The organism is Variovorax boronicumulans, assembly GCF_029892485.1.
In the GTDB taxonomy this organism is placed as follows: Bacteria; Pseudomonadota; Gammaproteobacteria; order Burkholderiales; family Burkholderiaceae_C; genus Variovorax; species Variovorax boronicumulans_B.
The window spans coordinates 389,772-446,532 of record NZ_JARXVG010000006.1; the positions used below are offsets into that span (position 1 = coordinate 389,772).

General features: G+C 67.8%; 53 protein-coding genes (2 of these 53 only partly in view). 36 read left to right on the plus strand and 17 right to left on the minus strand.

The genetic code is table 11. The features are described from left to right. The 12 genes from M2282_RS17125 to M2282_RS17180 all read left to right on the plus strand — a co-directional run. Positions 1-190, plus strand: partial view of a carbohydrate ABC transporter permease gene (locus M2282_RS17125; protein ID WP_280809976.1) — the 3' portion only. The gene continues 623 nt to the left of window position 1, outside the view; the window shows 190 of its 813 coding nt (coding positions 624-813); the start codon falls outside the window, past its left edge; its stop codon occupies positions 188-190. A gap of 12 nt (positions 191-202) precedes the next feature. Next, positions 203-511 carry a DUF2160 domain-containing protein gene (locus M2282_RS17130; protein ID WP_198785922.1) on the plus strand — a complete coding sequence of 103 codons (309 nt, stop codon included), beginning with the start codon at positions 203-205 and terminating at the stop codon, positions 509-511. Positions 512-601: 90 nt separating this feature from the next. Then, a complete protein-coding gene (locus M2282_RS17135; RefSeq protein ID WP_280809977.1) occupies positions 602-2,335 on the plus strand; it encodes an ABC transporter substrate-binding protein in 1,734 nt (577 codons plus the stop codon). Between the two features lie 135 nt (positions 2,336-2,470). Continuing rightward, positions 2,471-3,502, plus strand: a complete 1,032-nt coding sequence (locus M2282_RS17140) for a dialkylrecorsinol condensing enzyme (RefSeq protein WP_280809978.1) — start codon at positions 2,471-2,473, stop codon at positions 3,500-3,502. Continuing rightward, the gene (locus M2282_RS17145; protein WP_280809979.1) at positions 3,492-4,628 is read left to right on the plus strand and encodes a beta-ketoacyl-ACP synthase III; all 1,137 of its coding nucleotides are present in this window, start codon (positions 3,492-3,494) and stop codon (positions 4,626-4,628) included. Before M2282_RS17140 ends, M2282_RS17145 begins: the two co-directional genes overlap by 11 nt. A gap of 2 nt (positions 4,629-4,630) precedes the next feature. Next, a complete protein-coding gene (locus M2282_RS17150) occupies positions 4,631-5,026 on the plus strand; it encodes a hypothetical protein (RefSeq protein ID WP_280809980.1) in 396 nt (131 codons plus the stop codon). Beyond that, the gene (locus M2282_RS17155) at positions 5,023-6,003 is read left to right on the plus strand and encodes a BtrH N-terminal domain-containing protein (protein WP_280809981.1); all 981 of its coding nucleotides are present in this window, start codon (positions 5,023-5,025) and stop codon (positions 6,001-6,003) included. Before M2282_RS17150 ends, M2282_RS17155 begins: the two co-directional genes overlap by 4 nt. A 4-nt stretch (positions 6,004-6,007) precedes the next feature. Continuing rightward, complete coding sequence (locus tag M2282_RS17160; RefSeq protein WP_280809982.1) at positions 6,008-6,916, plus strand: ABC transporter ATP-binding protein; 909 nt, start codon at positions 6,008-6,010, stop codon at positions 6,914-6,916. A gap of 28 nt (positions 6,917-6,944) precedes the next feature. Beyond that, positions 6,945-8,102, plus strand: a complete 1,158-nt coding sequence (locus tag M2282_RS17165) for an ABC transporter permease (RefSeq protein ID WP_280809983.1) — start codon at positions 6,945-6,947, stop codon at positions 8,100-8,102. A 38-nt stretch (positions 8,103-8,140) separates the two neighbouring features. Continuing rightward, complete coding sequence (locus M2282_RS17170; RefSeq protein WP_348541740.1) at positions 8,141-8,371, plus strand: acyl carrier protein; 231 nt, start codon at positions 8,141-8,143, stop codon at positions 8,369-8,371. Further along, a complete protein-coding gene (locus M2282_RS17175; RefSeq protein ID WP_280809985.1) occupies positions 8,368-9,441 on the plus strand; it encodes a beta-ketoacyl synthase N-terminal-like domain-containing protein in 1,074 nt (357 codons plus the stop codon). The genes M2282_RS17170 and M2282_RS17175 overlap by 4 nt, the downstream gene beginning before the upstream one ends. Further along, positions 9,438-9,968 (plus strand): hypothetical protein, encoded by a 531-nt coding sequence (locus M2282_RS17180; protein WP_280809986.1) that lies wholly within the window; start codon positions 9,438-9,440, stop codon positions 9,966-9,968. Before M2282_RS17175 ends, M2282_RS17180 begins: the two co-directional genes overlap by 4 nt. A gap of 16 nt (positions 9,969-9,984) precedes the next feature. Here M2282_RS17180 and M2282_RS17185 read toward each other — a convergent pair whose 3' ends face one another. From M2282_RS17185 to M2282_RS17205, 5 genes are all read right to left on the minus strand, one after another. Continuing rightward, positions 9,985-10,608: an HD domain-containing protein gene (locus M2282_RS17185; RefSeq protein ID WP_280809987.1), complete on the minus strand. Its 624-nt coding sequence runs from the start codon at positions 10,606-10,608 to the stop codon at positions 9,985-9,987. A gap of 4 nt (positions 10,609-10,612) precedes the next feature. Then, positions 10,613-11,716, minus strand: coding sequence for a lytic murein transglycosylase B (gene mltB, locus M2282_RS17190; RefSeq protein WP_280809988.1), 1,104 nt, complete (start codon positions 11,714-11,716; stop codon positions 10,613-10,615). 53 nt (positions 11,717-11,769) lie between these two features. After that, the gene (locus M2282_RS17195; protein WP_280809989.1) at positions 11,770-13,791 is read right to left on the minus strand and encodes a DUF3488 and transglutaminase-like domain-containing protein; all 2,022 of its coding nucleotides are present in this window, start codon (positions 13,789-13,791) and stop codon (positions 11,770-11,772) included. A gap of 655 nt (positions 13,792-14,446) precedes the next feature. After that, on the minus strand, positions 14,447-15,424 hold the full coding sequence (locus M2282_RS17200) for a DUF58 domain-containing protein (RefSeq protein WP_280809990.1): 978 nt from the start codon (positions 15,422-15,424) through the stop codon (positions 14,447-14,449). Next, entirely contained in the window at positions 15,421-16,341 is a 921-nt protein-coding gene (locus M2282_RS17205; protein ID WP_280809991.1) for an AAA family ATPase, read from the minus strand. Before M2282_RS17205 ends, M2282_RS17200 begins: the two co-directional genes overlap by 4 nt. 80 nt (positions 16,342-16,421) lie before the next feature. Between M2282_RS17205 and M2282_RS17210 the strand changes: the two genes are divergently transcribed. The 7 genes from M2282_RS17210 (at position 16,422) to M2282_RS17240 (ending at position 24,638) form a co-directional block, all read left to right on the plus strand. Next, positions 16,422-17,375, plus strand: coding sequence for a histone deacetylase family protein (locus M2282_RS17210; RefSeq protein ID WP_280809992.1), 954 nt, complete (start codon positions 16,422-16,424; stop codon positions 17,373-17,375). A 95-nt stretch (positions 17,376-17,470) separates the two neighbouring features. Further along, positions 17,471-18,751, plus strand: coding sequence for a mechanosensitive ion channel family protein (locus M2282_RS17215; RefSeq protein ID WP_280809993.1), 1,281 nt, complete (start codon positions 17,471-17,473; stop codon positions 18,749-18,751). A gap of 133 nt (positions 18,752-18,884) precedes the next feature. Next, the gene (locus tag M2282_RS17220) at positions 18,885-19,634 is read left to right on the plus strand and encodes an electron transfer flavoprotein subunit beta/FixA family protein (RefSeq protein WP_280809994.1); all 750 of its coding nucleotides are present in this window, start codon (positions 18,885-18,887) and stop codon (positions 19,632-19,634) included. Between the two features lie 2 nt (positions 19,635-19,636). Next, positions 19,637-20,569, plus strand: coding sequence for an electron transfer flavoprotein subunit alpha/FixB family protein (locus M2282_RS17225; protein ID WP_280809995.1), 933 nt, complete (start codon positions 19,637-19,639; stop codon positions 20,567-20,569). Positions 20,570-20,643: 74 nt separating this feature from the next. Next, positions 20,644-22,434, plus strand: a complete 1,791-nt coding sequence (locus tag M2282_RS17230; RefSeq protein WP_280809996.1) for an acyl-CoA dehydrogenase — start codon at positions 20,644-20,646, stop codon at positions 22,432-22,434. 79 nt (positions 22,435-22,513) lie between these two features. After that, positions 22,514-23,476, plus strand: coding sequence for an NAD(P)H-dependent flavin oxidoreductase (locus tag M2282_RS17235; RefSeq protein WP_280809997.1), 963 nt, complete (start codon positions 22,514-22,516; stop codon positions 23,474-23,476). 49 nt (positions 23,477-23,525) lie between these two features. Beyond that, complete coding sequence (locus M2282_RS17240) at positions 23,526-24,638, plus strand: acyltransferase family protein (RefSeq protein WP_432422911.1); 1,113 nt, start codon at positions 23,526-23,528, stop codon at positions 24,636-24,638. On the opposite strand, the gene M2282_RS17245 is transcribed toward M2282_RS17240, so the two are convergent. Further along, positions 24,635-25,699: an AraC family transcriptional regulator gene (locus M2282_RS17245; protein ID WP_280809999.1), complete on the minus strand. Its 1,065-nt coding sequence runs from the start codon at positions 25,697-25,699 to the stop codon at positions 24,635-24,637. The genes M2282_RS17240 and M2282_RS17245 overlap by 4 nt on opposite strands. Positions 25,700-25,837: 138 nt before the next feature. Here M2282_RS17245 and M2282_RS17250 point away from each other — a divergent pair, with 138 nt between their 5' ends. Genes M2282_RS17250 through M2282_RS17275 form a run of 6 tightly spaced genes read left to right on the plus strand, consistent with a single transcriptional unit; the run spans position 25,838 to position 31,148 of the window. Then, positions 25,838-27,397 (plus strand): long-chain-fatty-acid--CoA ligase, encoded by a 1,560-nt coding sequence (locus tag M2282_RS17250; RefSeq protein ID WP_280810000.1) that lies wholly within the window; start codon positions 25,838-25,840, stop codon positions 27,395-27,397. A gap of 35 nt (positions 27,398-27,432) precedes the next feature. Continuing rightward, positions 27,433-28,617, plus strand: a complete 1,185-nt coding sequence (locus M2282_RS17255) for a lipid-transfer protein (RefSeq protein WP_280810001.1) — start codon at positions 27,433-27,435, stop codon at positions 28,615-28,617. 10 nt (positions 28,618-28,627) lie between these two features. Beyond that, positions 28,628-29,068 carry a MaoC family dehydratase N-terminal domain-containing protein gene (locus tag M2282_RS17260; protein ID WP_280810002.1) on the plus strand — a complete coding sequence of 147 codons (441 nt, stop codon included), beginning with the start codon at positions 28,628-28,630 and terminating at the stop codon, positions 29,066-29,068. A gap of 14 nt (positions 29,069-29,082) precedes the next feature. Next, on the plus strand, positions 29,083-29,502 hold the full coding sequence (locus M2282_RS17265) for a MaoC family dehydratase (protein ID WP_280810003.1): 420 nt from the start codon (positions 29,083-29,085) through the stop codon (positions 29,500-29,502). Positions 29,503-29,527: 25 nt separating this feature from the next. Next, the gene (locus M2282_RS17270; protein ID WP_280810046.1) at positions 29,528-30,358 is read left to right on the plus strand and encodes an SDR family NAD(P)-dependent oxidoreductase; all 831 of its coding nucleotides are present in this window, start codon (positions 29,528-29,530) and stop codon (positions 30,356-30,358) included. 1 nt (position 30,359) lies between these two features. After that, the gene (locus M2282_RS17275) at positions 30,360-31,148 is read left to right on the plus strand and encodes an enoyl-CoA hydratase-related protein (protein WP_280810004.1); all 789 of its coding nucleotides are present in this window, start codon (positions 30,360-30,362) and stop codon (positions 31,146-31,148) included. 2 nt (positions 31,149-31,150) lie between these two features. Here M2282_RS17275 and M2282_RS17280 read toward each other — a convergent pair whose 3' ends face one another. The 3 genes from M2282_RS17280 to M2282_RS17290 all read right to left on the minus strand — a co-directional run bounded on the left by M2282_RS17280 (position 31,151) and on the right by M2282_RS17290 (position 33,364). Beyond that, positions 31,151-31,882, minus strand: coding sequence for a site-2 protease family protein (locus tag M2282_RS17280; RefSeq protein WP_280810005.1), 732 nt, complete (start codon positions 31,880-31,882; stop codon positions 31,151-31,153). A 22-nt stretch (positions 31,883-31,904) separates the two neighbouring features. Continuing rightward, a complete protein-coding gene (locus tag M2282_RS17285) occupies positions 31,905-32,849 on the minus strand; it encodes a DUF2167 domain-containing protein (protein WP_280810006.1) in 945 nt (314 codons plus the stop codon). 92 nt (positions 32,850-32,941) lie between these two features. Then, the gene (locus M2282_RS17290) at positions 32,942-33,364 is read right to left on the minus strand and encodes a cupin domain-containing protein (RefSeq protein WP_280810007.1); all 423 of its coding nucleotides are present in this window, start codon (positions 33,362-33,364) and stop codon (positions 32,942-32,944) included. 207 nt (positions 33,365-33,571) lie between these two features. Between M2282_RS17290 and M2282_RS17295 the strand changes: the two genes are divergently transcribed. The 7 genes from M2282_RS17295 to M2282_RS17325 all read left to right on the plus strand — a co-directional run bounded on the left by M2282_RS17295 (position 33,572) and on the right by M2282_RS17325 (position 40,266). Next, entirely contained in the window at positions 33,572-33,757 is a 186-nt protein-coding gene (locus M2282_RS17295) for a hypothetical protein (protein WP_280810008.1), read from the plus strand. Between the two features lie 32 nt (positions 33,758-33,789). Further along, positions 33,790-34,902 carry a chorismate synthase gene (aroC, locus tag M2282_RS17300; RefSeq protein ID WP_280810009.1) on the plus strand — a complete coding sequence of 371 codons (1,113 nt, stop codon included), beginning with the start codon at positions 33,790-33,792 and terminating at the stop codon, positions 34,900-34,902. Beyond that, positions 34,902-36,104: an MFS transporter gene (locus M2282_RS17305; RefSeq protein ID WP_280810010.1), complete on the plus strand. Its 1,203-nt coding sequence runs from the start codon at positions 34,902-34,904 to the stop codon at positions 36,102-36,104. Before aroC ends, M2282_RS17305 begins: the two co-directional genes overlap by 1 nt. A 139-nt stretch (positions 36,105-36,243) precedes the next feature. After that, positions 36,244-37,266 (plus strand): sugar ABC transporter substrate-binding protein, encoded by a 1,023-nt coding sequence (locus M2282_RS17310; RefSeq protein WP_280810011.1) that lies wholly within the window; start codon positions 36,244-36,246, stop codon positions 37,264-37,266. Between the two features lie 27 nt (positions 37,267-37,293). Continuing rightward, entirely contained in the window at positions 37,294-38,253 is a 960-nt protein-coding gene (locus M2282_RS17315; protein ID WP_280810012.1) for an ABC transporter permease, read from the plus strand. Further along, positions 38,253-39,050, plus strand: coding sequence for an ATP-binding cassette domain-containing protein (locus M2282_RS17320; protein ID WP_280810013.1), 798 nt, complete (start codon positions 38,253-38,255; stop codon positions 39,048-39,050). Before M2282_RS17315 ends, M2282_RS17320 begins: the two co-directional genes overlap by 1 nt. Next, positions 39,043-40,266, plus strand: coding sequence for an ROK family transcriptional regulator (locus M2282_RS17325; protein WP_280810014.1), 1,224 nt, complete (start codon positions 39,043-39,045; stop codon positions 40,264-40,266). Before M2282_RS17320 ends, M2282_RS17325 begins: the two co-directional genes overlap by 8 nt. A 41-nt stretch (positions 40,267-40,307) precedes the next feature. Here the strand turns inward: M2282_RS17325 and M2282_RS17330 are convergent, their stop codons facing one another. The 3 genes from M2282_RS17330 to M2282_RS17340 form a co-directional block, all read right to left on the minus strand. Further along, the gene (locus M2282_RS17330; protein WP_280810015.1) at positions 40,308-40,772 is read right to left on the minus strand and encodes a DUF2846 domain-containing protein; all 465 of its coding nucleotides are present in this window, start codon (positions 40,770-40,772) and stop codon (positions 40,308-40,310) included. A 181-nt stretch (positions 40,773-40,953) separates the two neighbouring features. Then, positions 40,954-41,409 carry a hypothetical protein gene (locus tag M2282_RS17335; RefSeq protein WP_280810016.1) on the minus strand — a complete coding sequence of 152 codons (456 nt, stop codon included), beginning with the start codon at positions 41,407-41,409 and terminating at the stop codon, positions 40,954-40,956. Continuing rightward, positions 41,394-41,651 (minus strand): hypothetical protein, encoded by a 258-nt coding sequence (locus M2282_RS17340; RefSeq protein WP_280810017.1) that lies wholly within the window; start codon positions 41,649-41,651, stop codon positions 41,394-41,396. The genes M2282_RS17335 and M2282_RS17340 overlap by 16 nt, the downstream gene beginning before the upstream one ends. A gap of 166 nt (positions 41,652-41,817) precedes the next feature. Between M2282_RS17340 and M2282_RS17345 the strand changes: the two genes are divergently transcribed. Beyond that, a complete protein-coding gene (locus M2282_RS17345) occupies positions 41,818-42,459 on the plus strand; it encodes a hypothetical protein (protein WP_280810018.1) in 642 nt (213 codons plus the stop codon). Positions 42,460-42,464: 5 nt separating this feature from the next. Here the strand turns inward: M2282_RS17345 and M2282_RS17350 are convergent, their stop codons facing one another. The 5 genes from M2282_RS17350 to M2282_RS17370 form a co-directional block, all read right to left on the minus strand. Then, positions 42,465-42,869, minus strand: a complete 405-nt coding sequence (locus M2282_RS17350; RefSeq protein ID WP_280810019.1) for a DUF6194 family protein — start codon at positions 42,867-42,869, stop codon at positions 42,465-42,467. Positions 42,870-42,880: 11 nt separating this feature from the next. Beyond that, positions 42,881-43,891, minus strand: coding sequence for a Bug family tripartite tricarboxylate transporter substrate binding protein (locus M2282_RS17355; RefSeq protein WP_280810020.1), 1,011 nt, complete (start codon positions 43,889-43,891; stop codon positions 42,881-42,883). Between the two features lie 14 nt (positions 43,892-43,905). Beyond that, the gene (locus M2282_RS17360) at positions 43,906-45,327 is read right to left on the minus strand and encodes a sensor histidine kinase (protein ID WP_280810021.1); all 1,422 of its coding nucleotides are present in this window, start codon (positions 45,325-45,327) and stop codon (positions 43,906-43,908) included. Positions 45,328-45,331: 4 nt separating this feature from the next. After that, complete coding sequence (locus M2282_RS17365) at positions 45,332-45,997, minus strand: response regulator (protein WP_176658290.1); 666 nt, start codon at positions 45,995-45,997, stop codon at positions 45,332-45,334. Between the two features lie 185 nt (positions 45,998-46,182). Beyond that, a complete protein-coding gene (locus M2282_RS17370) occupies positions 46,183-47,187 on the minus strand; it encodes a Bug family tripartite tricarboxylate transporter substrate binding protein (protein ID WP_280810022.1) in 1,005 nt (334 codons plus the stop codon). Positions 47,188-47,311: 124 nt separating this feature from the next. On the opposite strand from M2282_RS17370, the gene M2282_RS17375 reads away from it, so the two are divergent. From M2282_RS17375 to M2282_RS17385, 3 genes are all read left to right on the plus strand, one after another. Then, positions 47,312-49,510, plus strand: coding sequence for a sensor histidine kinase (locus M2282_RS17375; RefSeq protein ID WP_280810023.1), 2,199 nt, complete (start codon positions 47,312-47,314; stop codon positions 49,508-49,510). After that, positions 49,507-50,250, plus strand: a complete 744-nt coding sequence (locus M2282_RS17380) for a response regulator transcription factor (RefSeq protein WP_280810024.1) — start codon at positions 49,507-49,509, stop codon at positions 50,248-50,250. The genes M2282_RS17375 and M2282_RS17380 overlap by 4 nt, the downstream gene beginning before the upstream one ends. A 310-nt stretch (positions 50,251-50,560) precedes the next feature. Continuing rightward, positions 50,561-56,761: the 5' portion of an autotransporter-associated beta strand repeat-containing protein gene (locus tag M2282_RS17385; protein WP_280810025.1), read on the plus strand. 3,051 nt of this gene lie beyond the right edge of the window; 6,201 of the gene's 9,252 nt are visible here — the first part of the coding sequence; its start codon is at positions 50,561-50,563; its stop codon lies beyond the right edge, outside the window.

Sequence of the window (56,761 nt, forward strand, 5' to 3'; positions counted from 1 at the left end):
GCTGGCGCGCACGCTCACGAGCGTGAATGCGAAGCCCATCGTCGCGACGATGACGCGCACGGTGAGCGCATCGGGCATGGACTGGGCAACGCTGGCGGCAGCGGGCGTGCTCACGATCGTGCCGGGCGCGATCGTGATCTGGTTCGTGCGTCACTACATCGCGAAGGGTTTCGCGATGGGTCGCGTTTAAGGAGGTCGAAAGATGTTCGACTGGATGGTCTGGACCACCCCGGTGGCCGTATTTTTCATCTGCATCGCGCTCATGCTGGTCGGCATGACGGTGTGGGAATTCAAGTCGCCCACCACGATGCGGCGCGGCTGGCTGCCTATTGCCACCACGCGCGGCGACCGGCTCTTCATCGGGCTGCTGTCGGCGGCCTATGTGAACCTGGTCTTCATCGGCCTGGCCGGCAAGTTCCAGGAATGGATGAGCCTGGAGGCCGAGCCCTCGATCTGGATCAGCTTCGTGCTGTCGATGTTCGTTCTTGCCCTTGTCATGCGCAAAGGCTAGACCCGTAGATTTTCGAGACGCGTCCGGCTCTCCGCCTCCCCGGAGCCGCGATGGAAAAAACCGGGGAAGCACAACCGAGGAGACACATTCATGAAGATGCGCTACACGGCACTGGCACTGGCAGCGGCGATGTTCGCCGCGCACGGCGCTGCATCGGCCGGCGAGGCCGAGGCGAAGAAATGGATCGACAGCGAATTCCAGCCGTCGACCCTGTCCAAGGACAAGCAGATGGAGGAGATGAAGTGGTTCATCGACGCCGCCAAGAAGCTGCAGGCCAAGGGTGTGAAGGAGGTGTCGGTCGTTTCCGAAACGCTGACCACCCATGAGTACGAATCGAAGACGCTGGCCAAGGCCTTCGAGGAAATCACCGGCATCAAGGTCAAGCACGACCTGATCCAGGAAGGCGACGTGGTCGAGAAGCTGCAGACCTCGATGCAGTCGGGCAAGTCGATCTACGACGGCTGGATCTCCGACTCCGACCTGATCGGCACGCACTACCGCTACGGCAAGATCATGTCGCTCACCGAGTACATGAAGGGCACGGGCAAGGAGTTCACCAACCCGGGCCTCGACCTCAAGGACTTCATCGGCACCAGCTTCACCACCGCGCCCGACGGCCAGCTCTACCAGCTGCCCGACCAGCAGTTCGCCAACCTGTACTGGTTCCGCGCCGACCTGTTCGCGCGCAAGGACCTGCAGGACAAGTTCAAGGCCAAGTACGGCTACGACCTGGGCGTGCCGCTCAACTGGAGCGCCTACGAAGACATCGCCGAGTTCTTCAGCGTCGACGTGAAGACCATCGACGGCAAGCCGATCTACGGCCACATGGACTACGGCAAGAAGGACCCGTCGCTCGGCTGGCGCTTCACCGATGCATGGCTCTCGATGGCCGGTGCCGCCGACAAGGGTATCCCCAACGGCATGCCTATCGACGAATGGGGTATTCGCGTGGCTGCCGACAAGTGCACGCCCACCGGCGCTTCGGTCTCGCGCGGTGGCGCCACCAACTCGCCGGCTGCCGTCTATGCGCTCACCAAGTACATCGACTGGATGAAGAAGTACGCGCCCAAGGAAGCCATGGGCATGACCTTCGGCGAATCCGGCCCGGTGCCGGCGCAAGGCCAGATCGCCCAGCAGATCTTCTGGTACACGGCCTTCACCGCCGACATGACCAAGAAGGGCCTGCCGGTCGTGAACGAGGACGGCTCGCCCAAGTGGCGCATGGCCCCCGGCCCGAACGGTCCGTACTGGAAGCAGGGCATGCAGAACGGCTACCAGGACGTGGGCTCGTGGACCTTCTTCAAGGGCCATGACGCCAACAAGACGGCAGCCGCCTGGCTCTACGCGCAGTTCATCACCGCCAAGACGACGTCGCTCAAGAAGTCGATCACCGGCCTGACCTTCATCCGCGACAGCGACATCCGCTCGGACTACTTCACGCAGAACGCCAACAAGTACGGCGGCCTGATCGAGTTCTACCGCAGTCCCGCGCGCGTGGCATGGACCCCGACCGGCACCAACGTGCCCGACTATCCGAAGCTCGCGCAGCTCTGGTGGAAGAACGTGGCCGAAGCCGTGACGGGTGAGAAGACCCCGCAGAAGGCGATGGACAACCTGGCCGACGAAATGGACAACGTGATGGCACGCCTGGAGCGCGCCGGCATGGCCCATTGCGCACCCAAGCTCAACCCCAAGGGCGACCCGGCCAAGTACCTGAGCGACGACCACGCCCCGTGGAAGAAGCTGGCCAACGAAAAGCCCAAGGGCGAGACCATCGACTACAACAAGCTGCTGGGCGCCTGGAAGGAAGGCAAGGTGCGCTGAGCGCGCCGCAGTCCGAACTGTCAGTTGCCACAGTGAAAGGGGCCGCGCCGGAGGGTGCGGCCCCTTTTTTCGTCCGGCGCCGCATGTTCGTGGGATCGGCGCGACGTCATGACCAATGGCAGATGCGTTTCGTTAATGATTGATTTACATTCGACGGCCCTCGAAACAGCCCACCCAGTGACTACCAGCTCTCCCAGTTCCGCCGACCCGGCCGCACGCCCCAAGCGGGTGCTGGTGATTCATTACTCGCAGTCCGGGCAGCTCGACAGCGTTGCCGCTCAGATGGTCGCGCCGTTGCGGGCCGACCCGTCCATCGAGGTGCACGAGGAAACGCTGCGTGCGCAGTCACCGTTTCCGTTCCCCTGGCCCTTCATCACCTTCTTCGACGCCTTCCCGGAGTCGGCCCACATGAAGCCGCCACCACTGGCGCCGCCCTCGCTCACGGGCGACGAAGACTTCGACCTCGTCATCCTGCCGTACCAGGTGTGGTTCCTGGCGCCATCGCAGCCGATCACCGCGTTCCTCAAGCATCCGCTGGCCGCACGGCTGCTCAAGGGCAAACCCGTGGTCACCGTCATCGCGTGCCGCAACATGTGGCTGCTGGCCCATGAAAAGCTCAAGGGCATGCTCGACGACGTGGGCGCGCGCCTCATCGACAACGTGGTGCTCACCGACCCCGGCCCGACGCTCGCCACCTTCTTCACCACGCCGGCGTGGCTCATCTGGGGACGCAAGCGCGGCTTCTGGGGCATGCCCGATGCGGGGCTCAGCCCTGTGCAAATCCGAAGGTCCGGCCGTTTCGGCCGTGCGCTGCGCGATGCGCTGCACGGCGACCTGGAGCGCGGCACGCAGCCGCTGCTGGCCGGCCTGGGCGCGGTGGAGGCCAATGCGCGCCTGCTGATCAGCGAGAAAGCCGGCACCCGCAGCTTCTTCCTCTGGGGCAAGCTCATCATGGCGGCCGGCGCGCCCGGCGCCTGGCAGCGCAAGCCGCTGCTGCTGCTCTATGTGGTGTTCCTGCTCGCGCTCATCGTGACGGTGGTGCCGGTGAGCCTGACGCTGCAGGCGCTTCTGCGACCATTGTTCAAGGGGTGGCTCACTAAAATGACAGCCCAATTCGAGCGCCCGTCGGGCTCTGCCACGGACCGCTCCCACCTCTATGACGACTGATGTCTTCCTGACCCGCACCGCTGCCTTTCTGCCCTTTTCCCCGGTCGGCAATGAAGACATCGAAGAAGTCCTCGGACGCATCGGCGGCAAGGCGTCGCGCGCGCGGCGGCTGATCCTGCGCAGCAATGGCATCCAGTCGCGCCACTACGCCATCGACCGCGCCACCGGCCAACTGGCCATGACCAATGCGCAGCTCACCGCCTCGGCCATTCGCGGGCTGGGCGACGACATCGGCCCGGTCGATTGCCTCGCCACCGGCACCTCGCTGCCCGACCAGCTCATGCCCAACCACGCGGTCATGGTGCATGGCGAACTCGGCTGGCCGCGGCTCGAAGTGGTGGCTTGCGCGGGCATCTGCCTGGCGGGCACCGCGGCGCTCAAGCATGCGTGGCTCTCGGTGCGCGCGGGCGATGCGCGCCGCGCGGTGGCCACGGGCTCGGAGCTGGCATCGGCCGTGATGCGCGGCGCCAATTTCGAAGCCGAGCTCGAACACAAGCTCGAAGCGCTGGAGGAGCGGCCCGAACTCGCCTTCGAGAAAGACTTCCTGCGCTGGATGCTCTCCGATGGCGCCGGTGCCGTGCTGCTGGAGCGCGAGCCGCGCGGGCCGCTGTCGCTGCGCGTCGACTGGATCGACCTGTCTTCGGCTGCGCACGAGCTGCCGGTGTGCATGTATGCCGGCGCCGACAAGAACGCCGAAGGCGGCCTGGATGGCTGGGCCCGCACCGCGCCGGCCGACTGGCACCGCGATTCGACCTTCGCCGTGAAGCAGGACGTGCGGCTGCTCAACGACAACATCGTGCGCGCCACGCTGGCCGAGCCACTCGCGGCCGTCATCGAGAAGCGCGGGCTCAAGGCGCAAGACATCGACTGGTTCCTGCCGCACCTGTCGTCGAACTATTTCGTAGAACCGGTGAGCCGCTGCCTCGATGCCATGGGCTTTTCGATTCCGCGCGAGCGCTGGTTCAGCAACCTCGCGCGCAAGGGCAATACCGGCTCGGCATCGCCTTACATCATGCTCGACGAACTGTTCCGTTCCGGGCGCATCCAGCCCGGCCACAAGCTGCTGATGTTCGTTCCGGAAAGCGGTCGCTTCTCCAGCGGCTTCATTCATATGGAAGCGGTGTAGCCATGGACCTCGACGCAGTTCCACAGGAGGGCAATGCGACCCTCGATGGCCATTCCAAACTGATGTACGCGCGCGATGCGCAGGGCCGCGTCGTCGCCACCACTTCGCGCGGCTGGGAGGCGGAAGAGATCGTCACCAGCCACGCGGTCGATGTGCTGGTGGAGCAAGCGAGGGAAGCGAAGGAGCGGGTGAAGGCCGGCCTCGCATCGCCGCTCGAATACTGGATGTACGAGCGCCGCATGGACGTGGCGCTGCTCTCGCAGACCAGCGGTTTCTGGCAATGGCGCGTGCGGCGCCATCTGCAGCCCCGGCAATTCGCGGCGCTCTCCCGGGCGCAGCTCGCGCGCTACGCCGAGGCGCTGGGCCTTCCGATTTCCACCTTGCAGGGCCTGCCGTGAACTTCCAACATCAACAGGCGGCGCACTGCGAAAGCGGCGTCATCTCCAGCCTGATGCGCCACCACGGCGCGCCGATGACCGAGGCCATGGCACTGGGCCTGTCGTCGGCGTTGTCGTTCGCGTACCTGCCGTTCATCAAGCTGTCGGGCCTGCCGCTCATCTCGTACCGCATGCCGCCCAAGGCCATCATCAAGGGCCTGCTGGCGCCGATGGCCGCGCGCTTCAGCTTCGAAACCTTCCGCAGCCCCGAGGCGGGGCAGCGGCGGCTCGATGCGCTGCTGGCCGACGGCCGGTTGGTGGGCCTGCAGACCTCGGTGTATTGGCTGCCGTACTTTCCGCCGAACATGCGCTTCCACTTCAACGCGCACAACCTGCTGGTCTACGGCAAGGACGGCGACGACTACCTGATCAGCGACCCGGTGTTCGAGGAGCCCGTGCGCTGCGCGAGCGCCGACCTCGCGCGCGCGCGCTTCGCCAAGGGCGTGCTCGCGCCCAAGGGCCTCATGTACTACCCGCAGGCCATCGATCGCAAGGCGGTCGATCCCGCCTCGGTGACCAAGGCCATCCGCAAGACGGTGCGCAACATGCTCGCGCCCATTCCCATCGTCGGCGTGCGCGGCATGCGCACGCTGGCCAACCGGCTGCAGCGGCTGTCGGCCACCGATCCGCGCAGCGTCGATTTCATCGGCCACCTGGTGCGCATGCAGGAAGAAATCGGCACCGGCGGGGCGGGCTTCCGCTTCATCTATGCAGGCTTCCTTCAGGAGGCCGCGCATTTGCTCGACAAGCCGCAGCTCACGCAGATGTCGGAGCGGCTCATCGCCATCGGCGACGGCTGGCGCGCCTTCGCGCTCAAGGCGGCGCGCATGGTGAAGGGGCGCGAGCCCGTCGATCCGGCCGCGCTGGCGGGCAGGCTTCGGGAGCAGGCGCAGCAGGAAGAGACGTTCTTCCGCGATCTCAAGGCTGCTGTCGCCTGAACCGATGCTCGAGCTGAAGCATCTCGGACACCGTTACCCGCACGCCGACGCGCCCGCGCTGGCCGATGTATCGCTCGCCGTGCCCAGGGGTTGCGTGCTGGGACTGCTGGGCCCGAACGGCGCCGGCAAGACCACGCTGATCTCGCATCTGTCGGGCGCGCTCGCGGTGCAGTCGGGCGAGATCCGCATCGACGGGCAGCCGCTGCAGCAGGTGCGCGCGAACACGCCGACGTGCATTGCCGTCGCGCCGCAGGACCAGGCCTTCTATTCGATGCTCACGGTGTCGGAGAACCTCGCATGCTTCGCCGCCGCAGGCCGGCTGTCGGGCGTGCGCAAGAAGGAGCGCATCGATGCCTGCATGCGCTTCTCGCAGCTCGAGTCGTTCGCGGGCGTGCGGGCCGACCGGCTCTCGGGCGGCCTCAAGCGGCGCCTGAACCTCGCGATCGCCTTGCTGCCCGAGCCCGAGCTCATGCTGTTCGACGAACCGACCGTCGGGGTCGATCCGCAATCGCGCGCCTTCATCCTCGATGCCATCCGGAGCCTCGCGCGGGCGGGCGCTGCGGTGATCTATGCCTCGCACTACATGGAAGAGATCGAGGCCATCGCCGACCGCGTCGCCATCCTCGACCATGGGCGCGTGCTGCGCGAAGGCTCGCTCGACGACCTGCTCTCCAGGAGCGCGATGCTGCTCACGCTGGCCGCCGACGGCCTCGATGCGCAGATGCTCTCGCGCTTCGGCACGGTGGAGCAGGGCGCCGGGCACTGGCGCATTCACCTGAACGCCGGCAGCGGCCCCGGCCCGGTACTTGCTGCGCTCGAGGCTTCGGGCATCGACGTGCGCCACGCCGAGTTCGGCCGCCATGACCTGGAGCAGCTCTTCATGGCACTCACCCACCGTTCGCTGCGCGACTGACCAATCGACGGACCGACCGACCGAACCCATGCTCATCGCACTCATCAGGAAGGAATTGCTCGCCCTCGTGCGCGACATGCACGGGCTGGCGGTGCTGTTCCTCATGCCGATGGTGTTCATCGTGCTGATGTCGCTCACGCTGAAGGAAATCTACCGCCCGCCGCTCGCCGAGCTGAGCTACGCCGTCGATGTGCGCGACACCGCCACGCCCGCCAAATGGCTGCTGCAGATCTGGCAGCGCAGCCACGGCGCGCCGCAGCCACTGGCCGCGGACTGGCAGGAGCGCCTGCGGAGCGGCGCGCTCAAGTACGTGATCGTGCTGGAGCCGGGCCTGTCGGAAGAACTGGAATCGGCTGCGCTTTCGACGAAGGCGCACATCCGGCTGCTGGCCGAACCCGGCATCGACGCCAACCTCTTCAACGCACTGCGCGCGGAACTCGTCGGCGCATCGGGCGAACTGAAGGCGCGCCTCGCGCTGGCGGTGCCCGGCACCGCGAGCCCGGCGCCCGATGCCTCCATCCAGGCGATGGTGCAGGCCGAGCGCTTCGCCACCGCGGGCCCGCGGCCCACCTCGGTGCAGCAGAACGTGCCGGCATGGCTGGTCTTCGGCATGTTCTTCGTGGTGGCCTCGCTCTCCAGCCTGTTCGTGCAGGAGCGCGGCTCGGGCGCGCTCGGCCGGCTGCAGAGCCTGGGTGTCTCGCGCACGATGCTGCTGGCTTCCAAGGCCCTGCCGTACCTGGGCGTGAATGCGTTGCAGGCGCTGCTGATGCTCGCGGCCGGCATCTGGTTCATGCCGCTGATCGGCGGCGATGCGCTCTCGCTCGCCGGCATCCACTGGGGCGCCTTGCTGCTCTCGCTCGCAGCCGTGAGCATGGCCGCGGTGAGCCTGTCGCTCGCGCTGGCATGCCTCGTGCGAACCCATGCGCAGGCCGCCACGCTCGGGCCGATGGTCAATGTGCTGATGGCGGCCGCTGGCGGCATCATGGTGCCCAAGTTCGTCATGCCGGGCTTCATGCAGCGGCTGGTCGAGGTCTCGCCGATGAACTGGGGGCTCGAAGCGCTCCTGACCGTGCTGCTGCGCGGCGGCGGCGTGGCCGATGCGTTGCCGCAGATCGGCCGGCTGGTCGTGTTCGCGGCGGCCATGTTCCTTCTTGCCGTCTTTCTGTTTCGCAGGCGCACACCGTGAGTACAGTGACCCCCGAATTCATTGCCAGCCTCAAGACGATGGTGCTCGAAGCCGTCGAGAAACAGGCGCCCCCCGGCGGCCTGGGCGACGACGAGCCGCTGTTCGGCCCCGAGGCGCGGCTGGACCTCGATTCGCTCGATGCCCTGCAGGTGTCGATGACGATCCAGCAGCGCTTCGGCGTGCGCATGCCGGACAGCAAGGAAACCCGCCGCGCGCTGACTTCCATCGCCCATCTGGCGGAACACCTCGCGCAGGCGGGAAAGGCATGAGCGGGAGCGTGTACCTGGCCGGCACCGGGCTGGCCTCCGTGCTCGGCAACGACATGCCCGGTGCGCTCGATGCCCTGCGGCGCGGCGGCATGCCGCCGACGCCCGTGTCCATTGCCCGCGGCGTCGGCTGGATGGTCTACAAGCTGCCTCCGCAAGAGGGCAGCTGGCGCGACCGCGTGCGGCGCACCGTGCGCCAGGTGGTCGCGCAGACCGGCGACTGGGGCGCGCGCACCGCACCGCTCTTCGTCGCCTCTTCCTCGCTCGACGTCGGCGAGATGGAGCACGAGAAGCCGGACCTGCGCCTGGGTGGCGACCTGCAGGACTTCGCCGGCATCGTCGCGGCGGCGCTCGACTGGCAAGGCCCGGTCTTCACCATTTCCACGGCCTGTACCTCGGCGCTCAACGCGCTGCTGGCCGCGGCCGACCTCATCCGCAGCGGCGGGGCCGACGAAGCGCTGGTGCTCGGCGCCGAACTGGACAACCGCTTCACCGCCGCCGGCTTTCGTGCGATGCAGCTGCTCGCGCCGGGCAGCGCCCAGCCCTTCGGCGCGGAGCGCAGGGGGCTGGTGCTCGGCGAGGCCGTGGCCGCGCTGCGCCTGGGCTCGCGGCCGGCGCGCTGGCGCATCACGGGTGGCGCGAACGTGGTCGACGGGCGCAATCCCTCGGGTACCGAGGCCAGCGCGGTGCGTGCCATGTGCCAGGCGGCGCTCGCGCAGAGCGGCCTGCGGCCCGATGACATCGACCTGATCAAGGTGCAGGCCGCGGGCAGTCCGGTCAACGACGCGATCGAGGTGGAGGCGCTCAAACAGGTGTTCGACCGGCTGCCGCCGCTGGTGTCGCTCAAGTCGTCGCTCGGCCACACGCTCGGTGCCGCGGGCGCCGCCGAGCTGGCCCTGCTGGTCGGCTGCATCGAGGGCGGCGTGTGGCCGTCGACCGACTATCCGCTGGACGACACGCTGGGCATCGCGCTGACGACCGAAGCGCCTGCGAAGCTGCGCAACATCTTGCTCAACGTGGTCGGCTTCGGCGGCGGGCATGCCTCGCTGATGCTCAGGGATTGCCACGCATGAGCGCCGCACCCCAGGAGATGGCCATGGTTGCCGGCATCCAGACCGTCTGGCGCACCGCCGCGCATTTCGTCGTTCATCCGCCGCCCGCGGACTGGCGCGACGAACTGGCCAGGCGCCTGGGCCGCCGGCCGCGCCGTGTCGGCCTGTGGACCGAACTCGCGATGTATGGCGCGCGCCGCTGCCTCGATGCGGCGGACGAGGCCGCATTGCCCCCGGGTGCGCGCCTGCGCGTGACCAGCAAGCGCGGCGCATGGGGCGCCACGTATGCGGGGCTGGAACAGCTCGATGCCGGGCTGCCGATGCCTTTCACCTTCATGCAGAGCCAGCCCGCGCTGATGCTGGCCGAGGTCGGCCGCTGCCTCGAATGGCAGGGCGACGCGAGCTTCATGCTGTGCCGCGATCCCGAGCGTCTGCTGCAGCTGTCGAAGCTGGGTGCTTCCCGCGACGGACTGCTGTTCGGCATCGTCGAGGAGGAGCGCAACGAGGAATTGCCGCGCACCGAGTGGTGGCGGCTGGTGCCGGCCTGAGGTGGCCGCCGCGGCCTCAGGCTGCAGCGATGGACCGCTGCAGGTTGGCTCGCGCGCGGGCCTCGAGCAGCGCGTGCATCCGGGGCGTGGCGTAGATCGCTTCGCGATCGAGAAAGCGCTGCAGGATCGCGCGCCTGCGCGGCAGCCGCACCTCGTCGGGCACGAAGGCGTATTCGGCGTGCACCTGGCGTTCGTATTCGTCGAAGCGCGCCTGCCCGGCGCCGAGGATGGAGAGGTCGATGTCGATCAGCAACTCTGCATCGCGGCCTTCGGGCACGGCGTCGTGGCGCGTGGCCATCACCAGGGCATGCACGCGCGCGGCGGCTTCATCGTTCGCGCCCGCGTTGCGCATGGCATCGCGCGCCCAGTCGGCGCTGCGCGCTTCGTTGTCGTGCGCATGCACGTCGTAGATGGCATCGTGGAACCACAGCGCGAGCGCCACTTCGCCGGGGCGTTCGGCCAGCGCCTTCTCGCGTTCGAACCATGCGAGGCACTCGCCCAGGTGCTGCATCGTGTGGTAGTGGCGCTGCGGCTCGCCGTAGCGGCGCTGCAGTTCGGCGCACAGCGCCTCGTCGGGCGCTGCGATGCCCACGGCGCGCCAGACATCGACCCAGTTGGCAAGCAGCGCCTCGGGCGTCATGGGGCTATTGCTCCATCGCGGCTTTGACCTCCTGGCCCAGGTCGAGCACCGACATCGCGTAGTAGCTGCTCCAGTTGTAGCGCGTGATCACGTAGAAGTTGCGCGTGCCGGCCACGTAGGTCGGCGGTGCGTCGGCGCCGTTCTGCAGCTCGATGAGCGCGAGCAGGCCCTTGTGGCGCAGGCCCTCGCCTTCGGGCACCGCGCCGGCGGCCACGAAGCTGTCGGCGCTGAAGGTCGGGAGGATGTCGGGCGCGAGCAGCAGGGCCTTCTTGAGCCGCGCTTCCTCGAAGTGCACCGGGTAGGTGGCGGGCATGCCGGGTGTCCAGCCGAAGCCCTTGAAGTAGCTCGCGACCGAACCGATCACGTCGGCGGGATTGTTGACCAGGTCGATGCGGCTGTCGCCATCGAAATCGACCGCGTACTTGGCGATGCTGCTGGGCATGAACTGCGGCATGCCCATGGCGCCGGCGTAGCTGCCCAGGGGCACCAGCGGATCTTCGGCGGTGCGGCTCTCGGTGCTCAGGAAGCTCTCGAGCTCGCCGCGGAAGAAGGCCTCGCGCTCGGCCGCGCGCGGATGGCCCTGCGGAAAGTCGAACGACAGCGTGGCCAGCGCATCGATCACCCGGAAGCTGCCCATGTTGCGGCCGTAGATGGTCTCCACGCCGATGATGCCGACGATGATCTCGGGAGGCACGCCGTACACCTGCTCGGCGCGCGCCAGCGTGTCGGCGTTGGCGCGCCAGAAGCGCACGCCGGCCGCGATGCGCACCGGATCGATGAAGCGGCTGCGGTAGGTCTGCCAGTTCTTCACCGTGCCCACCGGCCCCGGCAGCATCAGCCGCGGCACGTTGGGCAGGAAGCGTGCGCTGCCGATGGTGGCGCGAACCCATTCGCGGTCGAGGCCGCGGCGTGCGGCCACGTCGTCCGCGAATTGCATCGCGTCGTCGCGCGTGGCGTAGGGGATGCTGCCGCGAACGGGGCTCGTGGCGGCGTTGCGGCCGTTGGTGGTGGATTTCTGTGCCATGGCCCCCGTGGACACTGCGCAGCAAGCGGCGAGAAGAACGATGGCGGCGGCGGTGCGGGAGGGCTTGGGGAGAAAGAATCGCATCGGCCGATTGTGCCGCCCGCCCGCGCGGGGCTGCCGGCGGGACACATGTGGTTTCAGCCGCGTGGGTTTGCGGTGGGCCAGGCCAGGCGGCGGAACTCCGCGCGCAGGGCGGCGAGCGTCTCGGGCGCGACCTCGGCGTAGCGCTGGGCTTCGAGCTTCAGCAGCCAGTCGCGCACCGGTTGCGCGGCGGCGCCGAAGCGCGCGTCGGCCTGCGCCGCCATCTGGCGCGGCGGGGCGGTCTCGGGCACGGCCAAGCCGGCTTTCGCCAGGCGCGCGCGGGCCTGGCCGAGCAGGCGCAGCCACGGGTCGTGCCGGCTGCGCTCCCACAGCGTCCAGCCCGCGCCGGCGAGGCTCGCGGCGATCACCAGGTAGAGCAGCACGTAGGCGAGGTCTTCGAGGCTCGGCGCATCGAAGCCGAGGTTCTTCAGCAGGTTGAGCTGGCGGCTCTGGGTGTAGCTGAGCACCCACTGGTTCCAGCCGTTGTTCACCGCCTCCCAGGCGGCGCGCAGGTTCTGCACCAGCGTCGGACTCATCGCGCCGATGGCGCCGGCAAAAAGGCCCGGCTGCGGCACGAGCCGCTGCAACTGGCCGATGCGGCCGGGCGCGACCGAAGCCGTCGGGTCCACGCGCACCCAGCCCGATCCCTCTTGCCAGACTTCGGCCCAGGCGTGCGCATCGCGCTGGCGCACGGTCCAGTAGTTGTCGATGGTGTTGAGTTCGCCGCCCTGGTAGCCGGTCACGATGCGCGAGGGGATGCCCAGGTTGCGCATCAGCACCACGAAGGCCGAGGCGATGTGCTCGCAGAAGCCTTCCTTGCGGTCGAACCAGAATTCGTCGGCCGTGTCGTTGCCGTAGACGCCGGGCTCCAGTGTGTAGGTGTAGCCGCCGGTGCGCAGTCGCCGCAGCGCGGCCTGGACCAGGGCGGGCGTGGCGGCGCCTGCCAGGGCGGGGTCGTTGCGCATTTCCGCTGCGAGCGCGGCGGTGCGCGGGTTCGTGCCGGGGGGCAGCGCCAGGTAGGCCTGCAGCTGCCCGCCCGCGCGGCGCACCGGACCGCTCTGGAATCGCGGATGGCTTTCGGCGCGGTAGCGCAGCAGGTCGGTGACCGGCCGGTTCGAGAGCCACTGCAGATCGGACGTGCCGAAGACTTCGAGCCCGGGCGCTTCGGGGGGCTTCTGCGCCGCATCGAGAGTCAGCAGCCAGGGGCGATTGTTGGGCTCGAGCGTGACTTCGTAGCGCACGGGCTCGCCGGTCACGCGCAGGTTGGCGGGCCCTTGGCCGTCGCGCCGCCACGACGGCAGCGCTGTCCACTCGCGTCCGTCGAACTGGCCGAGCACCGGGCCGCGGAAGTAGAGCTGGCTTTGCGGCGGCACGCGGTTGTCCTCGAACTTGATGCGGGCGGCGATGCCGTCGTCGAGCGCCAGTTCGGCGATGGTGCCGACGCGCATCGTGTTCGACAGGCCCGTGCGCCCGGCCATTGCGTCGCTCGGCGTGCCCCACAGGGGCGCGAAGCGCGGGAACAGCAGGAACAGCGCCAGCATGATCGGCGCCCCGGCCAGCGCCATCCAGCCGGCGGTGCGCGCGGCCTGCATCAGCGGCGGCTTGCCGACGGGCATGTGCGCGTTGACCAGCGCGGTGAGCAGGCCCAGCAGCGCGAGCAGCATCGTGAAGGCCGTCAGCAGCGACTGCGAGTAGAAGAAGTTCGTGAGCATTGCGAAGAAGCCCAGGAAGAAGACGACGAAGGCGTCTCTTCGGGCGCGCAGCTCGAGGGTCTTGAGGGCCAGCAGGATGACGATGAGCGTGACGCCGGCGTCGCGGCCGAGGAGGGTGCGGTGGGTGGCGTAGGTGCCTGCCAGGGCCAGGGCGAGCAGGGCGATTCGCCACCACTTGCTGGGCAAGGGGCGCGCTTCCATGGCCAGTGAGCCGCGCCAGAGAAGGACCAGGGCTGTCAGGACTGTGCACCACCAAGGCAGGTTTTCTACTTGCGGCAGGACTATCAGGGCGATGACTGCCAGGAGGAAGAGGGTGTCTCTGGCGTCTCTTGGGAGGGTGTAGAGCTTTTGCATGAGCTTGTTCATGCTTTGTGCCTCTTTTTGAGGGCGGAGGCCGGGTCTCGCCCCGGCGGGCGACCTACTTTTCTTTGCTTCGCCAAAGAAAAGTAGGCAAAAGAAAGGCGACCCCACTGTCTGCGACCCCTTCGCGTTGCTACGGGGCAACCTGCGGTGCTCGCGTTTCGCGGGGTCTCGCCGAACTCGCTTCGCTCAGACAGCGGCGAGCCCTGATCCGCGAAACGCTGCGCTCCTCGGCGCAGCCAGAGGGGGGTGGAGACCACACGGGCCATTGCTTCGCTCGGCCCGAAGGGCGTGCACGCGCTTGCGCGTGCACGCCTTGAATTGGTGGCTGTTGTCTGGTGAGTGGCTGGGCTGGGCCGGGCCGAGCAAAGCGACGGCCCGTACTGTCTTGAAAGCCGAGCGCAGCGATGGCGCGTCCGAAAGCCCTTCTGTATGCGCCGAGGAGCGGAGCGTTTCGCGGACAAGGGCTCGCCCTTGTTTGAGCGAAGCGAGTTTGGGCGAGACCCCGCGAAACGTGAGCACCGCAGGTTGCCCGTAGCGAAGCGAAGGGACGCAGACAGCAGGGTCGCCTTTTCTTTGCTTACGTTCTTTTGGCGAAGCAAAAGAAAGTAAGTCGCCTGCCGGGGCGAGACCCGGCCCCGGAAAGAAAACGCACAAAACCTCAACATAAAGCCAACGCCTCCAGGCAAGCGCGTCTATGAGCCTCCCCCTGAGAAGGCTTCACCACCCGCCCAGCAACCCGAACCCCGTAATCCACCCCCAGCCGATCCGCCATCAACACCCACGCACAAAGCCGCGACACCCGCGCCTCGGTATCCGCAAGCCCGGTCACCTGCGCATCGAGCCAGAGCTCTTCACGCTGCGTGTGCTGCGTGTCCCGGCTGACAAGGTCCTCCGACCCGGCCGCCTGCGCACGCGCCGCCTTCTTCCAGACCACGAGCTTCAACGGATCGCCCCGCCGGTACGCCCGCACGCCGTCGTACTCTCCAGCCCCTTGCGCGCGCAGCGCAGCAGAAGCGGCCGCCGGCCCCGACAAGGGCTCGCCCGGCGGCAGCGGCGGCGGATGGGCCTCGGGTGTCGGGTACACCAGCATCTGCGCCGCGGGCCGCCAGACCGTCCACACGCGAAACGTACCCAGCGGAAAGCGCGTCTCGGCGGTGAGCGGCGGCACCGGATGCAGTCCGCGCCGCTCCGGCTTGAAGGCGATCTCCACAGTGGAAGCGCCTTCGGCCGGCACGTCGGTCCAGGCCCATTGCCCGCTGCCGCGCACCGCCATCCCGATGCCGTAGCGCACGCTGCGCCGCGTGTTGTTCAGCACGACCCGGAAGACGGCTGCGGCCCCGGCGTAGTGCGCCTCGGGCGGCATCATGCGCATGGCCAGCCCGCGCAGCGTGGCGTGGCACACATGCATCCCCACCGCGACGCTGCCGGCCAGCAAGAAGGTCAACAGATAACCCAGGTTGAGCTGGTAGTTGATCGACGCGACCAGCAGCACCAGCAGCGTGGCTGCCAGCGTCCAGCCGGCCCGCGTGGGCACGATGTAGACGTTGCGCTGCGTGAGCTCCAGCGTGTCCGACGGCGGCCGTCGGGACAGGAACCAGCCGTCGATGCGCGAGCGCAGGGCGCCGACCGGATTCACGGCAGCGGTACGGCCGCGATCATGGCGCGCACCTGCTCGACGGCACCGCGGCCCGCATCGCCCACGGGCGTGAGCCGGTGCGCGATCGTCTGCGGCAGCACGGACTGCACGTCGTCGGGCGCGACGTAGCTGCGGTTGGCCAGCAGAGCCTGCGCCTTGGCGGCGCGCAGCACCGCGATGCCGGCGCGCGGCGAGAGGCCCTGCAGGAACCAGCGGCCCGAGCGCGTGGCCGCGATCAGGTCCTGCACATAGTTGAGCAGCGCGTCGGAGGCATGCACCTGCTGCACACGCTGCTGGATGGCGGTGAGTTCGCCGGCGGTCAGCATCGCCGGAAGGCTCGCCAACATCTCGCGGCGGTCTGCGCTCGAGAGCAGCAAACGCTCGGCGGCGCGGTCGGGGTAGCCGAGCGAGATGCGCATCAGGAAGCGGTCGAGTTGCGATTCGGGCAACGCGAAGGTGCCCAACTGGTCCTGCGGGTTCTGCGTGGCGATCACGAAGAAGGGCGTGGGCAGCGGGCGGGTCTCGCCTTCGATGGTGACCTGCTTTTCTTCCATCGCCTCGAGCAGGGCGCTCTGGGTCTTGGGGCTTGCGCGGTTGATTTCGTCGGCCAGCAGCACCTGGGCAAAGATCGGCCCGGGGTGGAACACGAAGGCCTGCTGGCCGCGGTCGTAGATCGCCACGCCCGACAGGTCGCCCGGCATCAGGTCGGCGGTGAACTGGACCCGCGAAAACTGCAGGCCGAAGGTGTGCGAGAGCGCGTGGGCGAGGGTGGTCTTGCCGACCCCCGGCACATCCTCGATCAGCAGGTGGCCGCCCGCGAGCAGGCAGGCCACGCAGTCGCGCACCTGCGCCTCTTTGCCGACGATCACCGTGTTAAGCTGACTCAGCAAAGTGGCAAGCTTCGCAGCAACGTCCATATTTGTATCCATATGCAAACGATACCGTAAGACCCGCCGGCCCCATGCCGCGTGAGGTCTAGACGTGGCGACAGAGACACATGGGCAAGACAGGCTACTTCACACACCGCGACTTCTGGAAGCACGACATGGGCCGGGGTCATCCCGAGTGCCCCGAGCGACTGGATGCCATCGAAGACCGGCTGCTTCTCACTGGCGTCGGCGATGCGCTCGAGCATTGCGACGTGCCGCTGGCCACGCTGGAGCAGCTCACCCGGGCCCACAGCGTCGGGCACGTCGAGCATCTCGAGGAGCTTCACCAGCGCCTGGTGGCCGACGAACCCGCCGGCGGCCCCGACCACGCGCAGCTCGACCCCGACACCTCCCTGAACCGCTTCACCCTGCTGGCCGCGCGCCGGGGCGCAGGCGCCGCCATTGCCGCGACCGACGCGGTGATCGCCGGCGACATCGAGAACGCCTTCTGCTCGGTGCGCCCGCCGGGCCACCATGCCTGCCGCGAGCAGGCGATGGGCTTCTGCTTCTTCAACAACATCGCGATCGCGGCGCGCCATGCGCTCGAAGTGCACGGCTACGACCGCGTGGCCATCGTCGATTTCGACGTGCACCACGGCAACGGCACCGAGAACATCCTCTCGAACGATCCGCGCGTGTTGATGGTCGGCTTCTTCCAGCACCCGTTCTATCCGTACAGCGGCACTGAGCATCCGGCGCCGAACATGCTGAACCTGCCAATCCCGGCCTACACCCGCGGCATGGATGTGCGCGAACTGATCGAGGCCGCCTGGATGCCGCGGCTCGAGGAGTTCCGCCCGCAAATGGTCTTCATCAGCGCGGGCTTCGACGCCCACCGCGACGACGACCTGGGCCAGCTCGGCCTCACCGAGAACGACTTTGCCTGGATCACGAGCCGCATCCGCGATGTCGCCCGGCGCCATGCGCGCGGCCGCATCGTCTCGGTGCTCGAGGGCGGCTACAACCTCGATGCGCTCGCGCGCAGCGTGGAAGCGCACATTCGCGTGCTCGCAGACCTCTGATTCGAATTCCTGATCGAAAGACAGTCCGTTCACGCTGAGCTTGTCGAAGCGCTGCGCAAGGCTTCGACAAGCTCAGCCCGAACGGCCCCGGACTGATGAACTTCAACGACTTCACACAACGCCTGAGCGCGGTCGATGCACGCGGCATCGGCATCGAATTGACCGTGCTGGTGGCCTGCGTGGCCCTGGCCTGGGCCATCTGCAAATGGTTCGGACGCGACCAGCCCAAGGACTCCATCTGGTTCGGCGAAAGCACTTTCGACGGCCTGTTGTTCCCGCTGCTGTCGCTGGTGTTCACCGATCTCGCACGGCGCGTGGTGATTGATTTTCAGCCGGTGCTGGTGCTGCGCATCGCGGTGTCGGTGTTCCTGTCGCTGGCGGTCATCCGGCTGTTCGCGCGGGTGCTCAGGGCGGTGTTTCCCACCTCCAACCTAGTGCGGCTGATCGAGCGCACGATCTCGTGGCTCGCGTGGATCGCGGCCGTGCTCTGGATCGTCGGGCTCCTGCCGCCCGTGCTGGCCGAGTTGGACAACATCACGCTGGCCTTCGGCAAGACGCGCGTGAGCGTGCAGACGATCTTCCAGGGCGTGCTGTCGGCCGGGCTGGTGCTGGTGATCGCGCTGTGGATCGCCTCGACCATCGAAAAGCGCATCCTGCGCGAGGCCGTCACCGACTTGTCGATGCGCAAGGTTGCGTCGAACGCGGTGCGCGCCTTCCTGCTGCTGATCGGCTTGCTGTTCGCGCTGTCGGCGGTGGGGGTGGACCTCACGGCGCTCTCGGTGCTGGGCGGTGCGCTCGGCGTGGGCCTGGGCTTCGGGCTGCAGAAGCTGGCGGCCAACTATGTGAGCGGCTTCGTGATCCTGCTGGAGCGCTCGATCCGCATCGGGGACAACGTGAAGGTCGACACCTTCGAAGGCCGCATCACCGACATCAAGACCCGCTACACGCTCATCCGCGCGGGCAACGGGCGCGAGGCCATCGTGCCGAACGAATCGCTGATCACCAGCCGGGTGGAAAACCTCTCGCTGGCCGACCGCAAGTTCAACATCACGACCAACATCGTGGTGGGCTACGAGAGCGACGTGGCGCAGGTGCAGGCCGTCCTGTGCGAGGCGGCCAAGGCGCAGCCGCGGGTGATGACCGACCCCGCGCCTGTGGCCTATCTCGTGAACTTCGCGCCCGACGGCCTGGAGTTCAGCCTGCATTTCTGGGTGGCCGATCCGGACAAGGGCAAGGACAACCTGCGCTCGGCCATCAACATCGCGATTCTCGAAGGGCTGCGTGGCGCGGGAATTGACATTCCTTACCCGCAGCGCGTGCTCCGCGTGGAATCTTTGCCGGCGGGAATGGCGCCAGCCCCCGACGCTGTTTTATAATCGTGAAAAAGCACGATCGTTCTTTTTAGGCAGGTGGTGCCTACAGGAAGAACGGAGAGGCTGCAAAGGTCGCGTCCTAGAATGATCGGCTGCCCTCGAAGCCCCCTTTTTGCAATCCAATGGAGTCAAGTCAATGAAGGTTCTTGTACCTGTCAAACGGGTCGTCGACTACAACGTGAAGGTGCGCGTCAAGAGCGACGGCACCGGGGTGGACATTGCCAACGTCAAGATGAGCATGAACCCCTTCGACGAGATCGCTGTCGAAGAAGCGGTTCGCCTCAAAGAGAAGGGCATGGTCACCGAAGTGATCGCCGTCTCCTGCGGCGATGCCAAGTGCCAGGAAACCCTGCGCACCGCGATGGCCATCGGTGCGGACCGCGGCATCTTGGTCGAAACGACCGAAGAGCTCCAACCCTTGGCCGTGGCCAAGCTCCTGAAGGCGCTGGTCGACAAGGAACAGCCCCAGCTCGTCATCCTCGGCAAGCAAGCCATCGATGACGACGCGAACCAGACCGGCCAGATGCTGGCTGCACTCGCAGACGTGCCCCAGGCCACCTTCGCCTCCAAGGTCGACCTGGCCGCCGACAAGGTCACCGTTGCACGCGAAGTCGACGGTGGCATGGAAACGCTGACCCTCACGCTGCCCGCAGTCATCACGACCGACCTGCGCCTGAACGAGCCGCGCTACGTCACCTTGCCCAACATCATGAAGGCCAAGAAGAAGCAGCTCGATGTCTTCAAGCCCGAAGACCTGGGCGTCGATGTGAAGCCCCGCCTGAAGACCCTGAAGGTCAGCGAGCCGCCCAAGCGCGGTGCCGGCATCAAGGTGCCTGATGTGGCAACGCTGGTGGACAAACTGAAGAACGAAGCGAAGGTGATCTGAACATGACCGCACTTGTTATTGCCGAACACGACCACGCGACCGTCAAGCCCGCGACCCTCAACACCGTGACTGCTGCATTGGCCTGCGGCGGCGATGTTCACGTGCTGGTGGCCGGTGCCAACGCCGCTGAAGCCGGCAAGGCCGCAGCACAGATCGCGGGCGTCACCAAGGTCATCGTGGCCGACAGCCCGAGCCTGGCCGAGAACCTCGCTGAAAACGTCGCTGCTCAAGTCCTCGCGATTGCGGCCAACTACAGCCACATCCTGTTCCCCTCCACCGCCAACGGCAAAAACGTCGCCCCGCGCGTGGCCGCCAAGCTGGACGTGGCGCAGATCAGCGACATCACCCTGGTTGTCAGCCCCGACACCTTCGAGCGCCCGATCTATGCCGGCAACGCGATTGCTACCGTGCAGAGCAGCGATGCCACCAAGGTGATCACGGTCCGCACGACCGGCTTCGATGCAGCCGCAGCAACGGGTGGCAGCGCCACCGTCGAAACCGCTGAAGGCGTAGCCGATAGCGGCAAGTCGAGCTTCGTCGGCCGCGAAGTCACCAAGAGCGAACGCCCCGAACTGACGGCCGCCAAGATCATCGTCTCGGGCGGACGTGCCCTCGGCAGCGCCGAGAAGTTCACCGAAGTGATGGCCCCGCTGGCCGACAAGCTCAACGCAGGCCTGGGCGCCAGCCGCGCAGCCGTCGATGCAGGCTACGCCCCGAACGACTGGCAAGTGGGCCAGACCGGCAAGATCGTGGCGCCGCAGCTGTACATCGCAGCGGGCATCTCGGGCGCGATCCAGCATCTGGCCGGCATGAAGGACTCCAAGGTGATCGTGGCGATCAACAAGGACGAGGAAGCGCCGATCTTCTCGGTGGCTGACTACGGCCTCGTGGCCGACCTGTTCGTGGCCGTGCCCGAACTGGTGAAGGCGCTCTGACCGCATCGCCGCATTGAGCCGGAGGGCATCGTTCGCGATGCCCTTTTCGTATCCGCTGTATCTGGAGACAAGACATGAGCTACACCGCCCCCCTCAAGGACATGCTGTTCGACATCGAGCACCTGGCCAACATCGGCGAGATCGCCAAGCTGCCCGGCTTCGAGGACGCAGGCCTCGAAACCGCGCAGGCCGTGCTCGAGGAGTGCGCGCGCTTCAACCAGGACGTGGTGGCGCCGCTGAACATCGAAGGCGACCGCAACCCCTCGTCGTTCAAGGGCGGTGAAGTCACCACCACGCCGGGTTTCAAGGACGCCTTCGCGCAGTACGTCTCGGGTGGCTGGCAAGGTCTTCAGCATCCGTCGGACTTCGGCGGCCAAGGCTTGCCCAAGACCATTGGCGCCGCCTGCGGCGAGATGCTCAACTCGGCCAACATGAGCTTCGCGCTGTGCCCGCTCCTGAGCGACGGCGCCATCGAAGCGCTGCTCACCGCAGGCTCAGACGAACTGAAGGCGGTGTACCTCGAAAAGCTCGTGAGCGGCCAGTGGACCGGCACGATGAACCTTACCGAGCCGCAGGCCGGCAGCGACCTGGCCATGGTGCGCAGCCGCGCCGAGCCGCAGCCCGACGGCACCTACAAGGTGTTCGGCACCAAGATCTTCATCACCTACGGTGAGCACGACATGGCCGAGAACATCGTGCACCTCGTGCTGGCCCGCGTGACCGGCGCGCCCGAAGGCGTGAAGGGCATCAGCCTGTTCGTGGTGCCCAAGTTCATGGTCGGCAAGGATGGTGCACTAGGCGAACGCAACGATGTGCACTGCGTGAGCATCGAGCACAAGATGGGCATCAAGGCCTCGCCGACCGCCGTGCTGCAGTACGGCGACCACGGTGGCGCCATCGGCTACCTCGTCGGCCAGGAAAACCGCGGCCTCGAGTACATGTTCATCATGATGAACTCGGCCCGCTACGCGGTGGGCATGCAGGGCATCGCGATTGCCGAGCGGGCCTATCAGCACGCCGTGGCCTACGCGAAAGACCGCGTGCAGAGCCGTCCGGTCGATGGCTCCATCAACGCCAGCGCACCGATCATTCATCACCCGGACGTCAAGCGCATGCTGATGACGATGCGCGCCTACACCGAAGGCTGCCGTGCCATGGCCTCGGTCGCCGCCGCTGCCTACGACGCCGCGCACCACCACCCCGATGCGGATGCGCGCAAGCAGAACCAGGCCTTCTACGAATTCATGGTGCCGCTGGTCAAGGGCTACAGCACCGAGATGAGCCTGGAGGTGACCTCGCTCGGCGTGCAGGTGCACGGCGGCATGGGCTTCATCGAGGAGACGGGCGCGGCGCAGTACTACCGCGACGCGAAGATCCTCACGATCTACGAAGGCACCACCGCGATCCAGGCCAACGACCTCGTGGGCCGCAAGACCGCGCGCGACGGCGGCCAGACTGCCAAGGCCATCGCCGCGCAGATCGAGAAGACCGAGGCCGAGCTCGCCAAGAGCGACAGCGCCGCAGCCGCATCGGTGCACAAGCGCCTCAAGGCCGCGCGCGAAGCCTTCATCGAAGTGGTCGACTTCGTCGCGGGCCAGACCAAGGCATCGCCCAATGCGGTGTTCGCGGGCAGCGTGCCGTACCTGATGCTCGCGGGCAACCTCGTGGCTGGCTGGCAGCTGGCACGCTCGCTGATCATTGCGGAAGACCTCGCTTCGCGCAGCTTCGACACCGACTTCATGCTCGCCAAGATCACGACCGCGCGCTTCTACGCCGAGCACATCCTCAACAAGGTGCCGGGCATCCGCGACAGCATCGTCGATGGCGCCGAGAGCGTCACGGCGCTGGCCCTCGACGCGTTCTGAGTCAGGTTCCGTGTCGCCCATCTGACCGGCGGCACGGGCCTCCTTCTCTTATAAAACCGAATCCATTTCCGGAGACAAAATGTCCAAGCTGCCCCCCGTCCTCGCGAACCTGCCGCTGCCGATCATCGGCTCGCCGCTGTTCATCATCAGCAACCCCAAGCTCGTGATCGCGCAATGCAAGGCCGGCGTGGTCGGCTCGATGCCCGCGCTCAACGCGCGCCCCGCGGCGCAGCTCGAAGAGTGGCTGATCGAGATCACCGAAGAACTCGCGGCCTACAACAAGGCCAACCCCGACAAGCCCGCCGCGCCCTTCGCCATCAACCAGATCGTGCACAAGAGCAACGACCGCCTGGAGCACGACATGGAGATGGTCGTGAAGTACAAGGTGCCGATCGTCATCACCTCGCTGGGCGCGCGCACCGACGTGAACGACGCGGTGCACAGCTACGGCGGCGTGACGCTGCACGACATCATTAACAACAAGTTCGCGCAGAAGGCGATCGAGAAGGGTGCCGACGGCATCATCGCCGTGGCAGCCGGTGCGGGCGGCCATGCGGGCGTGAAGAGCCCGTTCGCGCTGGTACAGGAAATCCGCCAGTGGTTCGACGGCCCCATTGCGCTGTCGGGCTCCATCGCTTCCGGCGGTGCGGTGCTCGCGGCGCAGGCCATGGGTGCGGATTTCGCCTACATCGGCACCGCCTTCATCGCGACCGAAGAGGCGCGTGCGAGCGACGAATACAAGCAGGCGATCGTGGACGGCAACTCGGACGACATCGTCTATTCGAACCTCTTCACCGGCGTGCACGGCAACTACCTCGCACCCAGCATCGTCGCGGCCGGCATGGACCCCGCGAACCTGCCCGAAGGCGATCTCAAGACCATGAACTTCGCGAGCGGCGACGGCAGCAAGGCCAAGGCCTGGAAAGACATCTGGGGCTCGGGCCAGGGCATCGGCGCCGTGACCGAGGTGGCCAGCGCCGCGGCCTTCATTGACAAGCTCAAGCGCGAATACCAGGAAGCAAGGCAACGGCTCGCTCTTTGAGCGACGGCTGACCATGGCTCCTGCCATCGCGTCCTCTTCGCCAGGGCGCATGCCGTTGCTCGACGTGGCCAAGGGCCTCGCCTGCGCGGTGATCGTCGGACACCACCTCTCGCGCTACGGGCCGATGCCCGCGGGCGCGTACGGGCTCGCGCCCGATTTCTTCGGCTGGCTGGCCGACGACGGCCGGCTCGCAGTGCAGGTGTTCCTCGTGATCGCGGGCTTCCTCGCGGCGGCGAGCCTGGCGCCGGACGGCCTGTTGCGCGTCGACCGGCCCATCGCGCGCATCCTGCAGCGCTATGGACGGCTGGTGATGCCGTACCTGGCTGCGCTCACCGTCTGCGTGCTGGTGGCCGCGCTGGTGCGGCCGTGGCTCGATGAAGACGTGGTGCCGGCATCGCCGAGCATCGGCCAGTTGTTTGCGCATGGGCTGCTGCTGCAGGACCTCCTGGGCTACGAGTCGCTGTCCACCGGCGTCTGGTACGTGGCCATCGATTTCCAGCTGTTCGCGCTGGCGCTGGTGCTCGTGGGCCTTCCGGCCATGCTGAGCCCGCCGACGCCGGGCAGCACTGCCAATCCGTCGTCGCGGTGGATGCCCGTGCTGCTGGTGCTCGCGCTGGCCGTGAGCTCGCTGGTGCTCTTCAACCGCAACGCCAGCCTCGACGGCACCGCGCTTTATTTCTTCGGTGCCTATGGGCTGGGCATGCTGGTTTTCTGGATCGGCCGCGCGACACGGGCCAGCACCTGGCAAAGCGCGGTCGCGTTGCTGCTCCTGATGGGGGCGGGGGCGCTGGCGGTCGAATGGCGCAGCCGCATCGCGACGGCGCTGGTGACAGCGCTGCTGATCGCGCTCGCGCAGCACTGGCATTGGCTGTCGCCGGCAAAGTGGCCGGTGCTGGCGGTGCCGCTGCAGCGCCTGGGGCGCATGTCGTACTCGCTGTTCCTGATCCACTTTCCGGTGCTTCTCGCCATGAACGCCCTCGTGGCAAACCTCGCGCCGCACGGGCCGTGGCTCGACCTGCTGGGCATGGTGGCGACCTTCGGCCTTTCGGTGGCCGCGGCTGCGCTGCTCTACCGCTGGGTGGAGTCGCGCCCGGCATCGTGGCGCGGCGTGTTCGCGCTCTTCGCTGCGTTGCTGGTCAGCGGCATCGTCGTTTCGCTCTAGCCTGAGCCAGCGGGCGGGCCGTTGCCTGCACGAGGCGCCGCGCGCGCCACTGCCGATCGGTACGACCCTGGCGCACCGCCGGTCCAGGTCTTGAAGGCCCGCTGGAACGCCGCGCTGTCGGCAAAGCCCAACTCCTCGGCCAGCGCCGCGAGCGGCACGCTGCTGGTGTTGAGCCGCACGATGGCCACGTCGCGCCGCAGCTGGTCCTTCAGCGACTGGAACGACGTGCCTTCCGTCGCCAGGTGGCGCTGCAAGGTGCTCACCGACATGTGCAGGCTGCCCGCCGTGGTCGCGAGGTCGGCCCACGCCGGCCGGTTCTGCTGCAACACCGCACGCACTTTCGCGCTCACCGCCTGCTCGGCCAGCCGGGGCAGGATCACGTTGGCCGGCGAGGCCGCGAGAAAGACCTGCATCGCGTGCGCATCGCGGTGCACCGGCGTGGCGAGCGCGCTGGCGTCGAACCACACGGCCGACAGCGGCTGGCCGAACTGCAGCGGGCCGGGGAACACCTTGGCGTAGCCATCGGCATAGGGCGGCAGCTCGAAACCGAAATCGAAACGCCGTGCCACCAGCCGTCCGCCGTGCAGCCATGCGAAGAGCCGCCAGTACACCCGCAGCATCAACTCGTGCAGGAAGTTCTGGTGCGGCGCCTGCATGTTGTTCAACTGCAGGCCGAAGCCGGCGAGCGGACCTTCGTGCAGCAGCACCAGCGAGAGGTCGTCCTGCAGCAGGCTGAAGGTGTGCGCCACCCGGCGCAGCGCCACTTCGAAGGTGGGCGCGCCCAGCGTGGAACGCAGCATCAGCGCGAAGCTGCCGCAACGCAGGCGCCGCGTGAGAAAGCACAGGGCCTCGTCGTCCAGCCGCTTCATCAGCAGCGCGAACAGCGCCACGTATTGCTCGGCGGTCACGCGGGCGGCCGTTTCTTCGAGCAGTGACGGCGCGATGCCAGCGTCTTCCAGCGCGGTGCCGATGTCGATGGGCGCATCGGCGCCCCGGGCGCGGATGCCCGAAAGCATGCCCTCGACAAAGGCGATCGGAATGGTGACGGGTGGTTGCAGCATGGGACCGGGCGATCAGACACCAAGCAGGCCACCGTGTCGATTGACGTTTTCTGCAATGCGATCGAAGCGAAGCGCAATGGTCCGGTGAGGGCCGGATTTCTACCATCCGGCAACACAAGAAAGAGACGGAGACATTGCATGTACCTCACCCAGTCGCTTCACCGCAGCCTGCAGCAGCACCCGGACAAACCGGCCGTGCGCTTTGCCGGCCGCACCCTCGGCTTCCGCGAATACGGCGAACGCGTTGCGCGCCTCGCGGGCGCGCTGCAGAAGCTGGGCATGCAGACGGGCGATCGCGTGGCGATGCTTTCGCTCAACTCGGCCCGCTACCTCGAATACCAGATGGCCGTGCCCTGGGGCGGCGGGGTGCTCAACCCCTGCAACATCCGATGGTCGGCTGCGGAAATCCTCTATTCGCTGGAGGACTCGGGCTCGACCATCCTCCTGGTCGACCAGACCTTCCGCCCCATGGTCGAGCAGATGCGCGAACAGGCCACGAGCCTGCGCGAGGTGATCTACTGCGGCGACGGCGCGCTGCCCGCGCGCATGCACGGCTACGAGGCACTGCTCGACACATCCGCGCCCGTGCCCGATGCCGCCCGCCGCGACGAAGACCTGGCCGGCATCTTCTACACCGGCGGCACCACCGGTTTTCCCAAGGGCGTGATGCTCAGCCACACCAACATGTGCAGCTCGGGCCTCGCGCTGCATGCGGAGCACCTGGCACCCCCCGGCGGCTGCTACCTGCATGCCGCGCCGATGTTCCATCTGGCCGACATGGGGCTGGCCACGCCGCACTGGCTCGAAGGCAACACGCATTCGATCATCCCGATGTTCAGTCCCGAGGGCGTGCTCGACGCCATCGAGAAAGATCGCGTGACCCACATCCTGCTCGTGCCCACGATGATCCAGATGCTCGTGGACCATCCTGCGATGCGCGAGCCGCGCGACCTCGCGAGCCTGAAGTGCATCACCTACGGCGCATCGCCCATTTCGGAGGCGGTGCTCAACCGTGCGATGGATGCTTTCCCGGGCGTGGACTTCGTGCAGGCCTACGGCATGACCGAGCTCTCGCCGCTGGCCACCATCAACCCCGCGCGCAACCACACGGCCGAGGGCCGCAAGCTCGGCAAGCTGCGCTCGGCCGGCCGCGCGAGCTATTGCACCGAAGTGCGCATCGTCGATGCCGACGGCACCGAGGCGCCGCGCGGTACCGTGGGCGAAGTGGCGGTGCGCGGGCCCAACGTGATGCAGGGCTACTGGAACAAGCCCGAGCAGACCGCAGCCGCCATCCGCGACGGCTGGATGCACACCGGCGACGGCGCCTACATGGACGGCGACGGCTACATCTTCGTGGTCGACCGCCTCAAGGACATGATCATCAGCGGCGGCGAGAACATCTACTCGGCCGAGGTCGAGAACGCCATCACCCAGCATCCCGCGGTGGCGGCCTGCGCGGTCATCGGCATCCCGAGCGAGGAGTGGGGCGAGGCGGTGCATGCGGCGCTGGTGCTCAAGCCCGGGCAAGGCATTCGCGACGACGAGCTCATCGCGCACTGCAAGGCGCTGATCGCGGGCTACAAGTGCCCGCGCAGCGTGGCCATCGTCGATGCGCTGCCGCTCTCGGGCGCGGGCAAGGTGCTCAAGACCAGGCTGCGCGAGCCTTTCTGGCAAGACCGCCAGCGTGCGGTGGCCTGAGCCTTTTCAATTCAAACAACCTCCAGGAAACCTTCATGAGTCAAGACGTCTACGTGGTCGGGGTCGGCATGATCCCCTTCACCAAGCCGGGCGCGAACCAGCCCTATCCGCAGATGGCCGCGCACGCCACGAATGCCGCGCTCAAGGATGCGGGAATCGGCTACGAGCTGATCCAGCAGGCCTACGTGGGCTACGTGTACGGCGACTCCACCGCCGGCCAGCGCGCGCTGTACGAAGTGGGCATGACCGGCATCCCGGTCGTCAACGTCAACAACAACTGCTCGACCGGTTCGACCGCGCTGTTCCTCGCGCGCCAGGCCGTGGCCAGCGGCGCGGCCGACTGCGTGCTCGCGCTGGGCTTCGAGCACATGAGCCCGGGGGCGCTGGGCGCGGTGTTCAACGACCGCCCGAGCCCTTTCGACAATTTCGAGACCATCACCGACGAGCTGGTCGGCAACGAGCAGGTGCCGCTCGCGCTGCGCTACTTCGGCGGCGCGGGTCTCGCGCACATGCAGCAGTACGGCACGCAGATGTCCACCTTCGCGAAGATCCGCGCCAAGGCGAGCCGCCATGCGTCGAACAACCCGGTCGCGCTGTTCCGCACCGTCGTCACCGAAGACGAGGTGATGGCCGCGCCCGTCATGTGGCCCGGCGTGATGACGCGGCTCATGGCCTGCCCGCCCACCTGCGGCGCGGCCGCGGCCATCGTCTGCTCGCCGCGCTTTTCCGAACGCCACGGCCTGGACCGCAGCGTGCGCATCAAGGCGCAGGCCATGACCACCGACCGCGCCGTGACCTTCGAGAGCCGCGACATGCGCGAGGTGGTCGGCTTCAGCATGGCGCAGGAAGCCGCGCAGAAGGTGTACGACGCGGCAGGCGTCGGCCCGCAGGACATCGACGTGGTCGAGCTGCACGATTGCTTCGCGCACAACGAACTCCTGAGCTACGAAGCGCTGGGCCTCTGCCCGGTCGGTGGCGCGGAGAAGTTCGTGGTCGATGGCGACAACACCTATGGCGGCAAGGTGGTGACCAACCCGTCGGGCGGGCTGCTGTCGAAGGGCCATCCGCTCGGGGCGACAGGGCTCGCGCAATGCACGGAGCTGGTCCAGCAACTGCGCGGCACGGCAGACAAACGCCAGGTCGAAGGCGCGCGCATGGCGCTGCAGCACAACCTCGGGTTGGGCGGCGCCTGCGTGGTCACGCTCTACGAACGCGTTTGAAGGGAAACACATGATCGACAAGAAATGGATCGGCCACGAACTGCCCGCCTCGGTGCTGCCCATCGAGCGCACGCGGCTGCAGTTCTTCGCCAAGGCCATCGGCGAGACCGACCCGGTCTACACCGATGCCGCTGCCGCGCGTGATGCCGGCTACCCCGACCTGCCCGCGCCGCCCACCTTCCTTTTTGCGGCCGAGCTGGACTCGGGCGCCTCGAGCCAGATGCTCGACGATCTGCAGATTCCGCTCTCGAAGCTGCTGCACGGCGAGCAGAGCTTCAGCTACCACCGATCCGCCTGCGTGGGCGACACGGTGACGGTGCGCTCCACCATCAGCGACATCTACGACAAGAAGAACGGCGCGCTCGAATTCGTCGTGAAGACCTCGCGCGCCACCAACCAGCGCGATGAACTCGTGGCCGAACTGCGCACGGTGATCGTCTGCCGCCACTGAAGAAAGAACGCGCGATGACCACCCCCACCTACGACAGCATCCAGATCGGCGACGAACTTCCGCCGCTGCAACTTGCGCCCGTCAACCGTACCACGCTCGCGCTCTTCGCAGGTGCTTCGGGCGACCACAACCCCATCCACATCGACACCGACTTCGCGCGCAGGGCCGGCATGCCCGACGTGTTCGCGCAGGGCATGCTGGGCATGGCCTGGCTCGGCCGGCTGCTCACGCAGTGGGCGCCGCAATCGCAGCTGCGCCGCTTCGACGTGCGCTTCCAGGGCATCACCCACATCGGCCATGCGGTGCGCTGCACCGGCCGCGTGGTCGAGAAGCTCGAGCACAACGGCGAGCGCTGCGTGCGCGTCGAGGTGCAGAGCGCCAACCAGTACGGCCAGGCGCGCATCGCCGGCGAGGCGCTGGTGGCGCTGCGCTGATCCATTCCACGAAAGAAAAATGAATATGACACTCAAGCTCGAAGGCAAGGTCGCCCTCATCACCGGATCGGGCCGCGGCATCGGCCGCGCGATCGCGCTCAAGCTCGCTTCGGAAGGCGCACGCATCGTCGTCAACGACCTCGATGCCGAGCCCGCCGAGGAAACCGTGCAGGCCATCCGCGCGGCGGGCGGGCAGGCGGTGGCCTGCATCGGCAGCGTCTCGGCGCCGGACTTCGCCGAGCGGTTCATCGGCACCGCAGTGAGCGAATACAAGGGCCTCGACATCATCGTGAACAACGCCGGCTACACCTGGGACAACGTGCTCCAGAAGATGACCGACGAGCAGTGGTACGCCATGATCGACGTGCACCTGACGGCGCCGTTCCGCATCCTGCGCGCCGCGCAACCGGTGATCCGCGCGCTCGCCAAGGCCGAGGGCGAAGCGGGCCAACGCGTGGTGCGCAAGGTGGTCAACATCTCCTCGGTGGCGGGCCTCTTCGGCAACGCGGGGCAGGCCAACTACTCGACCGCCAAGGCCGGCATCGTCGGCATGACGCAGACGTTGGCCAAGGAGTGGGGGCGCATGAACGTCACGGTCAATTGCGTGGCCTTCGGCTTCATCCAGACGCGGCTGACCGCGAGCACCGCCGAGGCGGCCACGGCCAACATCGAAGGCCGCGAGATCAAGGTCGGCGTCAACCCCGGCTTGCTCGCGATGATGGAGCAGTCGATTCCGCTCGGTCGCGGCGGCACACCCGAGGAAGCGGCCGGCGCGGTGTACCTGCTGTGCGCGCCCGAATCGGACTATGTGAGCGGGCAGACGCTGATGTGCACCGGCGGCCTGACCGGAATCTGAGATGCAGACCGTCGAAGGCATCGCCTGGGGCGTGCAGGACGACATCGGCCGCATCGTGCTGAAGCGGCCCGGGAGCGCGAACGCGCTGACATCGGCGAGCGGCCGGACGCTCGCGCGTGCCATCGACGAGGTGCTCGAACAGCAGCCGCGTGCCATCTTGCTGACCGGCGAGGGCAGGGCGTTCTGCGCGGGTGGCGACATCGACGAGTTCGTCGCGGCCGGCGAGCGGCTGCCCGAGCTGGTGAACGATTTGCTGGACCAGCTGCATCCCGCCTTGCTGCGCCTCTCGGCGAATCCGGCGCCGCTGGTGGTTGCCGTGAACGGACCGGCGGGCGGTGCGGGCGTGGGGCTCGCGTTGTGCGGTGATTTCGTGCTGGCGGCGGAATCGATGAAGCTGCGCACGGGCTATGCGTCCATCGGCCTGTCGCCGGATGCGGGTGCTTCGTACTTTCTCTCGCGCCGCGTGGGGCCGGTGCGGGCGCAGCAGTGGCTGATGCTCAGCGAAGCCATCGACAGCCAACGCTGCCTCGCGTCGGGCGCCGTGGATGCGGTCTATCCGGATGCCGAGCTCGCGGCCGCGAGCGAAGCGCTGGTGGCGCGGCTGGCTGCCGGTGCGAGCGCGTCGTTCGCCGGCATCAAGGCCCTGTGCGGCGGCGCCCCGGCCCGGCCCATCGAGGCGCACTTCGCGATGGAGCAAAGGCTGCTGCGCGAGCGTGCGGGCAGCGCGGACGCGCGCGAAGGCGTGGCGGCTTTTGTTGCGAAGCGGGCGCCGCGTTTCACGGGCCGCTGAAGTCAGCTGCCTGTGAGGCTGCGCGCCGCGCCCAGCATTTCATGGGTGTCGTGCGCCATCACCGCCAGGAACGCCAAGAGGCCGATGTAGTACACGCTGTACGTCACCCGCGTCTCGGTGGAGACGGCGTAGTACTGCTGGTTGGCCGGGTCCTTCGGGTCGTACTTCCAGGCCCGCATCACCTGCGGCGCGGCCAGCACCGCCACCAAAATCAGCATCGGGCTCGGCCGCCAGAAGAACAGGGCCGCGAGCACCGGCACGCCCACCAGCCACACGCGCGGCGTGAGCACCGCGGTGATGCGTCCGCCGTCGAAGGGTGAGAGCGGGATCAGGTTGAAGAGGTTGATGAAGAAGCCCGCGTAGGCCAGCGCCAGCAGCAGCCGGCTGTCCGATTCGCGCGCCACGAAATAGCAGGCCAGCGCTGCGAGGCTGCCCAGCAGCGGGCCGCCGAAGCCGACCCAGGCTTCGGTCTCGACGTCGTGCGGCTGGTCCTTCAGTTCGATCCATGCACCGACGAACGGAATGAAGGTGGGCAGTCCGACATCGAGGCCGCGCTGCTTCGCCGCGAGGTAGTGGCCCATCTCGTGCACGAGGATGAGCGCGACGAACCCCGCCGCATAGCGCCAGCCGAACACGAAGGCATAGGCGACCACCGAGAGCAGCATCGTGCCGCCCGAGAGCAGCAGCTTGCCGAGCTTGCCCGCGCTCAGCAGGACCAGCAGCAGCTTGACCATGGCGCCTGTCCCTTGTTGCGCGTCAAGCCTCGGGCTTCTTCTTGAAGATCTTGGCGATGCCCCAGAGCGCAGCGCCACCGGCCACGACCGCGATCTTCGCGAACTTGGCCAGGAAGGCCAGCGCGAGTGCGAACAGGCCCAGCTTCTTCACGGCAACGCCTGCCACCAATGCGGCGAGGCCGTAGGCGGCGACCTTGTCGGTGGACGAATTGAAGTCCGCGTACTTCTTGCCGTCGTCGTACTGCAGTGCGCCCAGCAGTTTGGCGGCGTCGGGCTTGTAGGTGTCCAGGTCTTTCGCGTTGGTGATGAGGTTCAGGCTCAGGTAGCCCTCGCGGCCCAGCGCATAGGTGTTGTAGTTGACGCCCTGGTTGTCTCCTGTGGAGCCCTTCTTCTTCGAGAGGGCCGACCACACGAGGCGGTGCGTGGCGGCTTCGTACTGCGGCTTCTGCGCCCAGCCCGTGACCTCGATGCCGGGGATGCCGCGCTTGGCGCGCTCTTCGTTCGCGGCCTCGGTGCCTTCCTTCAGGCTCTTGAGCAGGTCGTCGGCGTTCCAGTCCTTTGCGTCGTCGTCCTTGATGTAGCCCTCTTTCACGAACTTGACGACGGCCATCCAGTCGGCATCGTCGTTGGCGGGAAAGATGGCGCCGATGAAGGTGTCGTCGGTGCGGTTGCCCATGCTGCGCATGAGCTGTGCGGCCGCGGGTGTCGGCACCCAGATGTAGCCGGCCGGCAGCTTCAGGTGGGCCTGGTCGCGCAGCGGGATGTCGGCGGGGCCGACCTTCTGCACGGCCTTGGCGGCCTTGAAGGCGGCTTCCTGTTCGGCCTCCAGCGAGTTCGCCGTGGATGCGGTGGCCGGAGCCGCGGAAGTGGCGGGGGTGGCAGACGTGGCGGCGTTGCCGGTGTTGGTGGCCGCTAGGGCGCACGCGAGCAGCAAGCCGGCCGTCAGGCGGACAGTATGAATACGCAAGTTCTCTCTCCTCGGTTGTTGTCGGTTTTTGTGAGACGCGAGGAGTTTATCGGCGCTTTTGCAGATGTCTGCCGGCGCCCGACAAGTGCGTTTCAGGGCCAGGGCGTGGGCGGCGGAATCTCGCACACCGGTTCGACGTCGATGCTCTTGAAGTCCGCCGGCGAGACGATCTCCAGGTACTCCATGTCGGGCGAGTAGTCGAACAGGAAATGCCGGATGCCCGGCCGCTGGTGCACCACGTCGCCGGCCTCGACCAGGGTTTCCTTGTCCTCGTACATGAAGCGGGCCCAGCCCTTGACCATGATGACGATCTGGAAGTCCGCCTCGTGGCGGTGCCAGCCGGTGCCCGCTTCCGGTGCCATGTTGGCCTTGACCAGATGCGCGATGACCTTGCCGTTGGTGGCCTCGGCCACGCCCAGGTCGCGGTACAGGAAGAAATCGCGCAGCCCGCCCGAGACGAACTCTGTGTCACCGGGCTTGACGTGGGAGAACTGGGTGGCGGTACGGTCCAGCATGGGGCGCTCCTTCGCAGGTGGTTGTGTTGCGCTGCAGCACGCATAAAGCGTTCCTGTTTGCTGGCTTGCAGCTGTTTGGCTGGAGACCTTCCGCCTGATTGGCGCGCGCGGGGTGAGCGGGCCCCGGACACCGGGTGCCGCCGCATTGCTCGAGCGCTGGCGAACACCCATACTGGGGCTCCCACGACGCAATCACCGGAGCCCCCAATGAGCAACGAACTGCGCAAGAAGCTGCATGACCTGGCGGAACTGGCCGAGAACACCACCGACCCGCAGACCCGGGCCATCGTCGAAGCGATCCGCCTGCAGACGGCCGTCTTGAACGAGCGGCTCTTTTCCATCGAGCTTCAGCTGGGCACGCTCACCAAGCGCATGGAAAACACAACCGACTGAGGGGCGGCCCCTTTGTGGGGATAATCCCCGCCATGAGCGGCAACACTTTCGGAACACTCTTCGCGGTCACCAATTTCGGCGAATCGCACGGCCCGGCCATCGGCTGCGTCATCGACGGTTGCCCGCCGGGCATGGCCCTCAGCGAGGCCGACATCCAGGGCGATCTCGACCGCCGCCGCCCCGGCACCAGCCGCCACGTCACCCAGCGCAACGAAGCCGATGCGGTTCAGATTCTTTCCGGCGTGTACGAGGGCAAGACCACCGGCACCCCGATCGCGCTGCTGATCCAGAACACCGACCAGCGCAGCAAGGACTACGGCCAGATCGCCCAGCAGTTCCGTCCCGGCCACGCCGACTTCACCTACTGGAAGAAATACGGTATCCGCGACCCGCGCGGCGGCGGTCGCTCCTCGGCGCGGCTCACGGCGCCCATGGTCGCGGCCGGCGCGGTCGCCAAGAAGTGGCTGGCCGAAAAATACGGCATGGTGTTTCGCGGCTGCATGACGCAGATCGGCGAGATCACCATTCCCTTCGAGAGCTGGGACCACGTTCCGAACAACCCCTTCTTCGCCCCCATCGCCGACGTGAGCGCGCTGGAGGACTACATGGACCGCCTGCGCAAGGCCGGCGATTCGTGCGGCGCGCGCATTCGCGTCACGGCCACCAACGTGCCCATTGGCCTGGGCGAGCCGCTCTTCGACAAGCTCGACGCCGAAATCGCCTACGCGATGATGGGCATCAACGCGGTGAAAGCCGTCGAGATCGGCGCCGGCTGGGACAGCGTCACCCAGCGCGGCACCACGCACGGCGACTCGATCACGCCGACCGGCTTCGTCACCAACAATGCGGGCGGCATCCTCGGTGGCATCAGCTCGGGGCAGGACCTCGAGGTGAGCATCGCGATCAAGCCGACCAGTTCGATCATCAGCCCGCGCCAGTCGATCGACATCCACAACAACCCCGTCGAAGTGATCACCAAGGGCCGGCACGACCCCTGCGTGGGCATTCGCGCGACGCCCATTGCCGAGGCCATGCTGGCGCTGGTGGTGATGGAGCACGTGCTGCGCAACCGCGCGCAGTGCGGCGACGTGCAGACCGAAGCCCAGAAGTCCGAGGCCGCGTCCCCGCAGGCGTCCTTCCTGTAGTGTCGTCATCGCCACCAGTGGCCGCCGGACGCGGCCACCTGCTGGCGTTTGCTGGTCTGTCGGCCAGCTATTTCGCGCACATCGGTTTCTTCAATCCTTATCTGCCGCTGTGGCTCAAGGACCTGGGGCTGCCGATCTTCACGATCAGCCTGCTGGCCTCGGTGCAGTCGGTCACGCGCGTGTTCGCGCCCTATGCCTGGGGCGCGCTCAGCGACCACACCGGCCACCGCGTGATGCTGCTGCGCTTCAGCGCGGCGGTGGCCCTGGTCAGTTCCTTCGGCCTCTGGTGGAACGGCGGCGCCTGGTGGCTCGCGCTGGTGCTGCTCGTGATGTTCACCCACACCAGCTCGATGATGTCGCTCACCGAGGCGGCCATGGCGCAGCTGGTGGCCGGCGACTGGGGCCGCTACGGGCGCATCCGCCTGTGCGGCTCGGCCGGCTTCCTGATCACCGTGTTCTTCGCGGGGGAGTGGTTCGAGCGCTTCGGCATGAAGCACTTTCCGGCCTGGGCCGCGGGCACCCTGGCCATCGTGCTCATCGCGACGATGAAGCTGCCCGATGTGCGCGAGCCCGTGGCCGCGCACGACGCCGTCAAGGAACCCATCGGGCCGGTGCTGCGCAACCCGGCGGTGCGGTGGTTCTTCGCGGCGCTGTTCTTCCAGGTGATGTCGCACTTCTCGGTGTACGCCTTCTTGTCGCTGTACCTCGACTCCATCGGCTACGGCAAGAGCACCATCGGCCTCTTGTGGGCGCTGTCGGTGGTGGCCGAGATCGTCTGGTTCTTCCTTCAGGGCCGGCTCATCGGGCTCTTGCCGATGCCGCGCTGGATGCTGGTGTGCGGCATCGCGGCCGTTGCGCGGCTGGGGCTCACGGCGGGGCTGGGCGGCTTCATCGCCGCGCTGGTCGTTGCGCAATGGCTGCATGCGCTGAGCTTCGCGGCGCACCACACCACCTGCATCGCCGTGGTGTCGCGCCGTTTTCCGGGGCGGCTGCGCGGGAGAGGGCAGGCGCTCTTCACCGTGATCGGCTATGGCTTCGGCGGTGTGCTGGGTGTGCTGCTCGGCGGGGCCGTTGCGCAGGAGTTCGGGTACCGGACGATGTTCGGGTTGGCGGCGGTGCTGGCAGGGGTGGGGAGCCTTTGCGCCTGGCGCGTGGTGAGGTTGGAGCAGGCAGAGCGCGCGACCCTGCCGGGCCGGATCTGAACCTCGGGCCCGGCTTTGGAGAAGCGGGCGAAGTGCGGGTTTCCGATAACTACAGGCACTTGATTTAGTCGGCTCCCTGAAACATAGTTGGCCCCGTTCACAAGCCACAGGCGCATCGCCTGCTCAAGGAGACACACCCATGTTCAGTTCGCGCAGCCGCCGCCATTCCACCCTGGCCCTCGCCGCCCTGGCCACTTTGGCCTTTGCCGCATCCTCCGCCTTCGCCGCCGACCAGCCCGTCATCGGCCTGGTCACCAAGACCGAGACCAACCCCTTCTTCGTGAAGATGAAAGAGGGCGCGCAGGAAGAAGCCAAGAAGCTCGGCGCCAAGCTGCTCTCGGGCGCGGGCAAGGCCGATGGCGACAACGCCGGCCAGATCACCGCGATGGAAAACATGATCGCGGCCGGCGCCAAGACCATCCTCATCACGCCCAGCGACGCCAAGGCGATCGTGCCCGCCATCAAGAAGGCGCGCGACAAGGGCATCATGGTGATCGCGCTCGACAGCCCGGCCGATCCGCCGGAAGCCACCGACGCGCTCTTCGCCACCAACAACTACACCGCCGGCGTGCTGATCGGCGAATACGCCAAGGCCGCGATGGCCGGCAAGCCCGCGAAGATCGTCGCGCTCGACCTGCTGCCGGGCCACCCGGTGGGCGCACAGCGCCACAACGGCTTCATGAAGGGCTTCGGCCTCACCGCGAACGACGCCAAGTCGAACGAACTGTCGAAGGCGCCCGAGATCGTCTGCATGGCCGACAGCTTCGGCGACCAGGCCAAGGCGCAGACCGCGATGGAAAACTGCCTGCAGAAGGCGCCCGATGTGAACCTGGTCTACACGATCAACGAGCCCGCCGCGGCCGGTGCCTACAACGCGCTCAAGCGCGCGGGCAAGGAGAAGGGCGTGCTGATCGTCTCGGTCGATGGCGGCTGCCAGGGCATCAAGGACACCAACGCCGGCATCATCGCCGCGACCTCGCAGCAGTACCCGCTGAAGATGGCCGCCATGGGCGTGGCCGCGGGCGTGGAATTCGCCAAGACCGGCAAGAAGGCCTCGGGCTACGTCGACACCGGCGTGACGCTGATCGCCGGCAAGAGCGTGGCGGGCGTCGACAGCAAGGACACCAAGACCGGCGCCGAACTTTGCTGGGGCAAGAAGTAAACAGGTAGCCCCAGGGAGGACACATCGATGGCGAAATCTGCAAAGCACCACATTCCGTGGGGGGCCCTCGGGCCGTGGCTGGCCCTGCTCGGCGCATGCATCTTCTTTGCGACGCAGTCCGAGCGTTTTCTGACGGGCGAGAACCTCTCGCTGATCCTGCAGCAGGTGATGGTGGTCGGCGTGATCGCCATCGGCCAGACGCTGATCATCCTCACGGCGGGCATCGACCTGTCGTGCGGCATGGTGATGGCGCTGGGCAGCATCATCATGACGAAGTTCGCCACCGAGCTGGGCATGCCGGTTCCGATCGCTGTCCTCTGCGGCATCGGCGTGACGACGCTCTTCGGGCTCATCAACGGCCTGCTGGTCACGCGCATCAAGCTGCCGCCTTTCATCGTGACGCTGGGCACGCTGAACATCGCGTTCGCGATCACGCAGCTGTACTCGTCTTCGCAGACCATCACCGACCTGCCCACCGGCCTCACGGGGCTGGGCACCACCTTCGCCATCGGCAGCGCCGAAGTGGCGTGGGGCTCGGTGCTGATGGTGGCGCTCTACGGCCTCGCGTGGTTCGTGCTGCGCGAGACGGGCGCGGGCCGGCATATCTATGCGGTGGGCAACAACGCCGAGGCCACGCGGCTGGTCGGCATTCCGACGCAGCGCGTGCTGCTCGGTGTGTACGTGGCGGCGGGCCTGCTGTACGGCATTGCCTCGCTGCTGTCGGTGGCGCGCACCGGCGTGGGCGACCCCAATGCAGGCCAGACCGAGAACCTCGACGCCATCACGGCGGTGGTGCTCGGCGGCACCAGTCTCTTCGGCGGTCGCGGCATCGTGCTGGGTTCGCTGATCGGCGTGCTGATCGTGGGCGTGTTCCGCAACGGGCTCACGCTGATGGGCGTGTCGTCGATCTATCAAGTGCTGGTGACCGGCGTGCTGGTGATTCTTGCGGTGGCCGCGGACCAGCTCTCGCGCAAGGGGGCCCGCTGATGAACGCAGTAGCCAACCCCAAGATCGTCATGCAGGCCAAGGGCCTGGTGAAGCGCTACGGCCAGGTCACCGCGCTCGACGGCGTGGACTTCGAACTGCGCGAAGGCGAGATCCTCGCGGTGATCGGCGACAACGGCGCGGGCAAGTCCTCGCTCATCAAGGCGCTCTCGGGCGCGACCATTCCCGACGAGGGCGAGATCCTGCTCGATGGCAAGACGGTGCAGTTCCGCAATCCGCTCGATGCGCGGCGCGCGGGCATCGAAACGGTCTACCAGGACCTGGCCGTCGCCCCCGCGATGACCATCTACGAAAACCTGTTCCTCGGCCGCGAACTGCGCCGCCCCGGGTTCCTCGGCAACGTGCTGCGCATGCTCGACAAGAAGAAGATGCTGCAGGAAAGCGCGGCCCGCATGGCGGACCTGAAGGTCGGCATCCAGTCGATGACGCAGGCGGTCGAAACGCTCTCGGGCGGCCAGCGCCAGTGCGTGGCGGTCGCGCGCAGCGCTGCTTTCGCGCGGCACGTGGTCATCATGGACGAGCCCACCGCCGCGCTCGGCGTGAAGGAGGGCAACATGGTGCTCGAACTCATCCGCCGGGTGCGCGACCGGGGCCTGCCCGTGGTACTCATCAGCCACAACATGCCGCATGTGTTCGAGGTGGCCGACCGCATCCACGTTGCGCGCCTGGGCAAGCGCGCGGCCGTGCTCAATCCGAAGCACATCAGCATGAGCGACACGGTGGCCGTGATGACCGGCGCCATGAGCGCCGACCAGTTGCCTCCGGAGGCGCATGCCTGATGCGGAGGCTCCTGCGCGCCCGCCCGACCTGTTGCGCCCGCGTGGCTCCAACCAGGTCGGCATGCGCCAGTTCAACGAGCGCGTGGTGCTGCAGGCGCTGCGCGTTCACGCGAGCCTGCCCAAGGCCGACCTCGCGCGGCTCACCGGGCTGAGCGCGCAGACCATCGGGCTCATCACTGCGCGGCTCGAGGAAGACGGGCTCATCGTCAAGCAGAACCGCGTGCGCGGGCGCATCGGCCAGCCTTCGGTGCCGCTGGCGCTGAACCCTGACGGCGCCTTCGCCATCGGCATCAAGGTGGGTCGGCGCGGCGCGGAATGGCTGCTGATCGACTTCGCCGCGCAGGTGCGCGAGCGCCACGCCATCAGCTACGACTTTCCGGATGCGGACGCATTGCTGCCGGCGATTGCGCAGCACATCCATCGATTGCGCGACGGGCTGGGTCCGCTCGCCGCACGCAATGTGGGCGCAGGGCTGGCCGCGCCATTCCTGCTGGGCGGCTGGCACCGGACGCTGGGCCTGTCGAAGACGCAGTCGGACGAGTGGAACCAGATGAACCTCCTGGCCGAGGTGCGGGCGCGCACCGACGTGCCGGTGAGCTTCGCGCGCGACACCGTCGCCGCCTGCGTGGCCGAGCTGGTCGGCGGGCGCGGGCACGACCTGAAGAGCTTTCTGTACATCTTCGTCGACACCTTCGTGGGCGGCGGGCTGGTCATCGATTCGCACCTGCACACGGGCACGCACGGCAATGCGGGCGCGCTGGCGTCGTTGCCGATGCAATCCGTGCGGGCCGATGGCGCACTGCCGTCGCAAGTGATGGCCGAGGCCTCGCTATGGGAGCTGGAACAGCGCCTGCAAGGCGAAGGGCTGGACCCCACCGCGGCCTACGACGACCGGGCGCTGCAGCCGCCCTTTGCCGCGGCAACGCAGACATGGCTCAGCTCCGCATCGCTGGCGCTGGCGCATGCCATCGTCAGCAGCACCGCCGTGCTCGATCTTGCCGACGTGGTGATGGACGGCTCCATGTCACGTGCATTGCTGCAGGCCTTGCTCGACCAGACGCGCATCGCGCTGGCGCAGTGCAACTGGGAAGGCCTGTGGGCGCCCCGGCTGCACGGAGGCAGGGTGGGTGCGCAGGCATGTGCGCTAGGTGGGGCGATGTTGCCGCTGCACGCGAACTTCGCGCCGGACCACGATGTGTTCTTGAAGGCTGGTTGAGAGGCCGCTGGCGCAGCAGCGCACCTCATGCACGCCTCGGCTTACTTGCCGCAGGTGCCCGGCTGCGCCAGGCCGAGTTTGGCGACATCGGCCTTGCCTTGCGCCTCCGGAATCTGCTCCAGGTCGGCACCGCCCACGAAAGCGCCCATCTTGATGAACTGCCGAACGAAGTAGTTCTTGCCGGCTTCCATGAACAGCTCCATGGAATTGGGCGAGAACTCCGATTCCGTTTCGATCTTGTTCTTCTTGCCGCCCTCGACCTGCGTGTAGAAGAACACGTCGGATGCGCTCTCGCCCAGGCACTTGCCGTTGACCCGGATGTCCTTCTTCAAGGCCTTGCCCACGAAGCTGTTGCGATAGACATAAAGGCCGGACTTCCCGGTGTCCGGGGCACTGAACTGCTTGGCCTTGTCACTCTCCTCTTTGCTGGCCATGTTGACGGAGGCGCACCCTGTCATCAGCAGTGCCGACAAGACAACGATGGCGCTCTTGTGATTGATCTTCATTTTTTGTGATCTCGGTTGTTCACAGAAGACCGGGTGCTCCCCGCACCCGACCGCTGCGGCGGGGTGCCGCGAGCGGCGCCATTATGCTTTTTGCTTCAAGGCGTAACCGAGATTCAGGCGTCGAATTCCCGCCAGATGTGGCGTTCCAGAAACTTGCCCGGGCGGTGATCCGCCGCGGCGTTTACTGGTTCGCCGATGCGTGCAGGTCGCGCGGCAGCCGCAGCGTGCTTGCGCGCGCGCCTTCGGGGCAGGGTCCGTCGGAATAGATCGCATCGCCCTCGGGCATGACGCACTTGTGCACTTCGGTGACAGCGGGCACGGCCTTGGCGGGCTTTTCCGAGGGCAAGGTCACCGGGGCTTCGAAGCTGGCGTTCGTCAGCTGCACCGCCTGGGGCGCGGGAACGGCCGGCACCGTGCGCTGCTCGGCCGTTCTCGTGGGCTCTACATAGGCGGGCATGACCGCAGGCGGCGGGGCCGGGGTGCGTGCCGCGCTCTCTTGCACCAGGTCTTTCAGGGTCACATAGAAAAGGGACATCGCCACCAGCGCTACGGCCAGGCAGGGCGCCCAGTACCGTTCGGAGCCCCGTTCGGAGCCGGAGCCCGATGGGGCCGTCCGCGAACTCAGCGCCGCGGCCATGCCAGGCCTCCGCTCTGGAGCGCGCCGGCGAGCTTCGAGATGCCGCCCGTGCCGCTCGCAGCCCGCCCGATCAGCGCGCCCCCGGCCGCGCCAGCGGCGATGCGCATGAGGAACGATCGGCTGCGGCCCGCCGCAAGAAGCAGCAGCACGCCGGCGCCGAGCACGACCAGGTGCTCGCCGGGGTAATCGGCGCGCGCGGCATCTACTTTCTTGAACTTGTCGACTGTTTCTTCCAGGCTCATGGCTGAAGCTCCCAATGGTGTTCAGCGATTCTTGGCGGCGGGTGCAGTCACCCTTGTAGGCCTGCGCCATGCACCGCGACGGAATTCGTCCCGAAAACGACGCGGACAAGAGCGCATCGCCCCCGTGTCTCGATAATGCGGTCCCCTTGCAGAGAACCGGGAAAACATGAGTGCCGCAGATTTCCTTTTCGCCCCCGAGGTGCAAAAGCTCTTGATGGTCGCCTACGCGGCGCCCGACCAACCCTTTTCTTCCAGCGAACTGGCCCAGCGAACGAAGCTCGCCCCCGACGACGTGGCGCGCACCCTGGAGCACCTCGTCGGCAGCGGCATCCTGAAGCGGCACAAGCCCAAGGCGGACGAAGCCGAGACCGTCTCCATCGACCGCGCGTTCCTCTTCCACGACGAACTGCGCAGCATCGCGCTGAAGTCGTTCGCCGCGGCCGAGCCGGTGCGCGCGATGCTGCGCAGCAAGTTCAAGGATTCGGTGCTGCGCGCCTTCGTGCTGAACGAGGACAAGGACGGCACCCTCGAACTCCTCGTCGTGCACGGCCAGCTGACGCCCGACGAAGCGGCCATGACGGCCGCCTGCCGGAAGCTCTCGAAGAGCATCCACCGACACCTGAAGGTGCACGTCATCCCGAACGCGAGGTTCAACGGCCTCACGCCGCGCGATCCGCTCATGCCCAAGCCCTCGGCGCTCGAGATCATCAAGCTCGGAGATACGAAGGCCCAATTGCCCGTCGAGAGGGTCGGCCTCCTGCAAAGCGCGAAGAAGAAATTGGCCGCGCTGTCCCGCCCGTCGGCCTGAGCGCGCTACCTGGTCTTGTCTCTCGCCGCCGCGAGGCTGCGGGCTTCGGCGATCAGTGGCTTCACGGTCTCGAAGGTCTTGGCGCCCGGGTTGATCACACTGACCCAGTACATCTTTGCGTACACAGGGTGTGGCATCAACCGGTCGAGCGCGGCGAAGTCGATGCCGACCGGCTCTTGCTCGCCGAACAGCGCGCGAAACGTCTCCTTGCCGACGCCCACGTTGAGGCGAAAGACGCCGGGGCGGTTCAGGTTCGAAGCGCTGTCGGACTCGCTGTCCTTCGTGACGATGGTGGCGAATGGAAACTTGTTGTCCGCGCCATGAAAGAAGAAGGTGTTGTCGTCGGCCACCTGGAAATGGCCGCCGCCGAGCGAGTCGATGATGTGCTGGGTGATGTCGTCTTCGGTCATGGGCATGTTCTTCAGGGTTTCCAGCGGCGCAATCCGAGTTCGTCCGCGAGGGCCTGGTAGGTCTTGATGCGGGCCTGCACGTAGTCGTCGAGCGCGGCGCCGGTGAGCGCGAAAGGATAAAGGCTGTGCCGCTCGCGCAGTGCCGCATAGCCGGGCGCAGCCACGGCTTCTGCGAATGCGGCGGTCCATGCGCGCACGGCCGCATCCGGCACGTTGGCACTGAGGTACAGGCCGCGCACGGTGGGCCAGACGATGTCCACGCCTTGTTCGCGCGCGGTCGGCACGCCGGTGAGCGCACCGCCGAGCCGTGTTTCCGACAGCACCGCCAGGATGCGCACCGCCGCGCCGCCTGCGGTGGCCTGCAGCGCCTCGGCCGCATCGCCGGGGAACACGTCCACATGCTTGCCCTGCAGCGCGCCCAGCGCATCGCCGCCGCCTTCGAAGGAGACAAAACGCATCGCCTTGTGGTCGCGGCCCGCGGCGCGCACCAGCAGCGCGGCCTTCACCCAGTCCTGGCTGCCGACCGTGCCGCCTGCACCGAAGGCCATGCGGGAAGGGTCTTGCCGCAGGGCGGCGACCAGGTCCTGCAGGCGCTTGTAGGGGGAGTCGCGGTGCACGGCGATCACGCCGTAGTCGGTGCCGAGCGTGGCGATCCAGCGCACCGCAGAAGGGGGATGCGGGCCGAAGCGGCCCTGCGCGAGGTTGAGCAGCGAGCCGCTGGAGAACGCGACCAGCGTGCCCGGACCGCCAAGGCGGCCGGTGGCGATGCGGTCGAACGCAACCGCGCCGATGCCGCCCGGCAGGTAGCGCTGGCCGAGCGGCGGGCGCGACGGGCGCACCGCCTGAAGCGCATCGCGCGCGAGCGTGCAGGTGAGGTCGAAGCCGCCGCCGGCCTTCGCGGGGATCACGCAGTCGGCCGCGGCCAGCGAAGGGTCGCCGGACTGCGCCGCGGCGATGCCGGGCACGAGCAGTGCAGAGAGCGCGCAGAGCGCATGGCGGCGGGTGGAAGAGGGCATCTGCATTGGGGTTGTGCCAGCTAGCTGGCCGCCGGCCGGGGCCACCAGATGATCGCATGCAGCCCCGTGCCGGCCTCGCGCGCCTCGAGCCGCAATTCGCCCCGGTGGCGCTGCGCGATCGACCGCGCAATGGCCAGCCCGAGGCCGAAGCCGCCCTTGCCCGCACGCGCGCCGCGGCGAAAGCGCTGGCCCAGTGCGGCGCGCTCTTCGTCGCTCAGGCCGGGGCCGTCGTCCTCCACGTTGAGGCTCCAGCCGGCCGCATCGCCCGCTGCGAAGAGCGTGATCGTTCCTTCGGCCGGCGTGTAGGTGATGGCGTTCGTCACGAGATTGCTCAAGGCTTCGCGCAACAGCCCCCGGTCCGCGACCGCGAGGAACTCGGGTGCAGGCGCGTGGATGCCCAGGTCGATGCGCTTCGCACGTGCGAGCGGCAGCAGGTCGACCGCCACTTCGCGCAGCAGCGCCGCGAGGTCGAACTCGGCAGGCTCGACCGCCACCGTGTCGCTGCGGCCGAGCGCGAGCAGCTGCTGCGCGCTGCGCGTTGCGCGGCCTATTTCGGTGCCGAGCGCATCGAGCGCGGCGCGCACCTGCGCCGGGTCTTCTTCGCGCCGGGCGTAGTCGGCCTGCATCTGCAGCGTGGTCAGGTGCGTGCGCAACTGGTGCGAGGCATCGTCCAGAAACTGGCGCTGCTGCGTCACCAGGTCCTGCGTGCGCGACATCTGCTGGTTGACCGCGTTCACCAGCGGGCGCACTTCGGCGGGCAGGTCGCTCTCGGCGATGCGCGTGAGGTCCTCGGGCGTGCGGGCCTGCACCTCGCGTGCGAGCCGCGACAACGGCCGCAGCGCCGCGGCGAGCGCGATGGCGGTGCCGCACAGCAGCATCACCAGAACCAGCCCGTCGCGCAGTGCGGCGCTGCGCACGAAGCGCGCGCTGAACTCCTGCCGCGAGCGCGTGCTCTCGCCCACCTGGATCAGCACGCTGCGCCCGCTGCTGCCGGCCGGCGCGCGGTCCAGGTCGCGCCGATAGGCCGCGAGCCGCACCGCCTCGCCGAAATAGCTTGCGTCGTAGAAGGCCGGCACGCCCATCTTCAGTTCGGCAGGCGGCGCGGGCAAGTCGGCGCTGCCGAGTTCGACCAGCCCGTCGGAAGTCGCCACGCGAAAAAACACCTGGCCGCTCGCGGTGAGCTCGAAGAACTCGAGCATCGTGTACGGCAGCTCGACCGAGAGGCCGCCCGATACCGTCGAGATATTGGCGTCGATGGATTTGAGGGCGCCCAGCAGCGAGCGGTCGTAGGCCGCGTTGGCGGCGGCAAGCGCGTCGTGCCGCGTCATCCAAAGCTCGAGGCCGGTCACGACCAGCAGGGCGGGGAACAGCAGCAGCGCGAGCCGCTGCCAAAGACTCGCGCGACGCAGTCGAACGCTCAGGCTGCGCACGGTGAGCTTCATTTTTTCAGTCGGCTTCCAGCACGTAGCCGAGGCCGCGCAGCGTGACGATGCGCACGCCGGTGCCATCGAGCCGCTTGCGCAGGCGATAGACGAACACCTCGACCGCCTCGGGATGCACCTCTTCGTCGTCGGAGAACACCCGCTCCAGGATCTGCTGCTTCGACAGCGGCTCGCCGCTGCGCTGCACCAGCACCCGCAGCACCGCGTGCTCGCGCGGCGAAAGCGCAAGCGCCTCGCCGTTCAGCACGAATTGCCGGCGCGCCCCGTCGTACACCAGCGGCCCGCAGGCCAGCCGCGGATGCTCCACGCCGCGCGCCCGCCGCACCAGCGCATGCAGCCGCGCCTCGAGCTCGGCCAGCGCAAAGGGCTTGGCGAGAAAGTCGTCGGCGCCTGCATTGAGCGAGGCCACGCGCTCGTTCAGCGAATCGCGCGCGGTGAGGATCAGCGCGGGCAGCCGCTGGTCGCGTTCGCGCAGCCGCTGCAGCACCGTGTGGCCGTCCATGCCCGGCAGGCCCAGGTCGAGCACCAGTGCATCGTGGTCGCGCTGCTGCAATGCGCGGTCGGCCAGGCGCCCGTCGTCCACCCATTCGACCTGGATGCCCGCATGCTCCAGCGCCTTGCAGAGCCATGTGCCCAGGGTGTGTTCGTCTTCGGCCAGCAGGATGCGCATGGCGCGATGCTAGTACGCCGCCCCAGAGATTTCGAAACACGAAAGCGCGTCTTCGCACCGACGGCGGCGTTGCAAATCCTCGCGATACCTACGGGTATCGCTGCGGTTTGCGCCTTGCCCTCGGCGCGAATCCATCGCTTTCGTCATGTTTCGAAATCTCCGGGGCGGCGTACCGGGCCCACCGCTCAGTCCGGCTTGATGTTTGCCCGGGCGATCACCTTCTGCCAGCGGGCCTGCTCGGCCGCGATGAACTGCGCGAACTGCTCCGGCGTGCCGCCAATGGCCTCGGCCGCATCGGCCGTGAGCCGCTGCATCGAATCGGGCGACTTCACTGCCTTCATCGTCTCGGCCGAGAGCTTGGCCAGGTTCGCGGGCTCGATGTTGGCCGGCGCGAGCATGCCGTACCACTGCGTCATCTCGAAACCCGGGAAGCCTTGCTCGGCCACGGTCGGTACATCGGGCAATTGCGCCAGGCGCTTGGCCGAGCCGGTCGCGATGCAGCGCACCTTGCCGGCCTTGATGAAAGGAATGATCGCCGCCGCGCCGATGGCCGATGCGTCGAGCCGGCCCGAGAGCAGGTCGGTCACCATCGGGCCGGTGCCGCGGTAGGGCACGTGCAGCATGAACACGTCGGCCGTCATCTTCAGGTACTCGAAGGCGAGGTGGCCCGCGCTGCCGTTGCCGGCCGAGCCGTAGCTCAGCTTGCCGGGCTTCGACTTGGCGTACGCGATGAATTCCTTGAGGTTCTTCGCCGGCACGTCGGGGTGCACCACGTACAGGCTCGGCACCTTGGCCAGCAGGCTCACGGGCTTGAAGTCCTTGTTCGGGTCGTAGGGCAGCTTGGCGAAGATGTACGGGTTCACGGCCAGCGTGCCGATGTGGCCGAGGATGAGCGTGTGCTGGTCGGTGCTGCGCGCCACTTCGCTCATTGCGATGTTGCCGGCCGCGCCGGGCTTGTTGTCGACGAAGACGCTCTGGCCCAGCGTGCGCGAGAGTTCGGCGGCAGTGGAGCGCGCGACGATCTCGGAACTGCCGCCGGGTGCGAAGGGCACGACGAAGCGTACCGATTTGCTGGGCCAGGCGGATTGGGCGGAGGCAAGGCCCGGCAACAGGCCGCCGAGGGCGAGGGCGCCGCCCGATTGCAGCCACTGGCGGCGGCTGGGGGACAGGGAAAAAGGCTTGGTGTGCATGGGGCGTCTCCGTGGTCTTTTTAGGGAAGACCGCATGGTGCCCGGTCGTGGCTGTCGGAATGCTGTCAATGCTGCATGAAAGAAAAAGTAAGGTGCAAACTCCGCAGCCGCACCCCAGAATCCGGTGCGAAGCGGCGACGGGGTCGGCGCAGCGATGGCACTTTCGAGGACTCGGACGGCAACTTTGTTCATTGCGCCCTGCTTGACGAATTTCGGGTTGCGGCTCGCCTTGTTCCTGCTGGCGTGCCTGGCCATGCCGAGCCATGCGCAGGTGGAGCCGCTCCGGCTCGATGCGCGATTGAGCATCTTCGAGCGCAACCTCGACGGACGCTCGCAGGTCTTGCGCGACACCACCGGCCTGCTGACGCGCGAACAGGTGGCGTCACCGCCTTACGAACAGCAATTCAAGACGCTTGAGGGCACCTTCAACGGCGGCTACGACCGCGGCGCATGGTGGGTGCGCTTCCAGATCGAGGCTTCGCCCGAGCAGATCGCTCATCCGCTCGAGGGCGGCTGGTGGTTGCGACTGAATGCGCCGTATGTCGACTACATCGACGTGTGGTGGCCCGATGCCGAAGGCGGCGCGAGCGGTGGGTTCACGCACCGGGCGCTCGGCGGCATGCGGGCCGGCGCCAAGCGCGAGTTGCCCTGGTCGATTCCGGCGGTGCGCCTGCCCGACTTGCCCGATGCGCAGCCGCGCTGGGTCTGGGTGCGCCTGGCGGGTGACCGTACGCTGAGCCTTGCCGGCGGTGTCTCGCCGCTGCGAGAGCTGGCCGAGGTTCAGCAGCGGCTCGATTTCGCCGATGCGGCCGTCGTCGGCATGGCGCTTCTGATGGCGGTGGTCAGCTTGATGATGGGCATCGCGCTGCCCGACCGCCGGTTCATCGCCTACGCCGGCTACCTCCTCACGCTCGCCATGGTGTTCGCGAGCTCGGAGGGCCTGCCGGCGTCCCTGTGGCTGCAGAACAATCCCCTGGCTGCCGTTCGCCTGCACAACTTCTCGGTCTGCCTGCACACGGCCGCCGCGTTCGGATTCGCCAGGGTGCTGCTGGACATGGAACGGCAGTTCCCGCGCATGAACCACGTGTTCCAGGTGATGACGATCGTCTGCTTCGCGGCCTGCGCGATCGCCCTGGCTGGCGGGTACCGGCACGTCGCGCGACCGCTGAACCTGCTGTGGCTGCTCTTTGCGGCCTGTATCGTGCCGATGTGCGTCGTTGCGCTGCGCCGGAACATCCCTGTCTGGCCGGGGTTGGTCGGCTATGTCGCCTACCTCATGATGGGCGCGGTGCACTTCGCCAAGAACCTGCAGTGGCTGCCCTACACGCAGGCCACCCAGTCCAGCTATGCGCTCGGCAGCATCCTCCACATCCTGGCTTTCTTCTTCGCGCTGGGCTGGCGTGTGCGCCATCGGGAGCGGCGGGCGATTGCGCTGTCCCGCCGGCATCGCGCGCGGCTGGCACAGCGCGTGAACGAGCGCACCCTCGATCTGCGCCAGGAGATCGCGGAGCACCAGCGCACGCACGACCAACTGGCCCTGGCACTGCGCGAGCAGCGCGGCCTGCTGGCCATGGTGTCGCACGAGTTCCGCACGCCGCTCGGCACGATCGGCGGCGCGGCGCAGATCCTCGCGGACGACCGGCTCGGCCTGGTCCGCGAAGAGGTCAAGAAGGAGGCGGAGAAGATCAGCCGCACCGTCCTTCGCATGCGCGATCTGGTGGACACCCTGCTGGCCGATGAATGGCTCGATGCGTCCAGCGAAAACCTGTGCCTGGTTCCGATCGAGCTCGCGGGGTTCCTGCGCGAGAAGATCGAGGAACACAACGAGGGTGTCGCCGGCGGGCGCATTTCGCTGCGTCTCGATGCGCCCGAATTGCCAGTGCTCGCCGATGAGACGCTGTTGCACATCGCCATGGACAACCTCCTGACCAACGCCATCAAATATGCGCCGCCACATTCGCCGGTTCTGGTCAGGGCCGGAATCCGGCGCAGCCGCGCCGATGGCCTTCCGCCCGTCGACACGGTGCCGGACGTGTGCATCCAGGTGTGCGACGAAGGCCCGGGCTTCATGCCGCATGACCTGTCGCATGTCTTCGAGCGCTTCTATCGCGCGGCCGGCACCCGGCGCATTCCGGGCATCGGGCTGGGCCTGCACATGGTGCACCGCATCGCCACGGTTCATGGGGGAAGCGTGGCTGCCTCCAACGGAGCCCGCGAGGGCGCCGTGCTGACACTGACCCTGCCTCTTCTTGGAAGTGCCGAGGGGTTGGAGGCCCGGGGCGCGAATCACGTGGCAGCGCCTGGCCGGGGAGGCTACGGATGAGCGCCCAGAGCCGTGTGCTGGTCATCGAGGACGACGACGACCTGCGCGACACGCTGCTGCGCTACCTGCGCGGCGTCGGCATGCTGGCCCGCGGACTGGAGAGCGCCGAGGGGCTCGACGCCGAAATGCTGCGACAGGACTTCGATGCCGTGGTGTGCGATGTCAACCTGCCGGGCGAAGACGGATTCAGCGTGCTGGCGCGCCTGCGATCGCGCAGCGCCATGCGCATCGTGATGCTGACCGCGCGCGGCATGGCGAACGATCGCCTGCACGGCCTTGGCCTCGGCGCCGACTACTACCTCGTCAAGCCGGTGAACCTGCGCGAACTCGAGATGGTGCTGCACAACCTGCTGCAGCGCAGCCACGAAACACAAGGGCACGGGCAAGGCGCGCGCGAACCCGCTGCCCATGCGGTCGACGAACCCGCAGCGCAGCTGCCCTGGCGCTATCACGGCACGACGTGGCTGCTGCTGTCGCCGGCCGGCCAGCGCGTGCAGTTGTCCAGCGCGGAAGCGCGACTGCTCCAGTGCCTGATCGAGCGGCCGCGCGAAGTGGTGGACCGGGCCACGCTGCTTGCGGCAATGGGGCGCCCGGGCCTGGAGGCCTACGAGCGCAACCTCGATGTCACGGTCTCGCGGCTGCGTCGCAAGGCCGAGCAGGCCAGTGGCGAGAAGCTGCCGATCGTCGCGGTGCGCGGCGAGGGCTACAGCTTCCAGGGGACCGTGCGCATCGAGCGTTGAGCGCCGGAACGCGTGGCGCCACGCGTCCATCAAGCCTCTTTTCCATCGGCAGAACCACGGTTTTCCGTAGGTGACTGCGGGCTCTTTTTGCAAGAAAAAGTAAGGTGCAAATCAGAGGGTGGAGCTTGAGAATTTCGCTCGAAGCGGCAACGCAGTGATGCCGCACATGCCATGCGCCGCGCGCGATTGCATGACGGGAGGAGACCCCCATGAACAGCAGTACGACAGCCATCGACCCATGGTCCTCGGCTGAATTGGCTTTTTGTTGCAGCGCTTTTTGCGCGCTGCCTACGGAGGAGGAGAACCGTCCATGAATACCGCCTACAAGACCGTCTGGAACGCCGCGATCGGCGCATGGGTGGCCGTCTCGGAAACGACGCGCGCGCGGGGCAAGCGCAGCACCGGCCGGCGCGCGGGCCGCACGGCACGTCTCGTGGGGCTCACGAAGGTCGGCATGCTGGCGCCGCTCGCATTTTTCGCGACCAGCTTCTTTCCAGCGCAGGCGGTGTGCACGATTTTTCTCGCCGACGTGACCTGCAGCGGCGCCGCCAACCCGCTGGCGCCGGGCTATGCGAACGGCGCCAACAACCTGCAGATGGTGCTGAACCCCGGGGCAACCCTCGGCGTGTTGCAGGGCTTAAGTGGAAGCGCAGTGTCGCTGACGGGTTTCAGCGTCAGGCTCACGAACAACGGCCGGATCGACCCGCTGCTGTTCGGCAGCAACACCACGAAGCTGTCCACGGGCGTCGTGATGGGCAACGCCACCGAGGGCAGCACGATCATCGTCGTCAACAACGCGACGATAGGCGGCACCAGGCAGACGTCGGTCGGCCTGGACGGCCTGGCGCTCACGGTGCGCAACGGCATCAACGGCACCACGGTGATCACCAATGGCATCACGACGATCACCAATACGGGAACGATAACGACGGGGGCCATCCTCGGCGCGACGCTGGCCGCGGCCGATGCGGCCGTGGTCGCCGTCTATGGCGGCGGCCAGGTCAACATGGTGAACACGGACACCGGCACGATCACCGGCCGCATCGCGTTCGAGAGCGCGGCCAGCGGCGGCCACACCTTCACCAACGCGGGCACGATCGACGGCAGCGTTTCGCTCGGCACCGGGGAGCGCGACGACACCTTCTTCGCGGTCACAGGTTCGAGCATCACCGGCGGATCGGCCCCGGCCATCGCGGTGGCGACGCCGTCGGGCGGCAGCCTGAACTTCGCGGCTGGCGGCACGGTCGATGCGGGCCTCGGCGGCACCGACATGCTGGTGCTGCGCAACAAGGTGAGCGGTCCCGGTTCGGGCACTACCGGCACGGGGGAGATCAAGGCCGCGCAGTACTTGAACTTCGAAAACCTCCAGGTCGACAGCGGCACCTGGACCCTCGGCGGCGCGGTGGTCAGCGGCAGCGCCCGGCTCAACGGCGGCGTCGCGATCTTCGACAACGCGGGTGCCTTCGGTGCCGGCACGCTGACGGGCGACGGCGGCGCGATGCAGGCCGCGGTGAACGGCCTCACGCTGGCCCAGAACGTGAGCCTCCTCAGCGGCCTGATCGTGCAGGGCGACAACAGCTTCACGCTGGGCGGCACCGTCAGCGGTGGCGGCGGCCTCATCAAGAGCGGCACCGGCACGCTCACGCTGAACGGCATCAACAACTTCAGCGGCGGTTTCGCGCTCAACGGCGGCGGCGTGGCGCTGGGCAACGCGAGTGCGCTCGGCTCGGGCCTGTTCCTGGTCGGCGGCAATGTCGATCTCTACACCACCTTCACCGGCACGCTCAACAACCAGGTGCAGCTCAACGGCGCGCTGACGCTCGACGGGACGGGCACGCTGACCTTCGGCAATCTCATCTCGGGGGCTGGCAGCCTGACGGTGAACGGCAGCAACCTAGCACTGGCCGCCAGCAACACCTATGGCGGCGGCACGACGCTGGGCGGCGGCAGGCTGGACGTGGGCAGCAACACGGCGCTCGGCACCGGCGACCTCACCATCAACGGCGCCTCCGTGCTGACCGGCGCGGCCGGCGTGGCGCTCGCCAACAACGTGGTGCTCAACGACACGCTGAACTTCGGCGCGGGCGGCAGCGGCGGTGCGCTCACGCTCAACGGCGTGATCAGCGGCGCGGGCGGCATCAGCCTGGCCGGTGCGCCGGGCCTCACGCTGAACGGCGCGAACACCTTCACCGGTGGCTTCAACATCGGCGGCGGCGCGCTCACCGTGGGCAACGACGCCGCGCTCGGCAGCAGCGGCGTCACGGTCAGCGGCGCGAGTTCGCTCGCGTCGAACAAGTCGGTGAGCCTGGCCAACGACTTCCGCCTCAACGCCACGCTCGGCGTCGGCGGCAGCAACGACCTCGCGCTCAACGGCACCCTCACCGGCCTGGGCTTCCTCAGGAAGACCGGCGCGGGCCGCCTCACGCTGGGCGGTGCCAACACCTTCTCGGGCGGCGTGGACCTGCAGAGCGGTGCGCTGCGCGTGGGCACCAACACCTCACTGGGCCTGAATACGCTGACGGTGAGCGGCAACGCCGCGCTCGATGCGAACGCGAACGTGAACCTGAGCAACAGGGTGGTGCTCAACGCAGGCCTGGACATCGGCGGCGCGAACGACATCGGGCTCGGCGGGATCATTTCGGGCACCGGCCCCCTCTCGTACAGCGGCAGCGGCACGCTGACGCTGGCCAATGGCAACACCTGGACCGGTGGAACCACGCTCAAGAGCGGCACGCTGAACGTCGGCGACAACCACGCGCTGGGCCAAGGCGCACTCGCAGTGACCGGCAACGCGAACCTGCGCGCCAACGTGCCGGGTACCCTGCTGGGCAACGCCGTGACATTGGGCGCCGGCACGACGCTCAACGTGGATGGCACGAATCCGCTCGCGCTGATCGGCACGATCGACGGCGGCGGCGCGCTCGCGCTCAGCGGCCCGGGTGCGGTGGTGCTGGCCGGCGCCAACACCTACAGCGGCGGCACGACTGTCTCGGGCACCACGCTTGGGGTCTTCAACACGGCCGGCAGCGCCACCGGCAGTGGCGCCGTGCAGGTGCAGGCGGGCGGCGCGCTCACCGGCAACGGCAGCATCGCGGGCACGGTGAGCGTGGGCTCGGGCCTGCTGATGCCGGGCAACGGCGGCGCGGGCACGCTGACCGTCGGCGGCCTGAACCTCGCCGCCGACTCCGTCCTGAGCTACGAGCTCGGCGAGGCGGGTGTGGCGGGCGGCACGTTCAACGACCTGATCAACGTCAACGGCAACCTGCAACTGGATGGCACGCTCAACGTAAGCGAGACCGCCGGCGGCAAGTTCGGTGCGGGGCTGTACCGTCTCATCAACTACACCGGCACGCTGACCGACAACGGCCTGAACATCGGCAGTGCGCCCACGGATGCGAAGAACCTGCAGGTGCAGACCAGCGTCGCCAACCAGGTCAACTTGGTGAACACCGACGGCGCACCGCTCAACCTGTGGGACGGCGGCGATGCCGCCAACTTCAACGACGGCAAGATCGCAGGCGGCAGCGGCATCTGGCGCGCGGGTGGCTCGACGGCCAGCTGGACCGGCGTCGACGGCAAGCTCAACGCGGGCTGGCAGCAGGACGGCGTTGCGATCTTCAGCGGCACGGCGGGCACCGTCACCGTGGACAACAAGACCGCGAGCGGCCCGGTGCGCATCGGCGGCACGCAGTTCGCGGTCGACGGCTACGTGGTCAACGGCGATCCGCTCACGATCAATGCGGCGAACACCGTGGTGCGCGTGGGCGACGGCACCGCCGCGAGCGCGGGCATGACCGCGACCATCAATGCCGCGATCGGCGGCACGGGCGGGCTGGTCAAGGACGATGGCGGCACGCTGGTGCTGACCGGCAGCAACGGCTATGCGGGCGGCACGACGGTCAAGGGCGGCGTCCTGCAGATCTCGAGCGATGCCAACCTCGGCGCGTTCGGCACCGGCCTGGCGCTGGACGGCGGCACCTTGCGCATCGCCGCGGGCTCCGCGCCGTTCTTCAGCGCGCGTGCGCTGGGGCTCGGCGCAGGCGGCGGCACCATCGATCTGTCGAACAGCCTGTACGGCGTGGGCGGCCCCATCACCGGCAACGGCCTGCTCACCGTCACCGGCAAGGGCGGCACGTTCGGCCTTGTGGCGGCCAACAGCTACAGCGGCGGCACGGTGCTGAAGGACGGCGCGAGCATCACCACCACCGCGAGCGGCGTGCTGGGCAGCGGCGCGGTGCAGCAGCAGGGCGACGGCACGGTGCTCTCCTTGCTCGGCACGGCGAGCGCCGGCAGCAACGAATACACCGTGGGCCGCGCCGCGAGCACCGACAGCGGCAACACGCTGTCCTTCTCGCAGAGCGCCACTGCCGGTGCCGCGAAGATCACGCTCAACGGCACGGGCTGGGCGACCTCGGGCTCGAACGCGCTGCAGTTCAGCGGCGACGCCAGCGCGGGCACGTCCACCATCGCCAACCAGGGCGGCGCGATCGACATCCTCGGAAACGCGAGCGCCGGCACCGCGACGATCAGCAACGGCGACAAGAGCCTGCTGGCCTTCAGCCAGAACGCCTCGGCGGGCAGCGCGCAGATCACCAATCTCGCTGGCGGCGTGGTGCGCTTCGCCGACGATTCGACGGGCGCGCAGGCAACGGTCGGCAATGCCGCGGGCGGCGTGGTCGATGTCTCGGGTTCGACGGCCAAGACCGGCGTCGCGCTGGGTTCGCTCTCGGGCGCGGGCGGCGTCGTGCTGGGGGCCACGCGGCTCACGCTCGGCGGCCTGGGCGCCAGCGACACGATCTCCGGCACCGTCAGCGACAAGGGCAGCGTCTTCGGGCAGCCGGGTTCGGGCACGGGCGGCTCCATCGTCAAGGTCGGCGCCGGCACGCTCACCTTGAACGGCGCCAACAGCTACACCGGCGGCACCACGGTGGCGGCCGGCACGCTGAGCGTGAACAACGCCGGCGGCAGCGCGACCGGCACGGGTGCGGTGCAGGTACAGGGCGGCGCGACGCTCGCGGGCAACGGCAGCATTGCGGGCGCGGTCGGCATTGCCAAGGGCGGCGTGCTGTCGGCGGGCAACGGCGGCGTCGGCACGCTCACGCTCGGCAGCCTCAGCCTCGCCGACGGCGCGGTGCTCAACTACGACCTGGGCCAGGCCAACACGGCCGGCGGTCCGCTCAACGACCGGGTCCAGGTCAACGGCAACCTGCAGCTGGACGGCACGCTCAACGTGGCGCAGTCCAAGGGCGGCGCGTTCGGCGCGGGCATCTACCGCCTGATCGACTACACCGGCACGCTCACCGACAACGGCCTGGAGATCGGCAGCGCGCCCACGGCCGCGAAGAACCTGCAGGTGCAGACCTCGGTTGCGCAGCAGGTCAACCTGGTCAACCGTTCGGGGCTCTCGCTGAACTTTTGGGATGGCGGCAATGCAGGCAAATACAACGACGGCAACATCGCCGGCGGCTCGGGCACCTGGCGCGTGGGCGTGCCGGGCGACGGCTGGACCGGCGCCGACGGCAAGATCAACGCGGCCTGGGCGCAGGACCAGTTCGCAGTGTTCGGCGGCACGGGCGGCGCCGTCACGGTCGACAACGCGGGCGGCACCGTGCGCATCACCGGCGCGCAGTTCGCGGCCGACGGCTACGTGGTGCAGGGCGACGCGATCGAACTCGGCGCCTCGGGCACGGTGGTGCGCGTGGGCGACGGCTCGGGCACCGATGCCACGCGCAGTGCGACCCTGAACGTCGCGCTCACCGGAACGGGCGGGCTGGTCAAGGAAGACGTGGGCCGGCTGATCCTCGGCGGCGCCAACAGCTACACCGGCGGCACCACGGTGAAGGCCGGTGTGCTGCAGGGCAGCGCGACGAGCCTGCAGGGCGACATCGTCAACGACGCCGAGGTCGCCTTCGACCAGGACAAGACCACCGGCACCTACGCGGGCACCATGAGCGGCAGCGGCCGGCTGCGAAAGATCGGCAGTGGCACGCTGGTGCTGGGCAGCGCCAACACCCATGCGGGCGGCACTTTCGTGGATGCGGGCACGCTGGCCACCGACGTGACCGGCGCGCTCGGCAGCGGCGCAGCGAACGTGGCCGCGAGCGCCACGCTGCAACTGGGCGGCAGCTTCGACGCAGGCACCACCGCCATCGGCAACCAGGGCACGGTGCGCTTCCAGGACAAGGCGAACGCCGGCACCTCGACCATCACCAACGCCGCGGGCGGCGTGCTGGCCTTCGTGGGCGACGCCACGGCCGGCAAGGCCACGGTGATCAACCAGGCCGGGGCGCAGCTGCGCATCGACCAAGCCACCGGCGGGGTGAGCTTCGGCGCGCTCAGCGGCGCGGGCGAGGTCGTGCTCGGCGCCAAGGCACTCACGCTCGGCGCCAGCGGCGGCGACAGCACGCTGTCGGGCACCGTCAGCGGCACCGGCGGCTCTGTCGTCAAGGTCGGCGGCGGCACGCTCGTGCTGACGGGCGCCAACACCTACACCGGCGGCACCACGGTGGCG

Bases quoted from the DNA above. Each gene is read 5' to 3' on its own strand.
- M2282_RS17225 (WP_280809995.1), top strand. From the start codon at position 19,637: ATGACCGCACTTGTTATTGCCGAACACGACCACGCGACCGTCAAGCCC.
- M2282_RS17180 (WP_280809986.1), top strand. From the start codon at position 9,438: ATGAGCGCCGCACCCCAGGAGATGGCCATGGTTGCCGGCATCCAGACC.
- M2282_RS17245 (WP_280809999.1), bottom strand. From the start codon at position 25,699: ATGCTGCAACCACCCGTCACCATTCCGATCGCCTTTGTCGAGGGCATG.
- M2282_RS17330 (WP_280810015.1), bottom strand. From the start codon at position 40,772: ATGAAGATCAATCACAAGAGCGCCATCGTTGTCTTGTCGGCACTGCTG.
- M2282_RS17360 (WP_280810021.1), bottom strand. From the start codon at position 45,327: ATGAAGCTCACCGTGCGCAGCCTGAGCGTTCGACTGCGTCGCGCGAGT.
- M2282_RS17280 (WP_280810005.1), bottom strand. From the start codon at position 31,882: ATGGTCAAGCTGCTGCTGGTCCTGCTGAGCGCGGGCAAGCTCGGCAAG.
- M2282_RS17265 (WP_280810003.1), top strand. From the start codon at position 29,083: ATGACCACCCCCACCTACGACAGCATCCAGATCGGCGACGAACTTCCG.
- M2282_RS17205 (WP_280809991.1), bottom strand. From the start codon at position 16,341: ATGGACGTTGCTGCGAAGCTTGCCACTTTGCTGAGTCAGCTTAACACG.
- M2282_RS17185 (WP_280809987.1), bottom strand. From the start codon at position 10,608: ATGACGCCCGAGGCGCTGCTTGCCAACTGGGTCGATGTCTGGCGCGCC.
- M2282_RS17150 (WP_280809980.1), top strand. From the start codon at position 4,631: ATGGACCTCGACGCAGTTCCACAGGAGGGCAATGCGACCCTCGATGGC.
- M2282_RS17365 (WP_176658290.1), bottom strand. From the start codon at position 45,997: ATGCGCATCCTGCTGGCCGAAGACGAACACACCCTGGGCACATGGCTC.
- M2282_RS17325 (WP_280810014.1), top strand. From the start codon at position 39,043: ATGCCTGATGCGGAGGCTCCTGCGCGCCCGCCCGACCTGTTGCGCCCG.
- M2282_RS17370 (WP_280810022.1), bottom strand. From the start codon at position 47,187: ATGCACACCAAGCCTTTTTCCCTGTCCCCCAGCCGCCGCCAGTGGCTG.
- M2282_RS17240 (WP_432422911.1), top strand. From the start codon at position 23,526: ATGCCGTTGCTCGACGTGGCCAAGGGCCTCGCCTGCGCGGTGATCGTC.
- M2282_RS17130 (WP_198785922.1), top strand. From the start codon at position 203: ATGTTCGACTGGATGGTCTGGACCACCCCGGTGGCCGTATTTTTCATC.
- M2282_RS17195 (WP_280809989.1), bottom strand. From the start codon at position 13,791: ATGAACAAGCTCATGCAAAAGCTCTACACCCTCCCAAGAGACGCCAGA.
- M2282_RS17315 (WP_280810012.1), top strand. From the start codon at position 37,294: ATGGCGAAATCTGCAAAGCACCACATTCCGTGGGGGGCCCTCGGGCCG.
- M2282_RS17230 (WP_280809996.1), top strand. From the start codon at position 20,644: ATGAGCTACACCGCCCCCCTCAAGGACATGCTGTTCGACATCGAGCAC.
- M2282_RS17335 (WP_280810016.1), bottom strand. From the start codon at position 41,409: ATGGCCGCGGCGCTGAGTTCGCGGACGGCCCCATCGGGCTCCGGCTCC.
- M2282_RS17340 (WP_280810017.1), bottom strand. From the start codon at position 41,651: ATGAGCCTGGAAGAAACAGTCGACAAGTTCAAGAAAGTAGATGCCGCG.
- M2282_RS17145 (WP_280809979.1), top strand. From the start codon at position 3,492: ATGACGACTGATGTCTTCCTGACCCGCACCGCTGCCTTTCTGCCCTTT.
- M2282_RS17170 (WP_348541740.1), top strand. From the start codon at position 8,141: ATGGTGCTCGAAGCCGTCGAGAAACAGGCGCCCCCCGGCGGCCTGGGC.
- M2282_RS17210 (WP_280809992.1), top strand. From the start codon at position 16,422: ATGGGCAAGACAGGCTACTTCACACACCGCGACTTCTGGAAGCACGAC.
- M2282_RS17270 (WP_280810046.1), top strand. From the start codon at position 29,528: ATGACACTCAAGCTCGAAGGCAAGGTCGCCCTCATCACCGGATCGGGC.
- M2282_RS17275 (WP_280810004.1), top strand. From the start codon at position 30,360: ATGCAGACCGTCGAAGGCATCGCCTGGGGCGTGCAGGACGACATCGGC.
- M2282_RS17255 (WP_280810001.1), top strand. From the start codon at position 27,433: ATGAGTCAAGACGTCTACGTGGTCGGGGTCGGCATGATCCCCTTCACC.
- M2282_RS17295 (WP_280810008.1), top strand. From the start codon at position 33,572: ATGAGCAACGAACTGCGCAAGAAGCTGCATGACCTGGCGGAACTGGCC.
- M2282_RS17175 (WP_280809985.1), top strand. From the start codon at position 8,368: ATGAGCGGGAGCGTGTACCTGGCCGGCACCGGGCTGGCCTCCGTGCTC.
- M2282_RS17260 (WP_280810002.1), top strand. From the start codon at position 28,628: ATGATCGACAAGAAATGGATCGGCCACGAACTGCCCGCCTCGGTGCTG.
- aroC (WP_280810009.1), top strand. From the start codon at position 33,790: ATGAGCGGCAACACTTTCGGAACACTCTTCGCGGTCACCAATTTCGGC.
- M2282_RS17220 (WP_280809994.1), top strand. From the start codon at position 18,885: ATGAAGGTTCTTGTACCTGTCAAACGGGTCGTCGACTACAACGTGAAG.
- M2282_RS17310 (WP_280810011.1), top strand. From the start codon at position 36,244: ATGTTCAGTTCGCGCAGCCGCCGCCATTCCACCCTGGCCCTCGCCGCC.
- M2282_RS17345 (WP_280810018.1), top strand. From the start codon at position 41,818: ATGAGTGCCGCAGATTTCCTTTTCGCCCCCGAGGTGCAAAAGCTCTTG.
- M2282_RS17355 (WP_280810020.1), bottom strand. From the start codon at position 43,891: ATGCAGATGCCCTCTTCCACCCGCCGCCATGCGCTCTGCGCGCTCTCT.
- M2282_RS17350 (WP_280810019.1), bottom strand. From the start codon at position 42,869: ATGACCGAAGACGACATCACCCAGCACATCATCGACTCGCTCGGCGGC.
- M2282_RS17140 (WP_280809978.1), top strand. From the start codon at position 2,471: ATGATTGATTTACATTCGACGGCCCTCGAAACAGCCCACCCAGTGACT.
- mltB (WP_280809988.1), bottom strand. From the start codon at position 11,716: ATGCGATTCTTTCTCCCCAAGCCCTCCCGCACCGCCGCCGCCATCGTT.
- M2282_RS17235 (WP_280809997.1), top strand. From the start codon at position 22,514: ATGTCCAAGCTGCCCCCCGTCCTCGCGAACCTGCCGCTGCCGATCATC.
- M2282_RS17290 (WP_280810007.1), bottom strand. From the start codon at position 33,364: ATGCTGGACCGTACCGCCACCCAGTTCTCCCACGTCAAGCCCGGTGAC.
- M2282_RS17320 (WP_280810013.1), top strand. From the start codon at position 38,253: ATGAACGCAGTAGCCAACCCCAAGATCGTCATGCAGGCCAAGGGCCTG.
- M2282_RS17250 (WP_280810000.1), top strand. From the start codon at position 25,838: ATGTACCTCACCCAGTCGCTTCACCGCAGCCTGCAGCAGCACCCGGAC.
- M2282_RS17215 (WP_280809993.1), top strand. From the start codon at position 17,471: ATGAACTTCAACGACTTCACACAACGCCTGAGCGCGGTCGATGCACGC.
- M2282_RS17165 (WP_280809983.1), top strand. From the start codon at position 6,945: ATGCTCATCGCACTCATCAGGAAGGAATTGCTCGCCCTCGTGCGCGAC.
- M2282_RS17380 (WP_280810024.1), top strand. From the start codon at position 49,507: ATGAGCGCCCAGAGCCGTGTGCTGGTCATCGAGGACGACGACGACCTG.
- M2282_RS17135 (WP_280809977.1), top strand. From the start codon at position 602: ATGAAGATGCGCTACACGGCACTGGCACTGGCAGCGGCGATGTTCGCC.
- M2282_RS17160 (WP_280809982.1), top strand. From the start codon at position 6,008: ATGCTCGAGCTGAAGCATCTCGGACACCGTTACCCGCACGCCGACGCG.